This is a genomic window from Laedolimicola intestinihominis, from assembly GCF_040096155.1.
Taxonomy (GTDB): domain Bacteria; phylum Bacillota; class Clostridia; order Lachnospirales; family Lachnospiraceae; genus Laedolimicola; species Laedolimicola intestinihominis.
The window spans coordinates 1-57,671 of record NZ_JBBMFE010000012.1; the positions used below are offsets into that span (position 1 = coordinate 1).

Here is a 57,671-nt window from a genome sequence, read left to right on the forward strand (position 1 = left end):
GCCCCGCGTCATCGCCGCGGGCCCCTTTCCGTTTATCGTTATGAAGTATTAGTTATTGTTCTTGTTCTTCTCCACCTCAGCCAGCTTCATAGCCCGAACCTTCAGCGGAAGGCCAAACAGGGTGATGAATCCGTCTGCGTCGTGGTGGTCGTACATGTCGCCGGTGGTGAAGGACGCCAGGGACTCATTGTACAGAGAGTAGGGAGAAGTGGTGCCGGCCTTGATGATGTTGCCCTTGTAGAGCTTGAACTTCACTTCGCCGGTTACATACTCCTGGGTTACCTCCATGAAAGCCTGGATAGCTTCACGCAGCGGGGTAAACCATTTTCCTTCATATACAATCTGGGAGAACTTGTTGGCCATATCCTTCTTGGTCTCCATGGTAGCGCGGTCCAGAACCAGCTCCTCAAGCTGACGGTGAGCCTCCATCAGGATGGTTCCGCCCGGGGTCTCATATACGCCACGGGACTTCATACCTACCACACGGTTTTCTACGATATCCACGATACCGATGCCGTGCTTTCCGCCCAGAGCGTTCAGAGTACGGATGACGTCAGCCACCTTCATCTGCTTGCCGTTTACGGAAGTAGGAACGCCCTTTTCAAAGGTCATGGTTACATATTCCGGTTCGTCCGGAGCCTTCTCCGGGGTGGTGCCCAGAACCAGCAGGTGTTCGTAGTTCGGCTCGTTGGCCGGATCCTCGAGCTCCAGTCCCTCATGGCTGATGTGCCACAGGTTCCGGTCACGGCTGTAGCTGGAATCGGTAGAGAAGGGAAGATGGATGCCGTGCTTCTCGCAGTACGCGATCTCATCCTCACGGGACTGCATGGTCCAGATATCGGTCATTCTCCAGGGAGCGATGATCTTCAGATCCGGAGCCAGAGCCTTGATGCCCAGCTCGAAACGAATCTGGTCATTGCCCTTACCGGTAGCGCCGTGGCAGATAGCGACAGCGTTCTCCTTCCGGGCGATCTCTACCAGCTTCTTTGCGATGGCCGGACGCGCCATGGAAGTACCCAGCAGATACTTGTTCTCGTATACAGCGTCTGCCTTTACGCAGGGCATGATATAATTTTCAGCGAAATCGTCTACCAGATCCTCGATGTACAGCTTGGAAGCGCCGGACAGCTTCGCGCGCTCGTCCAGTCCGTCCAGCTCATTTCCCTGGCCGCAGTCGATACAGCAGCAAACTACGTCGTAATCAAAATGCTCCTTCAGCCACGGAATAATGGCTGTGGTGTCCAGTCCGCCGGAATAGGCAAGTACTACTTTGTCTTTCATATTCAAATATCCTCCTGAGTGTTTTATGATTTCTATACGGTATGAATGATTATGCATACCGTTTCTGTTCACTGAAAACTAATATACATCATTTCCATATAATATGCAAGCGGAAGTTCAGAAAAAGTTCCACAGAAATATGAATAAAAATAAAATAGTACTTGAATAATATGCATAAAAGTGATAATATATGCAAAGCGAGTGTATAAAAATGCATACAAGCGGAAAGGTGCTTGAAATACTGGCCAAACAGATCTAAAATAGGAACAAATATCCACAAAAAGAGAGGAAAATAGAAATGATAAAGGCAGGAATTATCGGAGCAACCGGATATGCGGGCGGCGAGCTGGTCCGCATTCTTACAGGACATAAGGATGTGGAGATTAAATGGTACGGTTCCCGAAGCTACATAGATAAGAAATACGCGGAAGTCTACCAGAACATGTTTCAGATCGTAGACGACAAATGCATGGATGATAATATGGAAGCACTGGCAGATGAGGTGGACGTGATTTTCACAGCGACGCCCCAGGGCCTCTGCGCGTCTCTGGTAAATGAGGAGATTCTGTCCAAGGTAAAAATCGTGGACTTAAGCGCCGATTTCCGTATTAAGGACGTGGCCACCTACGAGGAGTGGTATAAGATCCAGCATCCGACGCCCCAGTTTATCTCGGAGGCGGTCTACGGACTCTGTGAGATCAACCGGGAAGCGGTGAAGAAGGCGAGACTGGTAGCCAACCCGGGCTGCTATCCCACCTGCAGCACTCTTTCTATTTATCCCTTATTAAAGGAAGGGCTGGTTGACCCGGGCACGATTATCATTGACGCCAAGTCCGGCACCTCCGGTGCAGGCCGCGGCGCGAAGGTGGACAATCTGTACTGCGAGGTTAATGAAAATATCAAGGCCTACGGCGTGGCGAATCACCGTCATACGCCGGAGATCGAGGAGCAGCTTTCCTACGCGGCAGGCCAGCCGGTGCTGATTAATTTCACGCCCCATCTGGTACCCATGAACCGGGGAATCCTGATCACCGCCTACGCTTCCCTGAAGAAAGAGGTTTCCTATGAGGAAGTGAAGGCCGCTTACGATAAGTATTACGCGAATGAGAAATTTGTCCGCGTTCTGGAAAAGGACGTTTGCCCCCAGACCAAATGGGTGGAGGGCAGTAACTACGTGGATGTGAACTTTAAGATCGACCCGAGAACGAAGCGTGTGATTATGATGGGAGCCATGGACAACCTGGTGAAGGGCGCAGCCGGCCAGGCCGTCCAGAATATGAACCTGATGTTCGGACTGAAGGAGAGCGAAGGATTAGAGCTCGTTCCCATGTTCCCGTGACTGTGAGCACTTGGTGAGGTATTTTCGAGCCTAGTGCGAACGTCCATGGTGTTTCCTTAATACTTGGTGAGGTAAAAAAATGACTATCCGAACAATGACCATCGACGATTACGACGGCGTCTACGCCCTCTGGATGACCATCAAGGGCTTCGCCATCCGGAGTATTGACGACTCCCGGGTGGGCGTGGAGCGGTTTTTAAAACGGAACCCCACCACCAGCGTGGTGGCCATCGAAGACGGCAAGGTGGTAGGCAGCATTCTCTGCGGCCATGACGGACGCCGGGGCTGTCTCTATCATGTGTGTGTCCACCGGGATTACCGGATGCGGGGCATCGGCAAGGCCATGGTAGTATTTGCCATGAACGCCCTGAAAGAGGAGCAGATCAGCAAGGTATCCCTGATCGCTTTTACTCAGAACGACATCGGCAACGCTTTCTGGAACCGCATCGGCTGGACACAAAGGCTCGATCTGAACTACTATGATTTTGTCTTAAATAAAGAAAATATCGAAGCGTTTAACGAATAAAGAGGAGGACGGCATTATGAATATCACAGAAATCAAGGGCGGCGTCACTGCGGCAAAGGGCTTTGAGGCAGCGGCAGCGGCGGCAGCTATCAAGTACCAGGGACGGACTGACATGGCCCTGGTATACAGCGAAAAGCCCTGCCATGCGGCGGGCACCTTCACCACCAACATCGTAAAGGCAGCCCCGGTGAAATGGGATCAGAAAATCGTAAAGGAATCCCCCTACGCCCAGGCAGTCATCGTAAACTCAGGCATCGCCAACGCCTGCACCGGCGAGGAGGGCATGGGCTACTGTAAAGAGACCGCAGAGGAGGCAGCCAAAGTTCTCGGCGTTCCGGAAAATGCCGTTCTGGTGGCGTCCACCGGCGTCATTGGCATGCAGCTTCCTATGGATCGCCTGAAAAAGGGCATCAGCCTTTTAAAGGAAGCCCAGGGCAGCACCCCGGAGCACGGAACCGCAGCCTCCAAGGCGATTATGACCACCGATACGGTCAATAAGGAAATCGCCGTCCAGGTGGAGCTGGGCGGAAAAACTGTCACCGTGGGCGGTATGTGCAAGGGCTCCGGCATGATTCATCCGAATATGTGTACCATGCTGGCCTTCGTGACCACCGACGCGAATATTTCCAAAGAGATGCTGCAGAAATGCGTAAGCAATGATGTAAAAGACACCTTCAATATGATTTCCGTGGACGGCGATACTTCCACCAACGACACCCTGCTGGTGCTGGCCAACGGCATGGCGGAGAACCCGGAGATCACAGAAGAAAATGAAGATTACAAAGCATTTGCCAAGGCGCTGAATACAGTCAACACCTGGCTTGCAAAGAAAATGGCAGGCGACGGCGAGGGTGCGACAGCACTCTTCGAGGTGAAAATCGTGGGAGCCGAGAGCAAGGAGCAGGCTGTGATTTTGAGCAAATCCGTGGTTACATCCAGTCTGGTGAAGGCAGCCATTTACGGTCACGACGCCAACTGGGGCCGTATCCTGTGCGCCATGGGCTATTCAGGAGCCCAGTTCGACCCGGAGAAGGTGGATCTGTTCTTCGAGAGCGCAGCCGGTAAGATCCAGATCATTGAAAATGGCGTGGCAGTGAATTACAGCGAGGAAGAAGCTACCAGGATCCTTTCCGAGCCGGAGGTAACGGCCATTGCGGACGTGAAGATGGGCGACGCCACCGCCACCGCATGGGGTTGTGACCTGACCTATGATTATGTGAAAATCAACGCGGATTATCGTTCATAAGATACAGAGGAGAAAATATTATGAGCAGAGAAGAAATGAACACCTACCTGGAGAAAGCCAAGGTCCTCATTGAGGCCCTTCCCTATATCCAGCGGTTTAACCGGAAGATTATCGTAGTGAAATACGGCGGAAGCGCCATGGTGGACGAGAACTTGAAGCGGAGCGTCATCCAGGACGTGACCCTTCTGAAGCTGGTCGGCTTCAAACCCATCATCGTACACGGCGGCGGCAAGGAGATCAGCCGCTGGGTAGGAAAGGTCGGCATGGAGCCCAAATTCATCAACGGCCTGCGTGTGACTGACAAAGAGACCATGGAAATCGCGGAAATGGTACTGGGAAAAGTTGGAAAAAGCCTGGTTCAGCTAGTGGAAGAGCTGGGTGTGAAAGCAGTTAGCCTAAGCGGCAAGGACGGCGGTCTCCTGAAGGTGGAGAAGAAGTATTCCAAGGGCGAGGACATCGGTTTCGTGGGCGAGGTGACGGATGTGGATCCCCAGATTCTCTACGACCTGCTGGAGAAGGATTTCCTGCCTATCGTATGCCCGGTGGGAATGGACAAGGACTTCAACACCTACAATATTAACGCCGATGACGCGGCCTGCGCCATTGCCCGGGCCGTCCATGCGGAGAAGCTGGCATTCCTGACTGATATCGAGGGCGTCCGCAGAGATCCGGAGGATCCGGCGACCCTGATTTCCGAGCTTCATGTAAAAGAGGCAAGAGAGCTTATCGAAAATGGCAACATCGGCGGCGGTATGCTTCCGAAGCTCAACAACTGCATCGACGCCATCGAAAACGGCGTATCCAGAGTGCATATCCTGGACGGACGTATTGCCCATTGCCTGCTTCTGGAGATCTTTACCAACAAGGGAATCGGTACTGCCATCCTGGGCGAAGGAGAGGAAGATTATTATGATGGAAAATAAAGAGGCGATTATCAAAGAGGCGGAAGAGAGCGTGCTTCACACCTACAACCGTTATCAGGTGGTACTGGATCACGGCGATGGCGTCTATCTTTACGACACCGACGGCAAAAAATATCTGGATTTCGCGGCAGGCATCGCGGTGCAGGCCTTGGGTTATCATTACCCGGGCTACGACGAGGCGCTGAAGGCCCAGATCGACAAGCTGATGCATACCTCCAACCTGTATTACAATGAGCCGGCCGCAGAGGCAGCCGACAAGCTGGTGCGCATGAGCGGCATGAGCCGGGTATTCTTCACCAACAGTGGCACCGAGGCTATCGAGGGCGCAATTAAGGCGGCCCGCAAATACGCGTGGCTGAAGGATGGCAAACAGGATCACGAGATCATTGCCATGAATCATTCCTTCCACGGACGGAGCATGGGAGCCCTCTCCGTCACCGGCAATGAGAAATACCAGGCGCCCTTCCGTCCGCTCATCGGCGGCATCCGTTTCGCTGATTACAACGATCAGGAGAGTGTAAAGGCTCAGTTCAATGAGCACACCTGTGCGGTGATTCTGGAGACCATTCAGGGCGAGGGCGGCATTTACCCAGCTACGGAGGAGTTCTTAAAGGGCGTGAAGGCACTCTGCGAGGAGCACGACGCGCTTCTGATTTTGGATGAGATCCAGTGCGGTATGGGCCGGAGCGGCCACCTGTTCGCATGGCAGGAGTACGGCGTGAAGCCCAACATCATGACCTGTGCCAAGGCCCTGGGCTGCGGCGTTCCGGTGGGCGCCTTTGTGCTGGATGAGAAGACGGCTTTGGGCTCTCTGGTACCGGGCGATCACGGCACCACCTACGGCGGCAATCCCTTTGTTTGCGCGGCGGTTTCCAAGGTGCTGGATATCTTTGAGCAGGACGCAATCGTGGATCATGTAAAAGAAGTGGGTGCATATCTTGAAGGAAAACTGGATGCTCTGGTGGATAAATACGACTGCATCGCGGCCCGCAGAGGAAAGGGCCTGATCCAGGGACTTGTAATCCAGGGTAGACCTGTAGGAGAAGTTGTGTTAAAATCTATGGATGAGGGTCTGATTGTGATCACAGCCGGAAGCGACGTGCTGCGTCTGGTTCCGCCCCTTGTCATCACAAAGGACCATGTAGATGAAATGGTTACGAAGCTTGAAAGGGCTTTGGTGAAAGGTTAGGATTTTACACACATGAGACATACGATTTATCGCAGAGCCATCGCCATCCTGGTGGTTCTGCTTGTATTTGCGCAGATGGGCCAGGTGGCTTTTTCTTATCATCAGAAGCAGAAGGAGGCGGCGGAGGCCGGGCAGGACATGGAGCAAAAAGCGCTGACTCTGTGGTATACTGACGAGAAGCTGAACAGCTATCTGGTGCAGACAGCGGCTGATTATAAAAAACAGACCGGCGTGGATGTCACATTGCAGCTTGTCACGGCGGTGGACTATATCGAGCATATCAACACGGCCAGTATCTCCGATCTGGGCGGCCCGGATCTTTTTGTGGTGTCCAGCGAGCTTCTGGAGAAAGCCCGTCTGGCAGGACTGACGGTGGAAAATGACAGCTTTACGGAGCAGGAGCTTTCGAAGGATTTCCCGGAGAAGGCCATTGACGCGGCCACCTGCGGCGGAAAGCTGATGGCGTATCCTTTCTATTTTGAGACCTGTTTCCTGCTGTACAATAAGAACTACGCAGACAGCGCCCCGTCCACCATCGACGAGATTCTGGATTACGCGGACAATTACGAGGCGACGGATGCCACGGAGAAGGTGGAAAATATCTTCAAATGGAATGTGGCGGATATTTTCTCGAACTTTTTCTTTATATCGAATTATGTAAACCTTGGCGGCGAAACCGGGGATGATCCCACGCAGGTTTCTCTGGATGCCCAGGAGGTCAAAGACTGCCTGGCCTACTACCAGAGCCTGAACGCTTTCTTCGCCATTGATGCGGATGAGATTACTACGGACAATGTGCTGCAGGAGTTCATCGACGGCAAGACCGTGTATACCATCGCGAAGACCGACGCCATTGCCCAGATTGACGCTGCGGCAGACAGCTATTTCTATGGCATCGCGGAGGTGCCGAACCTGACGGACGAGTTGTCCACCAAGGGTCTGTCTGTCACCAACTCTGTAGTAGTCAACGCTTATTCCAAGGAGCGTGATACCGCGAAAGAATTTGCGCGTTTTCTGACCTATGACAAGGCAGATGAGCTTTATGTCATGTCCAATAAAATGCCGGTGCGCCTGGGTGTCAGCTATGAAAATCCGGAGATGTCGGTATTGCTTGACCAGTACGAGAATTCCGTGGAGGTTCCGAAGCTGACCGATTTAAGCAACTACTGGATCGAGATGGAGATTGCCTTTGCGAATATCTGGAAGGGCAATGACGTCAATACAGAAGTGGATTCCGTAACCCGGAAAATCATGTCCCAGCTTCAGGCGACGGAATAATACAGGAATAAGAACATCCAGTCATGGAAAGACTAAACCTTACTTACAGAACAGGAAAGGAAGTCTTTGCCATGATTGGATTTTTTATTGCCCTTTTATCCGGGGCGCTGATGAGCGTTCAGGGCGTCTTCAATACGGAGGTCACAAAGGTGAGCAGCATATGGACCTCTGCGGCTTGGGTGCAGCTGTCAGCCCTTATTACCTGCCTCATTGCCTGGGGGCTGTCGGATCGGAAAAACCCGCTGACCATCCTTCAGGTGACGCCGAAGTACATGCTGCTGGGCGGCGTCATCGGAGCCTTTATCACATTTACAGTCATTAAAAGCATGGACGCCCTGGGACCTGCGAAGGCGGTGATGCTGATTGTCATTGCTCAGCTGCTGGCGGCCTATCTGATTGAGCTGGCAGGGATCTTTGGCGTGGAAAAGGCTGATTTTTCCTGGCGGAAGGTCATTGGCATGGCGGCAGCTATCGTGGGCGTCGCAGTGTTTCAGTGGGAGTAGGAATGCAAAATCCCATCGGCGAAGCCGATTTTCATGGATTTTGCAGTTATAACTGTGAAGGAACTGAACAGTTATGACTTAAAAAAGAACTTGTATTCTTGCCCAATCTCCGCTAAAATGAAGATAGTCTGTATCGGAGGGGACCCGCCTATTTTCAGAAAGGCGGAAAAATGAGATATCGACAGGAAAGAAAAAAGCTTCTTTGGATGATGGCTCTGCTTGCGTTGTGCCTGACCGGCTGCGGGAAAAAGGCGGCGGTCTATGACAGTGCGGCGGAGGAGACTGTGACGGAAGGGACGACAGCGGAGGCGGCGGATTCGGAAGAGGAAGAGGCAGCGTCCGTCTGGGTTTACGTCTGCGGAGAGGTGAGAACTCCCGGAGTTTACGAACTGCCGGAGGGCAGCCGGATTACCGACGCGGTGGAGGCAGCCGGCGGTATGACGGAAGGCGCGGCCGGGACGTATCTGAATCTGGCGGAGACGGTATCTGACGGGCAGAAGATCGAGGTACCCTCGGTGGAAATGGCACAGACGCTTGAGGAAGCCGCGGCAGAGGGCACATCCGGGTTAGTGAACCTGAACCGGGCCACCGAGGCCGAACTTATGACACTTTCCGGGATTGGCGAATCCAAGGCAAAGGAGATTATCCGTTATCGGGAATCAAAGGGCGGATTTCAGAAGCCGGAGGATTTGATGAATATTCCGGGTATTAAAGAGGGCGTTTTTAACAAAATCAGAGACCAGATAACGGTTTGAGACTGAATAAAAAAAGATAACGAGGCGGGAAGCATGGGAAAGAAAGTATTAGTTGTCGACGATGAAAAATTAATTGTGAAGGGACTGCGGTTTAGTCTGGAACAGGATGATATGGAAGTTGACTGTGCCTACGACGGCGAGGAAGCGCTGGAATATGCCAGAGCGAAGGAGTATGATATTGTACTCCTGGATGTGATGCTGCCGAAGCTGGACGGCTTTCAGGTCTGCCAGCAGATCCGGGAGTTCTCCAATATGCCGATTATCATGCTGACAGCCAAGGGCGATGATATGGATAAGATTCTGGGGCTGGAGTATGGAGCGGACGATTACATCACGAAGCCCTTTAACATTCTGGAGATTAAGGCCCGTATGAAGGCCATTATGCGGCGTACCGGCGGTACGGAAAAGGAGAAAAAGGGCAAGGTGGTCGAGGCTGCGGATCTGAAGCTCGATCTGGACAGCCGCCGCCTTTTTATCGGCGGTCGGGAAATTAATCTGACGGCCAAAGAATTCGACCTGCTGGAGCTGATGGTGCTGAATCCGGGCAAGGTCTACAGCCGGGAGAATCTTCTGAATACGGTCTGGGGCTATGAATACCCGGGCGACGTGCGGACTGTGGATGTCCATATCCGGAGACTCCGCGAGAAAATTGAGTCCAATCCGAGCGAGCCGAAATACGTGCATACGAAGTGGGGTGTGGGTTATTATTTCCAGGCATAAAGTCGTATTTACATATTTTAAGAGTCTGAAATTTCGGATCCTGCTGGTGCTGCTGGCAGTGGGCTGGCTTCCCATGATTCTGATGTCGGCCAGTATCTTAAGGAGTTATCGGGATCGGGCCATCTCCGTGCGCAGCACGGAGGTGCAGAATCAGTGTAAAATTTTATCCAATCAGTTATTAAGCTATAATTATATGGAGGATCCGTCCACGGAGCTGATCGACGGCGAGCTGGCTCAGCTGGCCAGTCTTTACGACGGACGGATCATTATCATTGATCAGGATTTCCGCGTTATTAAGGATACTTACGGTCTGATTGAAAATAAGTATGTGGTATCTGAGGAGGTTATCCGCTGCTTTAAGGGGGAAACCACGAACCAGCTGTCGGAAAAACGGTTTATTGAAATGACCGTGCCGGTGCGCGCCGGAGATTCCAACAAGGTGCAGGGCGTACTGCTGGTCAGTGTATCCACGGACAACATCTGGGATAATCTGGAAGCCCTGACCAGCAATACCTGGGTATTTACCCTGGTGTATGGCATCCTGGTGACCATGGCGGCTATTTTGCTGTCCATTTTGCTGGTGCGGCCCATTCAACGGATTATTCTGGAACTCCATGAGATTTCCAGCGGTCATTCCAACGAGGATTTGATGGTAAAGACCTATGCGGAGACTGAAGAGATTTCCGAGGAGTTCAATAAAATCGTGACGCAGATGCGGACCCTGGATGAATCACGGCAGGAGTTCGTGTCCAATGTGTCCCATGAACTGAAGACGCCGCTGACGTCCATGAAGGTGCTGGCGGATTCCCTGCTTACCCAGGACGAGGTACCAAACGAGCTTTACAAGGAGTTTATGGGCGATATCGCTGAGGAGATTGAGCGGGAAAATAAGATCATTACCGATCTGCTGGCCCTGGTGAAGATGGATAAGAAGGCAGCCAGTCTGAACATCGAGAAAGTGGATATCAACGATCTGCTGGAACTGATTTTAAAAAGACTTCGCCCCATCGCGGCCAGAAAGAATATCGAGGTGGTACTGGAGAGCTTCCGTCCTGTGACGGCGGAAGTGGATGAGAGCCGCCTGTCTCTGGCCTTTACGAATCTGGTGGAGAATGCCATTAAGTATAATAAGGAAAATGGCTGGGTACACGTGTCTCTGGACGCAGATCACAAGTTCTTCTATGTGAAGATTATGGATTCCGGCCAGGGCATCCCGGAGGAGTCCCTGGACTATATCTTTGAGCGGTTTTACCGGGTGGATAAGTCCCATTCCAGCGAGATAGACGGAACAGGACTGGGACTGGCCATCGCGAAAAGCGCGGTGCTGGTTCACAAAGGGGCTATCAAGGTATCCAGTGAGGTGGGTGTGGGAACTACCTTCTCGGTACGAATTCCGCTGAATTATATTGCCTGAGACAGGAGCATGGAATGAAAGAAAAGAGAAAACAGAGTATCCGTCTGTGTGGGCTTCTGAGCCTTTTACTGCTTCTGGCACTGCTGGGTGGCTGTAAGAAAAAGGAAAATACAGAGGCAAAAACAGACGAAGAAGGATATCAGATCTATTATCTGAATAAAGATGAAACAGCTACGGCGACAGTGAATTATCAGCCGGAGGCAAAGGATACAGACGGATTGATTCAGGAGCTGCTCAAGAAGCTTGCCACGACGCCGGAGGGCGGTTCCCTGGAAGCTGCGCTGACAGACAGCGTTTTTGTGACAGATTATACGCTGGACAATGGGCAGCTGACCCTGCATTTCGATCCGGCTTATCAGGATATGGATTGGATTCGGGAGATTCTCTGCCGCTCCGCAGTGGTGCGGACGCTCTGCCAGATTCCGGATGTGGAGTATGTGTCATTTCTGATTGGGGATAATCCTCTGATGGATTTGGACAAAAATCCGGTGGGACAGATGAACGCGGACAGCTTTGTGGAAAACACCGGCGACGCCATCAATGAGGAGACCGTCACTACACTGACCCTGTATTTTGCCAATAAGAGCGGGGACAAGCTGGTGAAGGAAAAGGTCAATGTGACCGGCAGCAGTAATATTTCTGTGGAGAAGCTGGTGGTGGAGAGTCTGATTCGAGGTCCGGTATCTGGGGATACGGATTATCCGACTCTGCCGCCCGGTACAAAGATCTTAAGCATTTCTACGAAGGATGGAATCTGTTATGTAAACCTGAACGATGGATTCCTGGAGCAGGGATACAATGTAACAGAGGCAGTTACCATCTACTCCATTGTGGATTCCCTGACGGAGCTGTCGGGAATCATCAAGGTACAGATTCTGGTCAATGGAGAGACGGATCTGGTCTACAAGGAAAGTATGCGGCTGGATACCATCTATGAACGGAATCTGGATATTATCGAACAGAGGGAATAGCCTCTGCATGAATCGGTCATTTTAGCGGTTCTGCGAATATGATTTGGAGTGAATGAAAATAAGAAAGCGGCCTTTATGTCTGACGGCGCTTGCCCTTGCAGTGGTGCTGCTGTGTCTTCCGGCGGAGCTTTTTAGAAAAGCTTCACCGGATGTCACAGCTCATCCGGAGATTCTCACCGGCACCATCTGCCGGATGGAACCGGGCGGCATGACTGTCTGGCTTACCAAAACCAATTATCCGGACGCCGGGATCATCCTAGTGTCCTTCGAAGCCGAACCTTCAGTTTCTATCGGCAATACCATACGAATTGAGAATTATTTTAAAATACGAAAGCCGGAAGCTCCCACCAATCCGGGGCAGTTTGACGCAAAACTCTATTATCAGACAAAGGGAATCGGGCTATTATGCTATGCGAAGGATGCGACGGTCATCCGGGACGATGTGTGGTGGATGGCGCAATTACTGTATGAATTGCAGGAGAGCTTAAGCGCCCGTGTCCGAGGCTTATTTCCTGTGGAGAAAAGCGGCGTCCTGGAGGCCATGCTGCTGGGAAATAAGACAGATCTGGAGGCGGAGACCAAAAGCCTGTACCAGAAAAGCGGCATTTCCCATCTGCTGGCTATCTCCGGCCTGCATGTATCCGTATTCGGCATGACGCTTTACCGTTTTTTAAGGAAAATGGGCGGTTCACTGCGAAGCTCGGGAGCGTTATCTCTTTTTGTCGTACTGTTTTACGGCTTTCTGACCGGTATGGGAACCTCTGCCTGCCGGGCTGTGGTGATGTTCGCGCTTCTGATAATCGGGGAAATGCTGGGGAAAAGCTATGATATGCTGACGGCCCTGGCCTTTGGGGCAATTCTGCTGCTTTTGCGGCAGCCACTGTATGTGCGCAGCGCCTCATTTTTGTTGTCCTTCGGGGCCGTGGCAGGCATCGGCCTGATTTTCCCGGCCCTGAAAGCATTGTTTCTGCCAAAGAACCGCAGATGGGCGAAACGGGTGGAACCGCTGCTTTTGAGCCTTTCCATTCAGATGATGACCCTGCCTGTATTGGAATATTTTTACAGTGAAATTCCGCTGTATGGGACGCTGTTAAATCTGGTGGTGATTCCTTTGATGACCGTGGTGATGTTCACAGGAATTCTGGCTGTGGGGATAAGCTTTGTGCTGCCGGGCGTGGCGCGTGCTCCGGCTTTTCTATGTGGGGCAATTCTGGAATTCTATGAGCGGCTGGGAACGGCATCGCTTCGGCTTCCCGGAGCGGTGTTTACCTGTGGACAGCCAAAGATCTGGCAGATGGCGGGATATTACACAGGACTGGTTGTTTTTCTGTTCTGGCGTTATCAACTGAAAGAGCGGAAAAAACGAAGAATGGGGCAGATAAACGATCCGGATATCCGGCTGGAAGAAGCGGAGCGGGCGGAGCCGCACCGGCGGATCCTGCAGGCAGGCAGCGCGGCAGTGCTTGGGATTTTATTGCTTTTCCTGACACTGCGGCTGCATTCCGGTTTTCAGCTGGTGATGCTGGATGTGGGGCAGGGCGACGGCATCTACCTGCGGACCGCAGCCGGAACGACGATTCTGATTGACGGCGGCAGTACCAGTGTGACGAAGGTGGGAACCTACCGGATTCTGCCCTTTTTGAAATCGGAAGGAGTCGGAAGATTGGACTATATTGTGGTAACCCATACGGATGAAGACCATATTTCCGGCATAAAGGAGCTATTGGAGACTGCGTCGGAGCCCGGCGGTCTGCGGATTGGTACGCTGCTTTTATCCGGGCGCTCCATGGAAGAGGAAAAGGGGCAGCGGCTGATGGAAAATGCCCGGGAAAGCGGCGTGACAGTGCAGAAAATTGAGAAAGGGGCGGTGCTGCGGGATGGTTTGACAGAACTAACCTGCCTGCATCCGGATGGGACGAAAGCCTACGCGGATGTGAACGAAGCCTCTGTGGTGCTGGCGCTTCGGTATCAGGAGTTTTCGGTGATGCTGACCGGGGATCTGGAAGAGACGGGAGAGCGGGAGATTCTGGAGCGGGAGCAGAAGCATGGCGGCAAGGAATGGCCGCCATACGGCTTTGCGGTTCTGAAAGCCGGGCATCACGGATCCAGAACCTCCGGCAGCGAAGCGTGGTTAGAGGCAGTGAAGCCGCGCCTGACCCTGATTTCCTGCGGAAGGGATAACTCCTACGGGCATCCGCACAGGGAGGCGCTGGAACGGCTGGATGCGGCGGGCAGCAAAATTTTGCAGACGACAGAGTGTGGAGCCATTACGGTGGAAAGTGATGGGAAAGACTTTCGGGTACATGCTTATTTACAATAAAAATTTATTTACTGTATTTCATAATCAGCAATTCCACACTGAGCGTATCCGTAATCTTACCGGTCTTCACATCCTCTTCCGCCTGCACGCAGTCCTGCACGGCGGTCTTCAGCTGATCTGTGGTAAAGCTTCTGGCTTGGGCCATGCATCTTCCGGCCACAAAGGGCGCGATTTTTGCCCGGGAAGCAATCGCTGCTTTATCATAACCCTTAGCAGCCAGGCTCTTGACCAGTAAAAGCTGATTGAACTGGCGGGCAATGAGAAACAGGATGCGCATGGGCGGCTCTTTTAAGGAAAGCAGATCGTAGTAGAGATCCAGCGCCTTTTTCTGATTCTTTTCAGCCAGGGCGCGGATCATCTCAAAAATCTGTCCGGTGGTCTGTACGGTACAGATGTCATTCACATCCTGGGAGGTAATCACGTCCCGGCCTTCTGTGTAAGAGAGCAGCTTTTCCAGCTCTGTGGAAATGTTTTCCATATCGATGCCGGTGCGCTCCAGAAAGAGCTGCAGAGTGGACTCGGTGATTTTTTTATTTTCCTTTTTCAGGGTGCCCAGGATCCATTTCATCAGGGTACGCTCGTCCTGGGTCTGGAATTCAATGACGCGGCCCTGCTTCTGAACGGCCTTGTAGAGCCGGTTCCGCTTGTCTGCTTCCGTTTCCACGAAGATGATGCAGGTGGTGTCGGGCATCTTCGGAAGGTAGTCGGCCAGCTCGTCGCATTTATTCTTGAAAAAGCCGCTGTCCTCAATGAGAATCAGACGCCGTTCGGCAAAAAAAGGCAGGGTGTCTGCCAGACTGATAACCTCCGCCGGGATGATATTCTTACCCTCAAAGCGGGAGAAATTCATAGTGTCGGAAGGGTCGCAGAGAGCCTGCGCCAGCCGGTTCTTATACTGGTTGCGTAAATAAGCCTCTTCCCCGCAGAACAGGTAGGCGGTTTTGAAATTGCCGTTCTTGATATCCTCCGCCAGCATTTTCATAGGAGACACCTCATTTCCAAAAAAAAGAGACCCAAATGACGGAATGGGTCTCTTTTTAAGATTCGTCTATCTCAATTAAGCGATGCTGTTTACAGCCTTGGTCAGACGGGAAATCTTGCGGGAAGTTGTGTTCTTGTGGTAAACTCCCTTGGAAGTAGCCTTGCTCATGGTAGCGATAGCAGCCTTTAAGCAAGCCTTTGCAGTCTCAACATCCTTTGCGGCAACTGCAGCGTCTACTTTCTTGATTGCGGTCTTAACCTCAGACTTGATAGCCTTATTTCTGGCTGTTCTAGTCTCGGCAACCTGAATTCTCTTCTTTGCAGATTTAATGTTAGCCAATCCGTACACCTCCAAACCATGTTTTAAAATAAGCTTATTTTTACATGTTCCGTAAAAGCCGGACACGGACGTCTTTACAAAACATACTCATATATTTTAGGACAGGAATAACGTTATGTCAATACATATTTCTGAAAAAAACGCAAAAAATAGAAAAAAATAGCGTAAGACGTGAAAACAGGAGGAAACGGGATGAGTGAATTTCAGGTGCGGACGGATCTGGCGCTGGAGGCCAGAGAGCGGTTTGAGGAGGATGTGGAAATCCGTGGCGTAGCCGTGGAAGAGTCCTACGACGAGCGGCGGGACATCCGGGTAACGGTAGTCCGGATTCAGACAGAAAATGGGGCGAAGGCCATGGGAAAGCCCATTGGTACCTACATTACACTGGAAGCGCCCCGGATGTCGGAGCCGGACGAGGATTATCACCGGGAGGTGTCGGAGAAGCTGGCAGAATATCTGAAAAAGCTTCTGGATGTGAAAAATGAGAAATCTGTGCTGGTGGTGGGTCTGGGCAACCGGGAAGTGACGCCGGACGCCCTGGGACCGGAGGTGGCCGGTCATCTGCGCGTTACCCGTCATGTGGTGCGGGAATATGGCAAGACTGCGTTTGCGAAGGAAAAGGTGCATCTGGTCAGCGCCATTGTTCCCGGCGTGATGGCACAGACCGGTATGGAGACACTGGAGGTGGTGCAGGGCATCGTGGCCGAGACAAAGCCGGATTATGTGGTAGTCATTGATGCCCTGGCGGCCCGCAGCAGCAAGCGCCTGAATCGGACCATCCAGCTGTCCGACGCAGGCATTCAGCCCGGTTCCGGAGTGGGCAATCACAGGAACAGTCTGTCAAAGGAGACGATTGGTGTCCCGGTGCTGGCCATCGGTGTGCCAACCGTGGTGGACGCGGCAACTATTGTCTACGATGCCACGGGCGATCGAAGGAGCGTGCCGCCGGGATTGAACGGCATGTTCGTAACTCCGAAGAACGTGGACGAGATGATCCGCCGCTTAAGCTTTACCATTTCCGAGGCCCTGAATCTGGCTCTGTCCTGACATAAGCGTGTCCGGTGGCTCATATACTGAAAACAGTATGGGGGAATGAACGCGTGAGAAAACAAAGCAGCAGGAAAATCGGAAAAGCCATAAACGGCCTGGTCTGGCTCCTGATCGTCGGCATGGGACTTTACATCCTGTGCAGCAGCGTCAGAGTCAGGCCCCTTCGAAAGCTTTCTTATATCTGGAAAGCAGGTCTTCTGGAAATGGAGGGAGATCTGCAGCGGGCGGCCACGAAAACCCTGTATCCGGCCCTGGTTTACACGGCGTCCGGTGGCGGGGCCAAAGCGGACAGTCTGGAGGAATGGGTGTTGGAGCGCGCGGTGAGCATCATTCCCCTCTACGGTTTTCTGACCGGACAGCAGGATTACACCCCTGCCATCGAGAGCACCGCAGCATATGAAATTCTGATTCAGGGCGGCGTCCATGATGAAAACGAGATCAACCAGGAGACCGGAGAGGCCTTCGACCTGGCGGAGCAGGTGGAAGAAGAAAATCAGCAGGCAACAGAACCGGAACCGGACGGGGAATCTAAAGCAGATCTGGGGGAAGTGCCGTCAGAACCCTCCGTGCAGGGACGGGAATACAGTGCCGCAGAGCTCTCCGATTTTGATTTTCTGAAAAACAATTTCTATATAATAGAAAGTAACACGGATATCAGCAGTGATCTTCTGAATGCCGGCGCCCTGCTTTCCATGGACATGACCCTGCAGCAGGACAGCAGCGCCCCCCAGATTCTGATTTATCATACACATTCCCAGGAGGGCTTTGCAGATTCCGTGGAGGGTGACGTACGCACCACCATCGTAGGCGTGGGCGACCGCCTGACGGAAATCCTGCAGGAACGCTTTGGGTATAACGTGATACATAATACGAATGTCTATGATTATATGGACGGCGAACTGGATCGGAATCGTGCCTATACACTGGCAGCGGAGGATGTGAAGCGGATTCTGGCGGAAAATCCGTCCATCGAAGTGCTGATAGATCTGCACCGGGATGGTGTAAATGAAGACACCCATCTGGTGACAGAGGTGGACGGAAAACCCACGGCCCAGTTCATGTTTTTCAACGGCTTAAGCTACAGCAGGCGGAACGGCCCCATATCTTATCTGTATAATCCTTATATCGGGGAAAATCTGGCGCTGTCTCTGCAGCTAAAGCTTGCCTGTGAAAAGTATTATCCGGGCGTCAGCCGCAAAATCTATCTGAAGAGTCTGCGTTACAATCTGCACCTGCGGCCCAAGTCCCTGCTTGTGGAAGCAGGAGCTCAGACCAACACCCTGGAGGAAATGATGAACGCTATGGATCCCCTGGCAGAGATGCTTTACCAGGTGTTAGGTAATCCTAAATAGCATAAACTAACCGGAATGTCAATGATTTTTTCGCGGCTAAATAGACAATAATTATCAATAAGAACGGTTAGTCTTGCCTTTGAAAAAGAGCATGCTATAATAAGCCTGTCCAAAAGATAAAAGATGAAGACATCATTGCGGACGTTGTAAAACCAATACGGTTCATAAACAATAAGCATACGGATAAGAGGAGGAAATTAAGATGCTGAAATTAAAGAATGTTGACTGGAAGAAAACTGGAATTTTCGCTGCAGGTGTGCTGTTTGGCACCGCAGGTATCAAGGCACTGTCAAGCGATGACGCTAAGAATGTGTATACGAACTGCACCGCAGCCGTACTTCGCGCGAAGAGCTGCGTCATGAAGACTGCGGCTGTGATCCAGGAGAACGCAGAGGACATCTACGCCGGCGCAAAGCAGATCAATGAGGAGCGCGAGGCAGCCGCAGAGGCAGCAGTTGTGGCAGACGCTGAGGCAGAGGAAGCTGCAGAGACAACTGAGGAGACAGAGGCGTAAATCCATGAAGTTCATCATCAGGCATGAAATCAGAGGCAGAATCCGTGTTCAGGCCTGCGTGCGCCGTATGAGCATCGAAGAGGCGGATACTCTTCAGTATTATCTGGACACACGGGATTTTGTAACTTCGGCAAAAATACAGCGCAATACTCTGAGCATCGTGATTTATTATACGGGGGATCGGCAGCAGGTGCTGACGGCTCTTCGGAACTTCCGTTATGAAAATGTGAACGTTCCCCAGGCGGTATTCCAAAGCTCCGGCAGAGCATTGAACGAGGAGTACTGGGAGAAGCTGGTGAACAGCGTCATCATGCGCGCGGGAAGCAAGCTGTTTCTGCCCTATCCGATCCGCGCCGGCATTGCATTTGTAAAATCATGGAAATATCTGTGGGAGGGCGCGAAGACCCTGGCCCAGGGTAAGATGGAGGTTCCGGTGCTGGATGCCACCGCCATCGGCGTGTCCGTATTCCGGGGCGATTTTGATACCGCAGGCTCCGTCATGTTCCTGCTTGGCATCGGTGAGATCCTGGAGGAGTGGACCCACAAGAAGTCCGTGGGCGATCTGGCCCGCAGCATGTCCCTGAACATTGAAAAGGTGTGGCTCTTAAGCGATGGCCAGGAGGTTCTGGTGGATTCTTCTTCCATTCAGGAAAAAGATCTGGTTGTCATCCATATGGGAAATGTGGTACCATTTGATGGAACGGTAGAAGCAGGCGAGGGTATGGTGAACCAGTCCTCCCTGACCGGTGAATCTGTTCCTGTGGCCAAGGCTCCGGGAGCGTCGGTCTACGCCGGAACCGTTCTGGAGGAAGGCGAGCTGACCATCCGTGTCAAAGTGGGAAGCGGCGCAAGCAAGTATGATCGTATCGCGGCCATGATCGAGGAGTCTGAAAAGCTGAAATCATCCGTGGAGGGCAAGGCGGAGCATCTGGCTGATAAGCTGGTTCCCTACACCCTGGCGGGCGCGGCGGCTACCTGGGTCTTCACCCGGAATATGACGAAGACCCTGGCCGTACTCATGGTGGATTTCTCCTGCGCGCTGAAGCTGGCGATTCCCATCTCTGTGCTGTCCGCCATTCGCGAGGCGGGCGCGGAGCATGTGACCGTCAAGGGCGGCAAGTACCTGGAGGCTGTGGCAGAGGCGGACACCATCGTCTTTGACAAGACCGGTACCCTGACAAAGGCCTGCCCCACCGTGGCAGAGGTGGTTCCCTTTAACGACGAGAGTCCGGACGAGCTTCTTCGCCTGGCTGCCTGCCTGGAGGAGCACTTCCCCCATTCCATGGCGAAAGCAGTTGTGGACGCCGCCAGGGCGCGCAACCTGAACCATGAAGAAAAGCATTCGAAAGTAGAATATATTGTGGCACACGGCATTTCTACGACAGTAGAAGGGAAGAAAGCGATTATCGGAAGCTATCATTTCGTATTCGACGATGAGAAATGTGTCCTTCCGGCCGGAACCGAGGAGAAGTTTAACGCGCTCCCGGCTGAGTATTCCCATCTCTATCTGGCGGTAGAGGGCGAGCTGGCAGCCGTCATCTGCGTCGAGGACCCCATTCGTCCCGAGGCGCCGGCTGTGATTCAGGCTCTGAAGGACGCAGGCATCTCCAAGGTAGTCATGATGACCGGAGACAGCGAGCGGACAGCCAGAGCCGTAGCGGCCAAGGTGGGCGTAGACGAGTTCTTCGCAGAGGTTCTGCCGGAGGACAAGGCGCGCTTCGTAGAGGAAGAGAAGGCAAAGGGCCGCAGGGTCATGATGATTGGCGACGGCATCAACGATTCCCCGGCACTGTCTGCGGCAGACGTGGGCATCGCTATCAGCGACGGTGCGGAGATCGCCCGGGAAATTGCGGACGTGACCGTGGGCGCAGAGGATCTGTGGCAGCTGGTAGCCTTAAAACACATCGGCAACGGCCTGATGAAGCGGATTCATAAGAATTACCGGACCATCGTGGGCTTCAATACCGGCCTCATCGTTCTGGGTGTAGCCGGAATCCTGCAGCCGACCACCTCCGCATTGCTTCACAATACATCCACACTTGTGATAAGCTTAAACAGCATGAAGCCCTTACGTAAATAGGGTATGCTGATAATAGACCGGAAAGCGGGCGTTTTTACGCACCCGCTTTTTGGCGTTTTATGAATTAGATAAAACTAACCCAGATAACGGAGGAATTTTTGAATGACAACATTTGACCAGAGTAAAATCCGCAATTTCTGTATCATTGCTCACATCGACCACGGAAAATCCACCCTGGCGGACCGCATCATCGAGCAGACCGGTCTTCTGACCAGCCGGGAGATGCAGGCCCAGGTGCTGGACAATATGGATCTGGAGCGGGAGCGCGGAATCACCATCAAGGCCCAGACCGTCCGCACTGTATACAAGGCCAAGGACGGCGAGGAGTATATCTTCAACCTCATCGATACACCGGGCCATGTGGACTTTAACTACGAGGTATCCCGAAGCCTGGCGGCCTGCGACGGCGCCATCCTGGTGGTGGACGCGGCCCAGGGTATCGAAGCCCAGACACTGGCAAATGTGTATCTGGCGCTCGACCACGATCTGGACGTGATCCCGGTTATCAACAAGATCGACCTGCCCAGCGCCGAGCCCCAGCGGGTCATCGACGAGATTGAGGACGTCATCGGCCTGGAGGCCCAGGACGCGCCCCAGATTTCCGCGAAAACCGGTCTGAATGTGGATCAGGTGCTGGAAGCCATCGTGCATAAAATACCGGCTCCCACGGGCGACCCGAACGCGCCCCTGAAGGCCCTGATTTTCGATTCCGTATACGATTCCTATAAGGGCGTTATTATTTTCTGTCGAATTAAAGAGGGTACGGTGAAGAAGGGAACCACCATCCGCATGATGGCCACCGGAGCCGAGGAAGAGGTCGTGGAGGTAGGCTACTTCGGCGCAGGCCAGTTCATTCCCTGCGACGAGCTGTCTGCTGGTATGGTAGGCTACGTGACAGCCAGCATCAAAAATGTCCGGGACACCCGTGTAGGTGATACGATTACCGACCGGGATAATCCCTGCGCCGCGCCGCTGCCGGGCTACAAGAAGGTTCTGCCCATGGTGTACTGCGGTCTCTATCCGGCGGATGGAGCCAAGTATCCGGATCTCCGTGACGCCCTGGAGAAGCTGCAGTTAAACGATGCGTCCCTCCAGTTTGAGCCGGAGACATCTATTGCATTGGGATTTGGTTTCCGCTGCGGATTCCTGGGACTACTCCATCTGGAAATCATCCAGGAGCGTCTGGAGAGGGAATACAACCTGGACCTGGTAACCACGGCTCCGGGCGTTATCTACAAGGTTTATAAGACCAACGGCGAGGTCATCGATCTGACGAACCCGTCCAATCTGCCCGACCCGTCGGAGATCGAGCATATGGAGGAGCCCTTCGTCAGCGCTGAGATCATGGTGACCACCGAGTTCATCGGTTCCATCATGGAGCTCTGCCAGGAGCGAAGGGGCATCTACCTTGGCATGGAATATATGGAGGAGACCCGTGCCCTGTTAAAATATGAGCTTCCGCTGAATGAGATCATCTATGACTTCTTCGACGCCCTGAAATCTCGTTCCAGAGGCTACGCGTCCTTCGACTATGAGATGAAGGGCTATGTGCAGGCCGATCTGGTGAAGTTGGATATCCTGATCAATAAGGAAGAGGTGGACGCCCTGTCCTTCATTGTCCACAGCAGTACTGCCTACGAGCGTGGCCGCAAAATGTGTGAGAAGCTGAAGGATGAGATTCCGCGTCATCTCTTTGAGATCCCGATTCAGGCAGCTGTGGGCGGCAAGGTCATCGCCCGTGAGACCGTCCGGGCCATGCGGAAAGACGTGCTGGCCAAGTGTTACGGCGGTGATATCAGCCGTAAGAAGAAGCTTCTGGAGAAGCAGAAGGAAGGAAAGAAGCGGATGCGCCAGGTGGGCAATGTGGAGATTCCACAGAAGGCCTTCATGAGCGTACTGAAGCTGGATGACAAATAGGATTGGCTGACATGAAAAAAAAGCTTGGTATCTATATTCACATTCCCTTCTGCGTGCGCAAATGCGCCTACTGCGATTTCCTCTCTGCCCCGGCGGACGAGACGACCCGGGCCGCGTATGTACGTGCGTTGAAGGAAGAAATCCGGTCAGCCGGAGACTTGAATGAAACATATGAGGGAGCGACCGTCTTTTTTGGAGGCGGCACGCCCTCTCTTCTGGCAGGAGAAGAGCTGGCAGGAATCCTCGACGAGGTTTCCCGGCGGCTTCTTTTGCGTCCCGATGCGGAGATTACGGTGGAGTGTAATCCGGGCACACTGAACAGGAAAAAACTGGAAAATTATAAAGCGGCAGGCGTCAACCGCCTGAGTATCGGTTTACAGTCGGCGGACAACCGGGAACTGAAGATCCTGGGGCGTATTCACACCTGGGAGCAGTTCCGGGAGAATTACGCGCTGGTGCGGGAGCTTGGTTTTTCCAATGTAAATATCGACCTGATGTCCGCCTTGCCCGGACAGACCAGGGAGGACTGGCTGTCCACGCTTCAGAAGGTCACGGCGCTCGATCCGGAGCATATTTCCGCTTACAGCCTGATTATCGAGGAGGGTACGCCCTTTTACGAAAAATACAGGGAGAACGGGCCCCGGGAGTCGGAGCTTCCGGGCGAGGATCTGGATCGGATCATGTATGAGGACACGAAAGCATTTCTCCATGAAAAGGGCTATGAGCGCTACGAGATCTCCAACTATGCGAAACCGGGCTGTGAATGCCGTCATAATCTGTCTTACTGGGAACGAACCGATTACAGGGGCTTCGGCATTGGCGCAGCGTCGCTTTTGAACGAAGTGCGCTACAAAAACAGCACCGATTTACAGGAATATCTGAAAGGCCATTTCACTTATGAAAGCGTGGAGCCCTTAAGCGCCGGGGACGCCCTGGAGGAAACCATGTTCCTGGGGCTTCGGGAAATGCGGGGTGTGGCCGTGACGGAACAGATTCGGAAAACATACGGTCCGGTACTGGAACGTTTGGTGCAGGAAGGGCTGCTGGAACGGGCTGACGGACGGGTTCGTCTGACGGATCGGGGCATCGATGTGAGCAACATGGTACTGGCGGAATTTCTGCTAGATTAGACTGGATTCAAAGGGAAAAATAGTATATAGTAAGAACGGGAGAAGAGAAGGAGACGGCGTATGATAAAAGAAGTAGTGTTCGATATTGACGATACCCTGTATGACTATGAAAAAGGCCACGCGCTGGGCGTGGAGCGTATGGCGGAATATGCCGAAAAAGAGCTTGGAATTGCCAAAGCGTATTTTCGGAGCGAATACAAGCGGATGAACGAAGAGCTGAAGGTCCGTCTGGGAAAGGACGACGCAGCCACCCACAGCCGCAGCATCCGCCTGCAGAACCTGCTGGAGCAGTGGGGCAAGCCCCTGTTTCCCCATGTGGAGAAGCTGTATCATCTGTACTGGGACGCTCTGCTTGCAGAGAGCAAGGCGGAGCCGGGAAGTATCGAGGCCATACGGGCGCTTCGGAAAATGGGCATCGGCGTGGGAATCGGCACGGATATGACCTTCTGGATGCAGTATCAGAAGCTGGAGCGATTTGGATTTGCACCCTATATCACCCATATGGTGACCAGCCAGGAGGCGGGCCATGAGAAGCCCCATCCGGAATTTATGGCCCTGTGTGTGAAAAAGGCAGGCTGTAAGCCCGAGGAAATGGTGTTTGTGGGAGATACCTTCAAAAAGGATGTGGCAGGTTCCGCAAAAGCGGGCATGCATCCGGTCTGGTACCGGGCCAAGGAGAAGGTTCTGCCGGAGCAGACCGATCTGAAACCGGAGGATTATAAGATTATCCGCCATTTTGACGAGCTGGTTCCCTATGTAAAATCACTGGCTTAAGACCATAGAGAAGGAATAAAACGAATATGAACGAATTGCATTTTTTAGAGGAGCAGCAGGTGAATCCGCTGCTGATTCAGGAGGTAGAGAAATTCCGGGAGCAATATCCGGTGGCGGAGGCCGTGAAGAACCGCGTAGCGAAGCCCCCGATCCCCTTTTATGGGAAAGAGATTCTGGAGATGGCCATCGCGGCCCTCTTACAGGGAGAAAATGTCCTGCTTTCCGGCTCCAAGGCCACGGGAAAGAACATTCTGGCGGAGAATCTGGCCTGGATTTTCGGGCGTCCCTCCTACAATATTTCCTTTAATGTGAATACGGACAGCAGTTCTCTTATCGGAACTGACACCTTTGTGGACAACGAGGTACGGCTTCGGAAGGGACCGGTCTATCAGTGCGCTGAAAACGGCGGCTTTGGCGTCTTTGATGAGATCAACATGGCGAAAAACGACGCGGTTTCCGTGCTTCACGCCACCTTGGACTACCGCCGTCTCATTGATGTGCCGGGCTATGATAAGATTGAGCTCCATTCGGCTACCCGCTTTATCGGAACCATGAATTACGGCTATGCGGGAACCAGAGAGCTGAATGAGGCGCTGGTGTCCCGGTTCCTGGTGATTGATATGCCGCCGCTGACCGAGGAGACCCTGATGCTGATTCTCCGGGCAAATTTCCCGGACGCGAAGGAAGAGGGGCTTCGGGCCTTTGCGGGTCTGTTTCTGGATCTGCAGACCAAGGCTCAGAACAGCGAGATTTCCACGAAGCCGCTGGATCTCCGAGGCATGATTGGAGCCCTGAAGACCGTGCGCTGCGGCCTCACGCCCCGGAAGGCGATTACCATGGGAATTACCAATAAGAGCTTTGATATCTTTGAAAAAGAGATCATCGGCGATATCGTGATGACCCGGATCCCGGAGGAGTGGACCGGCAGCGAATTATTTTAAACTTCTTTTCAGCGAGGCAGTATGAGAGAACAGGAACATCTCGATCAGGAAGAGTATTTTGACGAAAATCAGTATGAGATAGAAAATCGAATCCGGAACCTGTACTGGACAGTCAGCGGCAATTATGGCGACAACATCAAGCTGGATACGGTGTCCTTCGCCAAATCGCCCTGGGTGTCCCTGTACGACGCGGTGAAGCAGGGGGCCTTTTCCCGGTATTTTGACCGGAACGCCTTCGGGCTTTATCTGGTGAAGAAGCTCTATTACGGGGCGGACGAGCAGGCGCTGACCAATGTGGCGCAGCTTTGCGTGGACAGCGCGGTTTATCAGAAAATCAGCGCGGAGCGCAAAGGCGTCATGGAAATCCGGAAAAAAGCGTTTTCCGATCTGCTGGACTATGATTTTACCCGTCTGGCCTCCTATTATCTGGGACAGATCAAGATCTGCATGATGCAGCAGGCGGTTCGGGGACAGGTAAGCGTGGAGCAGGCCCGGATGCAGCAGGCGCTGGATCTGCTGGCGACTTTAACGGATACCTATGACACCATGGAGATTGTTCGGGTAACGGACCGGCTTTACAACTGGTTAGTCGATCCTTATTTTGAGCGCAACCACGGCAATCTGGACAAGGTGCTGGCCGTGACCATGGAGGAACTGAAGGAGTTCAGCTGGAAGGATTATCTGGAGGAAGAGGCCAGGGAGGAAGAGCTGACCCAGGTGCTGAATCAGGTCAGCCAGGCCGTAACCCAGACCAGCGAGGTCCCGAATGAGGAAGAAAAGCGGGAGACCCGCATGAAACGGGTTCTGGTGGACGCGGAGGCCGCGGCGAAGATGTATTCCTATATCGAGCTGAATTACGGCCGATCATATTTAAGCGCCGGGGAGCAGGCGCGCCTGAACCGGAGCCTCTGTCGGGGAGCCCACGCGGACTGCAGCCTTTATTTCACCGACGGTATCCTCTCGAATATGGTCCGGAGAAATTACCAGTCGGAGTACGCGAGACGGGCGAAGAGCGAGAACCTGCGGGTCTTCGGCCATCACACCCGGGTGGCCCGGAGAAATATCGAGCAGCTGACGGATACCTTAAGGCGGGCGCTGGTGGCCCGCAGCGAGCGGGAGAGCGTGCGGAGCGAGTACGGGAATATTGTGCCCGCGAGACTCTGGAAGCTGGGCCGCAGCCATGATAAGAAGCTTTTTGAGCGGGTGCTGAAAAAGGACAGCTCAGAATTTGTGGTTCACGTGCTCATTGATGCCAGCGGTTCTCAAAGAAGCCGTCAGAGCCTGGTGGCCCTGCAGGGTTATATCATCAGCGAGGCCTTAAGCAACGTACAGATTCCTCATCGGGTCATGGGCTTTTGTACCTTCTGGGACTACACGGTCATGCAGCGCTACCGGGACTATGACGACCCGAAGGAGGCCAATAAGAGGATCTTTGAGTTTCACGCCTCGTCCAATAACCGGGACGGCCTGGCCATCCGGGCGGCTGCGGCCAGTCTTCGGGAACGCCCCGAGGAAAATAAGGTTCTCATCGTCTTAAGCGACGGGCGTCCCAACGACATCATCGTGAACCGGCCCAACAGCAAGAACCCTGCGCCCTACGCAGGTGACTATGCGGTGCGGGATACGGCTTCCGAGGTGCGAAAGGTTCGTGCGGAGGGCATCTCCGTGCTGGGCGTTTTCGCCGGGGAGGAGCAGGATCTGCAGGCGGAGCGGCGGATATTCGGCAGGGATTTCGCTTACATCCGCAATATTATGAATTTTTCCGGTGTGGTAGGACTCTATCTGAAGCGTCAGTTGGACGATACGGCACAGTAAAAGGACTATAAACTTATATACGAGGAGTTTTAGTATATGAAAACGTGGCTGAAAAAATGGTGGAAGCCCCTGGTACTGGTTCTGGTGCTGGCCGGATTTCTGCTTTATCCGTCGGTCATACTTACAGAAATGCGTGTGGATTTTGAAAAAGAAGATTATACGGCGGGCAATCACTGCAAGGTCTTTGCTTCCCCGACGGAAAATCTGGGACTGGACAGCGTAAAGAATGCTGATAAAAAGCCCGGCGAAGCCCGCTTTTTCTTCTGGGATATCCGCTGGCGCGACGGACAGACCTTCAAACGCCTGGACCCAATTGATTACAATTTGGATGACGAGATTCAAATCAGGGACATTGCGTTTTTTATTAATGGCTTTTACGCAGGAGAGCTTTCCGGAGAAGAACTTCTGGCTTCATTTTCGCCCAACGATCAGGTTCAGATGTATGAGACGGACAGCGGCTCTTTGGGGCTTTATATCACAGGCGATGATTCTCAGCTTCTGACTACGGATGTGTTCCGGGAGTTTTATAAGGAAATGGCGGGGCGCTATGCGCGGACCGGCGTCTTTTATCTGCTGCCTCTGCTTTTACTCGTCTGGGCCGCGGCTGAATTCTATGTGCGGAAAATCTGGCGGCAGCGGGAGGGACGGTTTTTCCTGGCAGTTGATACGTTATTTTATATAGCGGGGCTGCTGGCGCTGGTTCTGATAGTAACCGGAGCTTTCACAGGCTCTGATTTGGTGAACCCCGATGAGTCTGAGGCGGTCTATTCGGTGCAGTATTACATTACCCACTGGAAGATTCCGGACGCAAGAGATCTGGAGATGGCGGCCTATTCCGTGTTCGGAACGGCGCGCCTTACGGAGCTTGACCTGTTCTATATTTTTGCGGCTCAGATCGCGAGGCTTTTTACCTTTGAGCATGCGGTGCGGCTGTTCAGTGTGCTGATGGCGGCGGGGCTTTTTTATCTGATTTTCTGCAGCCTGAAAAAGAACCGCTGGCTTCTGGCCGTCATGTTCCTGACGCCCCAGATCTGGTATCTCTATACCTATTGTACCTCGGATGCCATGGACTACGCGGTGGGCGTGCTGGTGCTCTATCAGGTGGCGAGACCGGACAGTATGCTGCAGAAGCTTTGCAGACGGGGCGTGAAGAAAGCAGACTGGTGGCGGGTATTGCTTCTGGGATTTTTGTTTTCCAATATTTTCATGTCCAAACAGAACTTCTATGTGTTCGCCATTTATGCCTTCTGTATGTTGCTGGTGGATCTCTTCACAGCGCCTGCGGAGGAGAAAAAGAACCGGTTGATCAGCTATCTCTGGGTAGCGGGCTTCGCGTTTGGGTTCCTGGGAATCCGTTATATTCCGGAATTTCTGCATTATGGCGTTCACCGGCACCGGGTGCTCCTTACGCTTCAGGAGCAGATCGCGATTCCGAAGCTGAATCCGGCTTCACCGCCTGCGGAGCAGAGCTCGGCCTTCAATCTCTACGGCAAGGGCGTGGGGCTTTCGGAGCTGCTATTTAAAATGGGACTTCACAAGACTACGTTCCGTTCCTTTGTGGGAACCTACGGAAGTCTCCAGTTCCCCAGTCCGGACTGGTACTGTCTGCTGATGGGGGCGCTGTATCTGGTGTATCTCATCGGCTGCTGCGGTTCTGTGCTTCGGGAAAAGGGACACGGGGAGCGGAAGGTGAAGCTGGGACTTCTGTTTTTCTGCGCGCTGGTGTCTTACGCGCTATTGCTCTACAATGCCTGGTTCATTGATTTCCAGGCCCAGGGGCGTTACATGGTTCCGGTGCTGATTTTCGCGGCCAACGCGGCGGCATTAAAGCCGGAGACTTCGAGGACGAAGTGGTTTCAGCTTGTGCTGGGAACCTCGGCGGTATTGTCGCTGTATTCCTTTGCGGTCTACTGTATTCCGAATATCAGGCCGCCGTACTAAGCAGAGGTCTTATACGGGAACAGGACGGGCAGCGAAAAAGAGAGAGGGCTATGCCCGGGAAAGGGGATTTGCAAATGAAAGAATATGAAGTTGTTCATGAGATTTTCAACGAGTGTGCCAACAATCAGATGCGGGACGTCTTTATCGAGGAGGTTCCTATTGATGATTTGGAAGAATATGTAAGGAAACACCACGAAAAAGAGCGGGACTTCACCTTTGAACGGGAAGATCTGGCCGATGGAACTGTCGTCTATCATGTAAATACCTCCGGGCTTTTGCAGCGATACACCTTTACGGAGATCTGAGATGGAAAAATTTTTTGAATGGGAATACCGTTTCATGATGTTTTTGCAGAATAGCATCCGGGGGCCGTTGCAAAATAAGGTGATGTGGTGCATCACCTCACTGGAAAACGCAGGGTTTCTCTCCATCGCGGCCTGCCTGGCACTGCTTCTGCAGCCAAAATGGCGCAGGGTGGGCGAGGCGGCCACCGTGTCCATGATTCTGGAATTTCTGGTGGTCAATCTGCTTTTGAAAAACTGGGTAGCCAGAGTGCGGCCTTATCATCTTCTGGAGGATCTGATTCTTCTGGTGCAGGAACCGGCAGACTATTCCTTCCCGTCGGGACACACGGGCGCGGCCTTTGCGGTGGCGTCGGTCATGTTTCTTGGCATGCCTCACAGCATCGGAGTACCGGCGCTCATCGTGGCGTCGCTGATTGGATTTTCCCGGATTTATCTGGGGGTACATTTCCCCACAGATGTACTGGGCGGAGTGGTGATCGGATGCGCGGCCGGATTTGTGGCCTGGAAGCTGACGGGAGGGAAGCTCCGATGAGAAAATGTGAGAAAGCGCGAGATTTTAATTCCGGCAGCGTGCTGAGCAATATTTTATACTTTTCCCTGCCCTATCTGCTGTCCTATTTTCTGCAGACCCTGTATGGCATGGCGGATCTTTTTATCATCGGTCAGTTTGACGGAACGGCAGCCACCACGGCGGTGTCTCTGGGAAGCCAGGTGATGCATATGCTGACTGTGATTCTGGTAGGTCTGGCCATGGGAACCACGGTCAGTATCGGACAGGCCGTAGGAGCCCGGGATAAAAAGCGGGCCGGCGAGGCCATTGGCAATACCGTCGTACTGTTCCTGGGCGTATCGGTGGCGCTGATGGTGCTGCTGACAGTGCTGGTGCGGCCCATTGTGGCGCTGATTTCCACGCCGGAGGAGGCTGTGGCAGGTACGATTCAGTATCTGACGATTTGTTTTATCGGTATTCCCTTTATCACTGCCTACAATGTGATCAGTTCCATTTTCCGGGGCCTGGGTGACTCGAAAAGTCCTATGTACTTTATCGCCATCGCCTGTGGCGTCAATATCGTATTAGATTATCTGTTCATGGGAGCCTTCCATATGGGACCTGCGGGCGCAGCCCTTGGTACGACCCTGTCTCAGACAGTCAGTGTTTTGATTGCCTTCTGGGCCATTAGGCGGCGGGATACCGGGCTTACCATGAAAAAATCAGATCTGAAGCCCAGGGGCACAGCCATGGGACAGCTTCTTCGCATTGGTCTTCCGGTGGCAATGCAGGACGGTCTGATTCAGGTGTCCTTTATCCTGATTACCGTTATCGCGAACCGCCGCGGACTCACGGATGCGGCAGCGGTGGGAATCGTGGAGAAAATCATCAGCTTTGTGTTCCTGGTGCCCTCTTCGATGCTGTCTACAGTATCGGCTCTCTGCGCCCAGAATATCGGCGCCGGAGAGGAAGAGCGGGCAAGGAAGACACTGCGTTACGCCATCTTCATAGCTACAGGGTTTGGCCTTTTTATGGCGGTTCTGGTTCAGTTTATCGCAAATCCGGTGGTCGGCCTGTTCTCGAAGGACGCAGCCGTGGTGATGCAGGGCGGCTGGTACTTCCGTGGTTATATTTTTGACTGTATGTTCGCGGGAATTCATTTCAGCTTCAGTGGTTATTTCTGTGCCTGTGGACGTTCAGAGCTGTCTTTCCTGCACAATATTGCGGCCATTGTGCTGGTGCGTATTCCGGGCGCGTATTTGATGTCAAAGCTGTTCCCCATGAGCCTCCTGCCCATGGGACTTGCCACGGCGGCGGGTTCGATGTTGTCCGTGATGATCTGTACCATTGCCTATGGATGGCTGAAAAGCTGTTCCCCATCAGACGGGCGGCGAAAAAAGTCTTTTTCTCATACCCGAAATGTGGTACAATAATTCTATTAATGTCTTTGGAGCGTGAAAAATGGTTGCCAATTATCTGACCAGTACCGTATTTATGATCATTATACTGCTGATTTTATTCGTGAAGATCTGCAACGATATGAAGCAGGAGAAAATGAAGCGCATGTATCAGGTGCTGGATATCACAGTAGTGCTCTATGTGTTGCTGGACGCGGGCTTTGCGGTCGACTTTCTGGAGGGAAGAAATCAGGAGCCGGGGTTTCAGATTGTTATCTTCCTGTTTTTCCTGGTCTATGTGATCACGCCGTTCATATGGCAGCTGTTTGTCCGCAGTTATACCAATGTGCCTCATGGACGGTGGTTTCAGATAGTGGAGAAGCTTCCGCTTATCATTCTGCTTGTCATGGTTGTAATGTCCCCTGATAATGGCTATGTCTGGTATATCACAGACACGGGAGACTATGTCCGGGGCAGTGGATTTGAACTTTTTACGGTCATCAATCTGTTCTATTATCTGGAAGCTTTTATAAATGGCATTTATATTCTCTATCACAAAATGTACGAAAAGGAGCCGTATCTTTTGCAGTCCCTGCTGCTGTCTACGATTCCGTTCGCGGCGGTTCTGGCTAATACATACCTGATTCCCCTGCGGATGACTTATCCGTTTCAGCCCTTCTGTCTGGTGCTGGGAACGCTGTTTGCGTATCTTTTCATGGCGGATCGACAGAAAAGCATGAAGGAAGAGCGCTATAACGAAAGTCTGAAGGAAGCGTTGGAGCTGGAAAAGAAAGCGTCCCGGCAGGCGGTTGAGGCCGGAAGAGTAAAAACGATCTTTCTGGCAAATATGTCCCATGATATCCGTACTCCCATCAATGCCATTTTGGGATTCACGGATATGATTGACCGGAATCCCGGGGATGAGGCGCAGGTAGTCAATGCGGTGGGAAAAATCAAGAATTCCGGTCAGGTGCTTCTGAATCTGATTAACGACGTACTGGATCTGACCCGGATTGAAAATGGCAAGCTGGAGCTGGAAGAAAGTGATATTGATTTGACGGCGCTGGTGAAAGATATGGAAACGCTATTTCTCCCGTCTGTCGAACAGAAAGGAATTGCCCTTACGATCTGGCAGGAAGTGGCGGATCCGTATGTACACTGTGACGAAGGAAAGCTGCAGCGGATTCTGGTTAATATCATCAATAATGCGGTAAAGTTTACACCGGCCGGCGGAAAAATTATATTTTTTGTAACGGAGGTTCCGGAAAACGATGGAACTTCGGAATATGGGTTCCGGATTCAGGATACGGGGATCGGTATCAGCAAAGAATTTCAGGAGCATATCTTTGAAGCCTTTGAACAGGAACGCAGCTCGTCAGTCGGCGGCGCTGCGGGCGCAGGACTTGGCCTGGCGATTGTGAAGAAGCTGACGGATTTGCTGGACGGAACTGTGACCATCGAAAGTGAGCCCGGAGAGGGAACGGCGGTGCAGCTGCGGTTTCATTTCCGGCAGACAGGGAAAGAGGAGATACAGAAGAAAAGAGAAGCAGAGAATACAGAGGATGATTTGTCCGGCCTGCATGTACTTCTGGTAGAGGACAATGAGCTGAATATGGAAATCGCTGCAGCCATGCTGAAGGAAAAGGGCGCGTCCGTGACCTGGGCCGGCGACGGACAGCAGGCGGTCGACCGGTTCCGGGAAAACCCGGCGGGGACTTACGATATCATTCTGATGGATGTGATGATGCCTGTGATGAACGGCCTTATGGCTACGAAGCAGATACGTGCCATGGAGCGGCCGGACGCAGCGTCCATTCCCATTTTTGCCATGACCGCCAATGCCTTCACGGAAGACATTGAGAAAAGCCGGGAAGCGGGCGTCAACGAACACTTAAGTAAGCCGCTGGATTACGGGAAGCTGGCGCGGATGATTCATGGATATGTGAAGAAAAAATAGAAGATTCTTATTTTTACAAAAGAACTCGCGGAAGACCAAAAGGTCATCCGCGAGTTCTTTCATTCAGAAATTATTTGACTCTTGCAGTCAGGCCGTCGCCCTCCACATCGATCACAATGGTTGCTCCGGTGGAAATCTCACCGCCCAGGATTAACTTGGCAGCCAGTGTCTCCACATGCTTCTGCATGTACCGTTTCAGCGGACGGGCGCCATAGACCGGATTGAAGCCGTGGTCTGCGATGAAGGTCCTGGCAGCGTCGGTCAGCTCCAGGGAAAGCTCCCGGTCAGCCAGACGCTCATTCAGTTCCTTCAGTAACAAATCAATGATCCGCGTGATGTTGCTCTTGGTCAGCGGCTTGAAGAGAATGGTCTCATCCAGTCGGTTCAGAAATTCCGGACGGAAATGAGCGCGCAGGTCATTCATAACCAGAGTCTGAGCCTCCGGCTTGATGCTGCCGTTCTCGTCGATGCCGTCCAGCAGATAGGAGGAACCGATATTCGAGGTCATAATCAGAATTGTGTTCTTAAAGTCCACGGTCCGTCCCTGCGAATCGGTGATACGTCCGTCGTCCAGTACCTGTAAGAGTACATTGAATACGTCCGGATGGGCCTTTTCAATTTCATCAAACAGGACAACGGAATAGGGCTTCCTACGAACAGCCTCCGTCAGCTGACCGCCTTCCTCGTAGCCTACATATCCGGGAGGAGCTCCGATAAGACGGGACACAGAATACTTCTCCATGTACTCACTCATATCGATACGCACCATATTGGACTCGTCGTCAAAGAGACTGGCAGCCAGAGCCTTCGCAAGCTCGGTCTTGCCGACGCCGGTGGGGCCAAGGAACAGGAACGAACCGATGGGCTTCGTGGGATCCTTAATACCGGCCTTGGAACGGATGATGGCTTCGGATACCAGAGTGACTGCCTCATCCTGACCTACGACACGCTTATGCAGCTCATCGTCCAGATGCAGGGTCTTGTTCCGTTCACTCTCAGTCAGCTTTGCCACCGGAATACCGGTCCAACGGGACACGATACGGGAAATTTCATCCTCAGTGACAGCTTCGTGAACCAGCGACAAATCCTTTTTGCTGATTTTCTCCTCTTCCTCAGAAAGTTCCTTCTGCAGAGCAGGCAGCTTGCCATACTGCAGCTCAGCGGCCTTATTCAGGTCGTAATTCTGCTGGGCAGTCTGAATCTGCTTATTGATATCCTCAATCTCCTCACGGAGCTTCTGCAGTCGCTCCACGGAAGTTTTTTCATTATCCCACTGTGCTTTCTGGGTATTGAACTGATCACGCAGCTCCGCAAGCTCCTTCTGCAGATGCTCCAGACGCTCCTGACTTAAGCGGTCGGTCTCCTTCTTCAGGGCTGCCTCTTCGATCTCCAGCTGCATAATCTTACGCCGCAGCTCGTCAAGCTCTGTCGGCATGGAATCCAGCTCCGTCTTAATCAGCGCACAGGCCTCGTCAACCAGGTCGATGGCCTTATCCGGCAGAAAACGGTCGGAGATATAACGGTTGGAGAGGGTAGCGGCAGCTACGAGGGCGGCGTCCGTAATCTTCACCCCATGGAACACTTCATACCGATCCTTCAGACCACGCAGAATGGAAATGGTATCCTCCACCGTCGGCTCGTCAACCATAACCGGTTGGAAACGACGCTCCAGCGCAGGATCCTTTTCAATGTACTGACGGTACTCATCCAGAGTGGTGGCGCCGATACAGTGCAGCTCGCCACGGGCCAGCATAGGCTTCAGCATATTGCCGGCGTCCATAGCTCCGTCGGTCTTGCCTGCGCCCACAATCAGGTGCAGCTCATCGATGAAGAGGATGATCTTGCCCTCGCTCTTCCGGACCTCCTCCAGAACGGCTTTCAGACGCTCCTCAAATTCGCCGCGGTACTTGGCGCCGGCCACCAGCGCGCCCATATCCAGGGAAAATACCTTCTTGTCCTTTAGACCCTCCGGTACATCGCCCCGCACGATACGCTGTGCCAAACCCTCCACAACGGCGGTCTTGCCGACGCCGGGTTCACCGATTAAAACCGGGTTATTCTTGGTCTTACGGGACAGAATCCGAATCACATTCCGGATCTCCGCGTCACGACCGATGACCGGGTCAAGCTTCTGCTCCCGTGCCTTTTCCACCAGGTCAGAACCATATTTACTTAAAGTATCATAGGTAGCCTCCGGATTGTCACTGGTTACACGCTGGTTGCCTCTCACAGAGGACAGCGCCTGCAGAAAACGATCCCTGGTAATGCCGTATTCCCGGAACAGCTCCTTTACAGAAGGACTGGGGTCATTTAACATGGCCAGAAACAGATGCTCTACAGAGACGTACTCATCGCCCATCTGCTTTGCCACATCCTCAGCGCTGATCAGTACCTTATTTAAATACTGACCGATATAGGGCTGTCCGCCGGAAACCTTTACTCTCTTATTTAATGCCTGTTCCACGCCATTCAGAAACAGATTCTGGTCGATGCCCATCTTCGCGACAAGCTTCAAGATCAGACTGTCCTCCTGACGGAGCAGACTCATCAGAAGATGTTCCTGTTCAATCTCCTGATTGCCATACTCATAGGCCAGCTTTTCCAGTTCGTTTACAGCTTGAATGGATTTCTGTGTAAATTTGCTGATGTTCATAAATCTGACTCCTTTCTTCTTCTAAGTTATATTGGTAAAATATGTTGTTAAAATAATAAAATATAAAAAAGAAAGTCCCGGCATCAAATACATTTCCATATCTGATACAGGGCCTTTTTCTTTTTCTGTACCCATTTATAACACTGCTGAAAGAAAAGATCAAGTACTTTTTTGAAAATAATTTATAAAAAATCTATAAAGTGTCAGACTACTTAATTATATAGTGCAAAACGGGGGAGTGAGGGTAAGCCCGCCCCGGTTCCTTTTCTCTCCGTCCGTTTTTCTTACCTTATATAAAGGAAAGCAAAAAAGATTTCTAAAAAAACTATAAACCCGCTTGACAAACCAAAATCATAGTGCTATCTTAATGTTAGCACTCGAGAGGGCAGAGTGCTAATAGATAAAAGCAACAAAGAAATGAAAAGAAACCAGTAAAGAAGAGGTGAACGAAATGGAACTGGATGAGAGAAAACAGAAAATCCTTCAGGCAATCATCCGTAACTATATGGAGACGGGCGAGCCGGTAGGTTCCAGAACCATTTCCAAATACTCAGATTTGAATCTGAGCTCCGCGACGATTCGAAATGAAATGTCAGACCTGGAGGAGATGGGTTACATCGTGCAGCCCCATACCTCAGCCGGACGAATTCCTTCTGATAAAGGATACCGCTTATACGTGGATCGTATTCTGGAAGAGAAGAATCACGAGGTACAGGAGCTGAAAGACCTGATGATTGAGCGAACCGATAAGATGGAGCAGGTATTGAAGCAGGTTGTGAAGGTCCTGGCTGCCAATACCAATTATGCTACCATGGTATCGGCCCCCACTTATCACAGGAACAAGCTGAAGTTCATCCAGCTCTCCAAAGTCAACGCGACGCAGATCCTTACAGTTATTATGATAGAAGGAAACATTGTCCGCAACAAAGTCATCGACGTGACCGAGGAGCTCGACCAGGAGACAGTCCTGAAGCTGAATATCCTGTTGAACAGTGTACTGAACGGCCTGTCCATTGAGGAAATTAATCTGGCGATGATTCAGAATCTGAAAGAGCAGGCAGGTATCCACAGCGAGCTGGTGGGCAGCGTCATTGATGCGGTGGCAGAAGTCATCCACTCCGAGGACGAGGTAGAGATATATACCTCAGGAGCGACCAACATCTTCCGCTATCCGGAGCTTTCCGATAACGGCAAAGCAAGCGAGCTGATCAGCACCTTCGAGGAAAAGCAGCAGCTGTCTGACCTGGTAAATCAGACACTGGAGAACAGTGACAGCAAAGGCATCCAGGTTTACATCGGACAGGAGACACCCATACAGTCCATGAAGGACTGCAGTGTAGTCACTGCTACTTACGAATTGGGCGAGGGCTTGCAGGGAACCATCGGAATCATCGGTCCCAAGCGAATGGATTACGAGAATGTATTGAAGACGCTGAAGACCCTGACTGAGCAGCTGGACGAGATTTACAATAGAAATAAGAAATAGAAAGGGGCAAGAACCCGTGGAACAGGAAATCAAAAACGAAGAGCTTCAGAATGAAGAAGCAAAGGAAGAAGAAACTGTGAAAGCAGAAGAAGCTTCCGAAGAAAAAGAAAGCACCGGCGGCGAGAAACCGGAGGAGACAGAAGCCGGAGAGGAGCCGGAGATGCTGAAGAAGAAAAAGAAAAAAGACAAGATGGAAGAGAAAATCGAGGAGCTTGAGGATCGCGTAAAGCGCCAGATGGCCGAATTCGATAACTTCCGAAAGAGAACCGAGAAGGAGAAGTCCCACATGTATGAAGTGGGAGCCCGGGATGTCATCGAGAAAATCCTTCCGGTGGTAGACAATTTTGAACGCGGTCTTGCATCTGTACCTGAGGATCAGAAAGAAAATCCGGTCATCGTAGGTATGGATAAGATATACAGCCAGCTGATGACCACTCTGACCGATCTGGGTGTAGAACCCATCGAGGCAGTGGGCGGGGAGTTTGACCCGAATTACCACAACGCAGTGATGCACGTGGAGGATGAAGAGCTTGGCGAAAATGTAGTAGCCGAGGAATTCCAGAAGGGTTACATGTACAAGGATACGGTAATCCGTCACAGCATGGTAAAAGTCGCAAACTAAGAAATTACATTTTACAATCAGAATACATTGAGGAGGTCTCTATTATGAGCAAGATTATTGGTATCGACTTAGGAACAACAAACAGCTGCGTAGCAGTTATGGAGGGTGGTAAGCCCGTAGTAGTAGCAAATACAGAGGGAGCAAGAACCACACCGTCTGTAGTGGCATTTACAAAGACAGGCGAGAGACTGGTAGGCGAGCCGGCAAAGCGTCAGGCAGTTACCAACTCCGAGAAAACCATTTCTTCTATTAAGAGAGAGATGGGTACCGATCACAAAGTAAACATCGACGGAAAGCAGTACACTCCGCAGGAGATTTCCGCTATGATTCTGCAGAAGCTGAAAGCAGACGCAGAGAACTATCTGGGCGAGAAGGTTACCGAGGCAGTTATTACGGTACCGGCATACTTCAACGACGCACAGAGACAGGCAACCAAGGATGCAGGTAAGATTGCAGGCCTGGATGTAAAGCGTATCATCAACGAGCCGACCGCTGCGGCACTGGCATACGGCTTGGACAATGAGAAAGAGCAGAAGATCATGGTATACGACCTGGGCGGCGGTACCTTCGATGTATCTATCATCGAGATTGGCGACGGCGTTATCGAGGTTCTGGCTACCGCAGGCGACAACCGTCTGGGCGGCGACGACTTCGATAAGAAGATTGTAGATTACATGCTTGCAGAGTTCAAGCGCACCGAGGGTGTAGACCTGTCCGGTGACAAGATGGCTATGCAGAGACTGAAAGAGGCCGCAGAGAAGGCGAAGAAGGAGCTTTCCAGCGCAACCACAACTAACATCAACCTTCCGTTCATCACAGCAACCGCTGAGGGACCGAAGCATTTCGATATGAACCTGACAAGAGCAAAATTCGACGAGCTGACCCACGATCTGGTAGAGCGTACCGCAGGACCGGTTCAGGCAGCGCTGAAGGATGCAGGCATTACAGCTTCCGAGCTTGGCAAGGTACTGCTGGTAGGCGGTTCCACACGTATTCCGGCCGTACAGGACAAGGTAAAACAGCTGACCGGCCATGAGCCCAGCAAATCTCTGAACCCGGATGAGTGCGTGGCTATCGGTGCTTCCATTCAGGGTGGTAAGCTGGCAGGCGACGCAGGCGCAGGCGATATCCTTCTTCTGGATGTTACTCCGTTGTCTCTGTCCATCGAGACCATGGGCGGTATCGCAACCCGTCTGATTGAGCGTAACACAACCATCCCGACCAAGAAGAGCCAGATCTTCTCTACCGCAGCTGACAACCAGACAGCCGTAGATATCAACGTCGTACAGGGTGAGCGTCAGTTCGCGAAGGACAACAAGTCTCTCGGTCAGTTCCGTCTGGATGGAATCCCGCCCGCAAGACGTGGTGTTCCGCAGATTGAGGTTACCTTCGATATTGACGCAAACGGTATTGTAAATGTATCCGCAAAGGATCTGGGTACCGGCAAGGAGCAGCATATCACCATCACCGCAGGCTCCAATATGTCTGACAGTGACATCGATAAGGCAGTGAAGGAAGCTGCTGAGTTCGAGGCTCAGGATAAGAAGCGTAAGGAAGCCATCGACGCGAGAAACGACGCGGACTCCATGGTATTCCAGACCGAGAAGGCACTGGAGGAGGTTGGCGCACAGGTTGATCCGGCCGACAAGTCCGCAGTAGAGGCAGAGCTTACTTCCTTGAAGGCAGTTCTGGAGAGAACCAAGGATCAGACTGATATTTCTGACGCAGACTTAGATGAGCTGAAGAATGGCAAGGAAAAGCTGATGAACGCGGCACAAAAGGTATTTGCAAAGGTATATGAGCAGGCCCAGGCAGCACAGGGTGCGGCAGGCCAGGCAGGACCGGATATGGGAGCAGGCACCGGAACAGGCGCAGGCGCTTCTGATGATGTCGTAGACGGCGACTACAGAGAGGTTTAATAAAAAAGAATCAGGCTTGACAGAAAATGGGCGTTGCGCTATATTGAAAGGCAGGCTTGAAAGAAAAGAATCCAAGAAAGGCTCGAAGGAGCCTTTCTTGCATATCAGAAATCTGATATGCAAGAAGCCTTCCAGGCGTAGAATCCTGCAAAGCAGGATTCTTTTAGAGGCTTTACCGCAAAGCAATTGAGAAAAGGTATAAAGGAAGATAGAAAAAATGGCAGAGCAGAAGAGAGATTACTACGAGGTTCTGGGCGTAGACAAGAACGCGGACGACGCCACTATTAAGAAGGCGTACCGTCAGCTGGCAAAGAAATACCACCCGGATATGAACCCCGGCGATAAAGAAGCGGAAGTGAAATTCAAAGAGGCTTCCGAGGCGTACGCAGTCTTAAGCGATCCGGACAAGAGACGTCAGTACGACCAGTTTGGTCATGCGGCATTTGAAGGAGGCGCAGGCGGTGCAGGCGGCTTCGGCGGCTTTGATTTCAACGGCGCGGATATGGGAGATATCTTTGGAGACATCTTCGGTGATCTCTTCGGCGGCGGCCGCGGCAGACGTGCCAACAATGGCCCCATGCAGGGGGCAAACTTACGTACACAGGTACGCGTGACCTTCGAGGAAGCAGTTTTTGGCTGTGATAAGGAGATCGAGCTGACTTTGAAGGATGAGTGCAGCAGCTGCCATGGAACCGGCGCGAAGCCGGGTACCTCCCCGGTGACCTGTCCGAAATGCGGCGGCAAGGGACAGGTGGTATACACCCAGCAGTCCATGTTCGGCATGGTGCAGAACGTGCGTCCCTGTCCGGATTGTAACGGAACCGGTAAAATCATCAAAGAAAAGTGTCCGGACTGCTACGGCACCGGTTATATTGCCAGCAAGAAAAAGATTTCTGTTACGGTACCGGCAGGTATCGACAACGGCCAGAGCATCCGTATCCGTGGAAAGGGAGAGCCGGGGGTTAACGGCGGTCCCAGAGGCGATCTGCTGGTTGAGGTTATCGTGGCCCGTCACCCGATTTTCCAGCGGCAGGATATGAATATCTACTCCACGGCTCCCATCAGCTTCGCCACGGCGGCGCTCGGCGGCACCGTCCGCATCAAGACCGTGGATGGTGAGGTGGAGTATGATGTGAAGGCCGGAACCCAGACCGACACCCGCGTGCGTCTGAAAGGCAAGGGCGTACCGTCCCTGCGCAATAAGAACACCCGCGGCGATCATTATGTGACGTTGGTGGTACAGGTGCCGACAGATTTAAGTAAGGATGCGAAAGAAGCCCTGCGCGCTTACGATGATATTGTGAACGGTAAGAATCCGGAGAAGCCGGGTAAAGGAAAGAAAGGCTTTTTTGATAAAATGAAAGAGGCGCTGGACGAGTAATCCGGCGTAAGATAAAAAGAGACAGCGTGTTATCTCATTTCTGATAACACGCTGTTTTGCGATCCTGAGAAATAAAGGGAGTGCTGCGACATTTCGCTTACATCCGGTTCGTAAAGGCGTCTATGGTATGTACCTGCCGGGCCAGCGAAAACCACCGGTTCAGCTGCGCGCTGTTTCGCTGGGTCAGAATCTGCTCGCGGATCCGTAAGGGTACTTCTCCGTAATCGGACAGGGTCTCCAGAATACATTCTGCCTTCCCTTCCGCAATTCCGTAGGAGCGCGCCTTATCATAAATCAGCTCATAATATTCATCGGTCATTCGGGAATCCCTCTTTCATTACATTTTATACAGGAATCGTCAGAAATCCGGTATCCCGTACAATAAATTCACAATATCATACAAATCCAAACAAATCAAGGAAAAATATGGTAAAGACAGAACCGGACAATAAGAGACAGAAAAAGCTGTCTGCTATGTGGAAAAATTATCGTGACAATGTACAACAAAAATTCTCAGAATCCGCAAATGTACATCAAAAAATACAACAATCAAATGGACAACCGCCAACCAATATGTTACAATCAGCTATGTATGAAGATATCAAAAATGCCTTGCCAGGGCTGATAAAATAAGGAGGAAATATCATGGCTAGAAAAATGAAGACCATGGATGGAAACCATGCAGCAGCGCATGTATCATATGCGTACTCTGATGTTGCAGCTATCTATCCGATTACACCGTCATCTGTTATGGCAGAAGCTACTGACGAATGGGCTACACAGGGAAGAACCAATATCTTCGGACAGACCGTACAGGTTACCGAGATGCAGTCTGAGGCTGGAGCAGCAGGTGCTGTTCACGGATCTCTGGCAGCAGGTGCTCTGACTACTACCTTCACAGCATCTCAGGGACTTCTTCTGATGATCCCGAACCTTTACAAAGTAGCTGGTGAGCAGCTTCCGGGCGTATTCAACGTATCCGCTCGTGCGCTTGCAAGCCACGCACTGTCCATCTTCGGTGACCATTCCGACGTATATGCCTGTCGTCAGACCGGTGTTGCAATGCTTTGCGAGTCCAGCGTACAGGAAGTTATGGACCTGACTCCGGTTGCACACTGCGCAGCGATCAAGGGTAAGATTCCGTTCATCAACTTCTTCGACGGATTCCGTACATCCCACGAGATCCAGAAGATCGAGACATGGGATTACGAGGATCTGAAGGATATGGTTGACATGGATGCAATCGACGCGTTCAGAAAGAATGCCCTGAACCCGAACCATCCCTGCCAGAGAGGTTCTGCACAGAACCCGGATATCTTCTTCCAGGCAAGAGAGGCATGTAACCCCTACTACGATGCTATGCCGGCTATCGTACAGGAGTACATGGATAAAGTAAATGAGAAGATTGGAACAGACTACAAGCTGTTCAACTACTACGGAGCAGCAGACGCAGAGCACGTTATCGTAGCTATGGGTTCTGTATGCGATACCATTGAAGAGACCATCGACTATCTGGTAGCAGCAGGTGAGAAGGTCGGCGTTGTAAAGGTACGTCTGTACCGTCCGTTCAGCGCAGAGGCACTGGTAGCAGCTATTCCGGAGAGCGTAAAGAAGATTACCGTTCTTGACAGAACCAAGGAGCCGGGAGCTCTTGGCGAGCCGCTGTACCTGGATGTAGTAGCAGCCCTGAAGGGAACCAAGTTCAACGATACACCGGTATTCACAGGCCGTTACGGACTGGGATCCAAGGATACCACACCGGCACAGATTGTTGCTGTATACAAGAATGATACCAAGCAGAAGTTCACCATCGGTATTGTCGATGATGTTACCGGACTTTCTCTTGAGACAGGTGCTCCGCTGGTAACAACTCCGGCAGGAACCATCAACTGCAAGTTCTGGGGACTGGGCGCAGACGGTACTGTAGGCGCTAATAAGAACTCCATCAAGATCATCGGCGACAATACAGATATGTACGCACAGGCTTACTTCGATTATGACTCCAAGAAGTCCGGCGGTGTGACCATGTCTCACCTCCGTTTCGGTAAGAGCCCGATTAAGTCTACATACCTGATTCACAAGGCAAACTTCGTAGCATGCCACAACCCGTCCTATGTACGTAAGTACAACATGGTACAGGAGCTGGTAGACGGCGGTACCTTCCTGCTGAACTGTCCGTGGGATATGGAAGGCATCGAGAAGCATCTGCCGGGACAGGTTAAGAGCTTCATCGCGAACCACAACATCAAGTTCTATGTGATCGACGGTATTAAGATTGGTAAGGAGATCGGACTGGGTGGACGTATCAACACCGTTTTGCAGTCTGCATTCTTCAAGCTGGCGAACATCATTCCGGAGGAGCAGGCTATCGAGCTGATGAAGGCTGCTGCAAAGGCTACCTACGGTAGAAAGGGTGACGCCATCGTTCAGATGAACTACGACGCTATCGACGCAGGCGCTAAGCAGGTTGTTGAGATTACCGTTCCGGAGAGCTGGAAGAACGCAGCTGACGAGGGACTGGACTTCACACATGCAGAGAACGGCCGCGGCGACGTTGTAAACTTTGTAAATGATATTCAGGCAAAGGTAAACGCACAGGAGGGTAACTCTCTTCCGGTATCCGCATTCAAGGATTACGTAGACGGTACAACTCCCAGCGGTTCCTCTGCTTACGAGAAGCGTGGTATCGCAGTAGATATCCCGGTATGGAATGCGGAGAACTGTATCCAGTGTAACCGTTGTTCCTATGTCTGCCCGCATGCAGTTATCCGTCCGGTAGCCCTGACAGAGGCTGAGGCAGCAGCTGCTCCGGAAGGAATGAAGATGGTTCCGATGACCGGTATGGCAGATTACAAGTTCTCTATGGTAGTATCCGCACTTGACTGTACAGGCTGCGGTTCCTGTGTAAATGTCTGCCCGGGCAAGAAGGGTGCTAAGGCACTTGCAATGGAGAACATGGAAGCAAATGTTGCAGAGCAGAAGAACTTTGATTATGCAGTTACTCTGCCGGAGAAGACAGACGTTATCGCGAAGTTTAAAGAGGCTACTGTAAAGGGAAGCCAGTTCAAGACTCCGCTGCTCGAGTTCTCAGGCGCATGCGCAGGCTGTGGTGAGACTCCGTACGCAAAGCTGATCACACAGCTGTTCGGCGACAGAATGTATATCGCAAACGCAACAGGATGCTCCTCTATCTGGGGTAACTCCTCACCGTCCACACCGTACACGGTAAATCAGAAGGGTCAGGGTCCTGCATGGTCCAACTCCCTGTTCGAGGATGCAGCTGAGTTCGGTTATGGTATGAGCCTGGCTCAGAACGCTGTCAGAGGCGGACTGAAGGCTAAGGTTGAGGCTCTTATGGAGACAGCGAACGATGATGTGAAGGCTGCTGCTCAGGAGTGGCTGAATACCTACGGCGTAGGCGCAACCAACGGAACTGCTACAGACAAGCTGGTAGCTGCTCTGGAGGCATGCGGATGTGACGCTGCTCAGGAGATCCTGAAGGATAAGGACTTCCTGGCTAAGAAGTCTCAGTGGATCTTCGGTGGTGACGGCTGGGCATACGATATCGGCTTCGGCGGCGTTGACCATGTACTTGCAAGCGGCAAGGACATCAACATTATGGTATTCGATACCGAGGTTTACTCCAATACAGGCGGACAGGCATCCAAGTCTACCCAGACCGGTGCTATCGCACAGTTTGCAGCAGGCGGTAAGGACGTTAAGAAGAAGGATATGGCTTCCATCGCTATGAGCTACGGCTATGTATATGTTGCTTCCATCGCTATGGGTGCTGATTACAACCAGTGTGTAAAGGCAATCGCAGAGGCTGAGGCATATCCGGGACCGTCCCTGATCATCGCTTACGCTCCGTGTATCAACCATGGTATCAAGAAGGGCATGAGCAAGGCTCAGACAGAGGAAGAGCTGGCTGTTAAGGCTGGTTACTGGCACTGCTTCCGCTTCAACCCGGCAGCTCCGGCTGAGGGCAAGAGCGCGTTCACTCTGGACAGCAAGGAGCCGACAGGCGACTACAAGGAGTTCCTGAACGGAGAGGTTCGTTACAACTCTCTGGTACGTGCTAATCCGGAAAGAGCTGAGAAGCTGTTCGCAGAGGCTGAGGAGAACGCGAAGGCAAGATACGAGTATCTGAAGAGCCTGGGCGATCTGTACGCTCCGAAGAAGACAGAGGAGTAATCCTTTCGTCAGCGTGCCAAAAAGCATAACGAGATAAATAAGAATCCGGCAGAGATACGGGAAACCGTACTTCTGCCGGATTTTTTTTGATATACAGGAAATTTCGTCGAAATTGAAGAATAGCATTTTTTCTACAAAAAAATTTACTTCATATACATAAAATGTAAAAATATGTAGAGAAAAAACAAAAATGTATTAGGTACAGCAGAATCCACGGAAGTTTTCAACGACTATGAATTTAGTCCGGTTCCCGATGACAAGAAAAACACGTGGAAATCACAGGTGTTTGTATGGCTGGGCGTTGGTTTTTGCCTGACGGCGTTTACACTGGGCGGACAGATTGCTCTGGGTCTGGGCTTCTGGCCTACGGTAGCAGCTGTATTAATCGGCGGTGTGATTCTGACTATTATCGGAGCGCTTTGCGGAGCTATCGGAATAAAGAGCGGTCTTTCTTCCACAGTTTCTTCCCGTTTCACCTTTGGAAAATATGGCGCAATGGTATTTGGAATTATTGTTGCACTGTGTAATATGGGATGGTTTGGTTATCAGTGTACCTTTTTCGGAAGCAGCATTTCCAGTGTGTTCAAATTAGCGGCAGGAATGGAAGTAAATACCACGTTCTGCATTATCGTAGGTGGACTTCTGATGATGATTACCGCGATTGTCGGATACAAAGGAATTAAAATGCTTTCCTAGATAGGTGTTCCTCTTCTGTTCGCACTGATTCTGTTCGGTGTGGTCAAAACCTTTGTAATGGTTCCGGCAGGAGAGATTTTGGGTGCCGCTCCGACAATGAAGATGTCCTTCGCTACGGCAGTCTCTCTGATGGTCGGCAGCTTCATTGTAGGTGTGTCTATTGTGCAGGACTTTACCAGATATTCCAAAACAGTGAAGGACTCAACCATTGGCGTGACACTGGGATTTACTTTAGGATATCCGGTGGTTGTTATCTGCGGCGCAATCTTTGCCTGTGCGTTCCAGACCAATGATATTACAGATATTATGATTAACATTCTTGGCTTTGGTTATGTTGCGGCGCTTATCATTATCATTGCCACATGGACAACCAACGATAATAACCTGTATCAGTCAACTCTTGGTCTGACCAATACGTTTCATGGCCTTCTGAAGCTGCCCCGTTGGATTGTTACAGCTCTCTGTGGTATCTTCGCAACCATTCTGGGAGCTCTGGGAATGATTGACTGGCTGGTTCCCTTCTTGAGTCTGCTCTGCGTATTGATTCCGCCGATTTCAGGCGCTATGCTGGCTGACTTTTATATCCTGAAGAATGCGGATAAGTACAGTTATGAGAAAATGAACGAGATTCCGGATTTCAAGGTTGATACAGGAATTGGCGCAATTGCCGGCTGCCTGGTTGGTCTCTGTATGAATGAAGCTCCGGTTGGCTTTGGCGTACCCTTTATGGTGGAACTGTCCAATGTGGTTCCGACGGCGCTTGTGGCAATGTTTGTTTCTGTAGTGGTAGTGGTATTGATTGGCAAGATCGGAAAGGGAAGAGCATGAGTAGAAATGTAACAGTGGGATTTGTCCAGATGGACTGTGAGCTGATGAATAAAAAGGCAAACCTGGAGAAGATGCTGAGCTATGTGAAAGAGGCAGCGGAGAAAAAAGTAAATTTGCTCTGCTTCCCGGAGCTGTGTTCCACAGGTTATAGCCCGGAACTGATTGGAGAAAAGTATCTGGACTTGGCGGAAGAACCGGATGGGGAAACCTTTCAGCTTCTGAGTGCCAAGGCAAAAGAATATGGAATGTATATCGCGGCTCCCATCGTGTTGAAAAGTGAAATGCCGGGAGTTCTGTACAATGGAATGATTGTAATCAGTAAAGATGGCTCTCTGATGGGAACCTACAATAAAACACATCTCTGGGCGGGAGAGCGCTTCTGGTTCCGTGCAGGAAGCGAGTATCCGGTGTTTGACATGGAGTTTGGAAAAGTCGGATTTATGATTTGCTACGACGGAGGATTCCCGGAGGTTTCCAGAATCCTTACATTAAAGGGCGCAGAGCTGATTCTCTGCCCCAGTGCCTTCCCCATCAGGGATAAGGATATGTGGGACATCTATTTTGCTACCAGATCTCTGGAAAATGGTTGCTTTGTAGGCGGACTTAACCGGGTTGGACTGGAAGGCGAGGATAAGACCGGAGAAATGTTTGGAAACAACAAAATTTATAATCCGAGAGGAAAGCTTGTGGCGGAGGCTCCGGTAAATGAGGAGGCATTGCTGGTAGCTACCTTTGATTTGGAGGATGTGGCGAGATATCGTGAAAATGAAGTAGTGTATTTACGGGATCGCCGTCCGGAGACCTATGAGCTCCTGTCAAAATTGTACTAAGAAGAATAATAATAATGCGATCGGGTTGTCAAAAGCCCGATCGCATTTTGCGTAACAGGAAATAGTGAAAAAATATTATGAAAATCGAGGAAAATATGATACAATAACAGCATAAATCAAACATAAAAGGGGGAATTTTATGGAAACAAGAATGTTTAAGGTGTATGCAAAGGCTGATCCGGCCGTGGCGCTGAAGGTGATTCCGGGTCATTTCGCCACAAATCATTCCCATATCAATTATTACATTGATTTGACCACCCTGAAGGCGCGCCAGAATGAAGCCCAGGCGGCAGCAAGGCTGCTGGCCTATTACTCCAACTACAGTATTGTGGACACCATCGTATGTCTGGATGGCTGTGAAGTGATCGGGGCATATCTGGCAGAGGAGCTGACCAAAGCCGGAGTCCGTTCTATCAATGAGCATAAGACCATCTATATCGCTACCCCGGAATTCCATACCGGCGGCCAGCTGATTTTCCGTGACAATATGCAGCTGATGGTAAAGGACAAGAATATCCTGTTGCTGCTGGCTACAGCCACCACCGGAAAAACCCTGAATCAGAGCATTGAGTGTATCGAATATTACGGCGGAAAAATCAGCGCCATCAACGCGATTTTCAGCGCGGTAGATAAGGCGCATTCCATTCCGGTCAACGCCATTTTCACCCGGAAGGATATGCCGGATTATCAGACCTACAGCTTCCGTGACTGCCCCCTGTGCCAGAAGCAAGAGAGAGTGGACGCCATCGTGAATACCTACGGTTACAGCAAATTGTAAAGATGAGATGGAATCCTGCAAAACAGGATTCTGCGCCTGCGGCGGGTCTCCTAAGCGACATACTACATTTCCGCCGCAGTGCGATAAATTTTTATGCAAAAAAACCTCTATTTTCTCCGAGATCTTCCAAATTTTCCTTGTACATCATAAAGAACAAAGAACCTGCATGGAATTCCTTGTATTTTACTCGGAATTCTGTTAAACTTTTACCTGGTTAGAGGAAACTAATTGGCGAGGAATAACAAAAACTGTTTGTTATGCAAGGAGGAAAAACATGACAGAAAAGGCAGCATGGAATGGCTTCCGTGGAAGACACTGGAAAGAAGACGTGAATGTAAGAGACTTCATTCAGAACAACTATACATCCTATGAGGGCGATGAGGCGTTTCTGGAGGGGCCGACAAATGCCACCGAAGAGCTCTGGAGCGAGCTGCAGAAGCTTCAGAAGGAGGAGCGCGCCAAGGGCGGCGTCCTCGATATGGAGACGGAGATAGTATCCGGTATCACAGCCTACCCGGCGGCATATATTGTAGAAGAAAAGAAGGAGCTGGAAAAGGTCGTAGGACTTCAGACGGACAAGCCGCTGAAACGCGCGTTCATGCCCTATGGCGGTATCAAGATGGCGGAGCAGGCCTGCACAACTTACGGGTATGAGCCTTCTGAAAAGCTTCATGAGATTTTTACCAAATATCATAAGACGCACAACCAGGCGGTATTCGATGTATACACACCGGAGATGAAGAAAGCCCGTCATAATAAGATTATCACAGGACTTCCGGATACCTATGGCCGCGGCCGTATCGTAGGTGATTATCGTAGAGTGGCGCTCTATGGCATTGACTTCCTGGTTGCAAAGAAGGAAGAAGACTTCGCCAACTGCGGTGACGGAACCATGTTCGATGAGGTTATCCGTCAGCGGGAAGAGCTGGCAGAGCAGATTCGTGCCCTGAAAGAGATGAAAGTGATGGCGGCGTCCTACGGCTTCGATATTTCTGAGCCGGCTGCCAACGCAAGAGAGGCTGTACAGTGGCTGTACTTCGGCTATCTGGCAGCCATCCGCACCCAGAACGGAGCAGCTATGAGTGTAGGCCGTGTATCCACTTTTCTGGACATCTATCTGGAGCGTGATCTGGCAAATGGCACCCTGACTGAGGCAGAGGCACAGGAGCTGGTAGACCATTTTGTCATGAAGTGCAGAATGGTGAAGTTCGCCAGAATTCCGTCCTACAATCAGCTGTTCTCCGGCGACCCGGTATGGGCGACCTTGGAGGTGGCAGGCATGGGCATGGATGGTCGCTCCATGGTGACCAAGAGCGACTACCGTTTCCTGCATACCCTGGAAAATATGGGACCGAGCCCGGAGCCGAACCTGACTGTCCTTTATTCCTCCCGCCTGCCGAAGGCCTTCAAGGAATATGCGGCGGCCATCTCGGTGCGGACCAGCTCCATTCAGTATGAGAATGACGATGTGATGCGGCCGGTATGGGGCGACGACTACTCCATTTGCTGCTGCGTATCCGCGACACAGACCGGTAAGGAAATGCAGTTCTTCGGAGCCCGCGCGAACCTGGCCAAGTGCCTGCTTTACGCCCTGAACGGCGGCCGCGATGCCAAGAGCCGCGAGCAGGTAGGACCGGAGTACGCGCCGTACCAGGGCGAGTACCTGGAGTACGACGAGGTTATCCGCAAGTACGACAGGATGATGGACTGGCTGGCTGGCCTGTATGTGAATACCCTGAACGCCATTCAGTATATGCATGATAAATATTACTACGAGGCGGCGGAAATGGCTCTTATCGACACCGATGTGCGCCGTACTTTTGCCACCGGTATCGCAGGCTTCTCCCATGTGGTAGATTCCTTAAGCGCTATCCGTTACGCAAAGGTAAGGGCCATCCGGGATGAGGAAGGCCTGATTGTAGACTATGAGGTAGAGGGCGATTTTCCGCGCTACGGCAACGACGATGACCGTGCGGACGATATCGCGGTATGGCTCCTGAAGACCTTCCTGGAGAAGCTTAAAAAACGTCACACCTACCGGAATTCCGAGGCGACTACCTCGATCCTGACCATTACCTCCAACGTGGTATACGGCAAGGCCACCGGCAATATGCCGGACGGACGCCGTGCAGGCGAGCCGCTGGCACCGGGTGCGAACCCCAGCTATGGCGCAGAGCAGAACGGCCTGCTGGCTTCTCTGAATTCTGTGGCGAAGCTGCCCTATGAGTATGCGCTGGACGGTATCTCCAATACCCAGACCATCAACCCGGGTGCTCTCGGACACAGCGAGGAGGAACAGAAGAAGAACCTGGTATCCGTGATGGACGGCTATTTCGATCAGGGCGCGCACCATCTGAATGTCAATGTATTCGGCAAAGAGAAGCTCATTGACGCCATGGAGCACCCGGAGAAGGAAGAGTACGCGAACTTTACCATCCGTGTATCCGGCTATGCGGTGAAATTCATTGACCTGACCCATGAGCAGCAGCTGGATGTGATTGCGAGAACCTGCCATGACCACATGTAAGGTACATTCCCTGGAAAGCTTCGGGGCTGCTGATGGCCCGGGAGTGAGGTATGTGATCTTTCTTCAGGGATGTCGGATGCGCTGCCAGTTCTGTCACAATCCCGACACCTGGGAGGAACAGGGCGGAACGATATACACGGCAGAGGAGCTGCTTTCAAAAGCTTTGCGCTACCGGAATTACTGGGGTACAGAAGGGGGCGTCACCGTCAGTGGCGGCGAACCTTTGCTGCAAATGGATTTCCTGCTGGAATTTTTCGCCCTGGCGAAGGAAAAGGGCATTCATACCGTCCTTGATACGGCAGGACAGCCATTTACCAGAGAAGAACCGTTTTTCGGAAAACTGGAAGAGCTGATGAAGGTAACAGATTTACTGCTGTTGGATCTGAAGGAAATGAATCCGGAACGGCACCGGAGACTGACAGGCAGGGAAAACGACAATATCCTGGAGTTTGCCCGCTATCTTTCCGAGATCGGAAAGCCAGTCTGGATCCGGCATGTGCTGGTGCCGGAGAGGAGCGATTTTGTCGAGGATCTGCAGGCGCTCAGAGCTTTTACTGAAACGCTTGCGAACGTGGAACGAATAGAGGTTTTGCCCTATCATACCCTGGGGGTTTTTAAATGGGAAAATATGGGCATAAAATATCCCCTGGAAGGAATCCGACCGCCGGAACCGGAGCGGGTTCGGCAGGCAGAAGAGATTCTGGGCTGCGGGGAACAGAGATAAGGTAAAAAACCGATGTGCAGATTTTTCTGCCATCGGTTTTTTATGCAATAGGAAATTCCTAAAACTATCGTGTTGAATTTGTAATATTTTCAACCAAAAACCAAGAAAAACTACTACAAAAACAAAATAAAGCATGATATAATAACACTATATATTTCAAAAGAAAAACTACAAGGAGGAGAGAAGATGCTTGCCATTGAGCGGAAAAATGAAATCCTTGCCATATTACAAAAAGAACAGCGGGTTCTCGTTTCCGAGCTGAGTAAACGGTACGACGTAACAGATGAAACCATCCGGCGCGATCTGGAGAAGCTGGAGATCGAAGGCTATGTAAAGAGAACCTACGGAGGAGCGGTTCTGAATAAGAACAAGAATGTGGATATGCCCCTCCGTATCCGGGAGAAGACCAACCGGGACGAGAAGCAGATTATCGCGGGCCTGGTGGCGGGCCTGGTGGAGGAGGGCGACCGGATCATGCTGGACGCGTCCTCGACCTCACTGATGATCGCCAAGGAACTAAGGGAAATGAATAAGCTCACCGTCATCACGAATTCGGTGGAGGTACTGATCGAGCTGGCCGGACACGAGGGCATCCAGGTGATTTCCACGGGAGGCAATCTGAACGAGAGCTCCCTGTCCCTGGTGGGCAACGCGGCCCAGAAGGTACTGAACGGCTACCACGTGGATAAGGCCATCTTTTCCTGCAAGGGCATCGACATGAAGGAGGGCATGACCGATTCCAACGAGCTGGACAGCGATATCAAGATTGCCATGTATAACTGCGCGGATACGGCGATTCTGGCCGTGGACAGCAGTAAGTTTGACCGGGTTTCCTTTGTGAAATCCATGATGCTGAAAAAGGGAGATGTCATTGTGACCGACCGGAAGCCGTCAGCGGAATGGCTGAGTTTTCTGGATGAACAGGGGGTTCATCTGGTCACACAGGAATAAAAGAGAAAGGAAAGGTATTTCATTATGGGAGAGAGGATTTACAATCTGGCCTTTGATTTCGGAGCGTCCAGCGGACGTATGGTGCTCTGTAAGCTGGAGGACGGGAAGCTTACGCTTGAGGAGCTGCACCGTTTCCCAAACCATGAGGTCCGCGTGGGGGGACATATTTACTGGGATCTGTTTGGTCTGTACCATGAGCTGAAACAGGGACTGAAGAAGGCGGCGGCGAAAAAGGTGCCGATTCAGTCTCTGGCTATTGACACCTGGGGCGTGGACTACGGTCTCTTTGATAAGGACGGCAACCTCATCGGCAATCCGGTGAACTACCGTGATTCCCGTACAGATGGAATGCTGGAAGAGATTGGAAAAATCATTCCGCTGGAAGAACTCTATAACCGCACCGGTATCGAGTTCATGTATTTCAACTCCATTTTCCAACTCTACGCGGAGAAGAAGATGCGCCCGGTGATTCTGGACAACGCGAAGCGTATCTTGTTCATGCCGGAGCTGTTCGGCTATTTCCTGACGGGTATCATGTATTCCGAGTATACCTTTGCCAGCACCTCTCAGCTTCTGGACGCCAGAAAGCGGCAGTGGGATTATGATCTCATCGAGAAGCTTGGCCTGAATAAAGAAATGTTCGGCGATATTGTCATGCCGGGTACCGTTATCGGCGATCTGCTTCCCGAGGTGGAGGAGGAGACCGGACTTAAGGGCGTAAAGGTCATTGCGGTGGGCAGCCATGATACGGCTTCCGCCGTAGCGGGCGCTCCGCTGGAGTCCGACGACGCGGCCTTCTTAAGCTGCGGCACCTGGTCCCTGCTTGGCATGGTACTGGATGAGCCGATTTTAAATGAAGCTTCCTATAAATATAACTACACCAATGAGGGCAGTATCGACGGCAAGATCCAGTTCCTGAAGAATATCAACGGACTGTGGATTATGCAGAATCTGCGCCGCAACTGGTGTGAGTTCGAGGGCGAGGTAAGCTTCCCGGATATCATCCGCGAGGCACGGGCTGCCAAGTGTCAGGACTTCACGATTAATCCGAAGGATCCCCGCTTCACAGCGCCCTTAAATATGATGAAGGAGATCATCGGCTACTGCCGGGAGACCGGCCAGGGCACCCCGGAGGGACTGGGCGAGATGGCCATGGCCATCTACAACGGTCTGACTGAGGAGTACCGTAAGTCCATCCAGTATATGGAAGAGATCACCGGCAAAACCGTCACCTGCATCAATATGGTGGGCGGCGGCATCCAGGATCAGCTGCTCTGTGAGCTGACTGCGAAGAAGACCGGCAAGCGCGTGATGGCGGGACCGGTGGAGGGATCCGTTCTGGGCAACAGTATTGTACAGCTGGTAGCTATGGGTGAAGTAAAGGATGTACAGGCCGGACGTGACATTATACGGAATTCCTTCGACGTGAAGATTTACGAGCCGTAAAATCCGAAATCCGATGAAAAAAGTGTTGACAGAAACCGACGAAGCCACTATAATCTTATGTGTGCAAGGATACCTTTGTTAATTCGAAGGTAAAATACCCAGACAGTTGTCTAATGCACAATACACAACTGGAGGGAGGTTAGGTGTGATACTATGTCAAATGTAATCGTAAAAGAGAACGAGACTTTAGATAGCGCTCTGCGTCGTTTTAAGAGAAACTGTGCAAAGGCAGGCATTCAGCAGGAGATCCGTAAGAGAGAGCATTACGAGAAACCGAGCGTAAGACGTAAGAAGAAATCTGAAGCAGCTAGAAAGCGTAAATACAACTAATATTGTGCATGAAATTCCTCGACTTTACTGTCGGGGAATTTTTTCTCTAACAGGGGAAATTACACACAAGTGTGTAAAATGTATCATTATCCGGAATAACCGAAAAGAGGGAATGTTATAAGTGGGGCAATATGCCGAAGATATGGCAATTTATACATGAATTTGTAGAAAATGCCAATGGAAAATGATATATTTTAGGTGGATTTTGCTATAGCTTTTTTGAAAAAAAGAGTATAGTATAATCTGGATTCAAAGACTATGACGAGACAGGAGGGATTTGCATGGAGCAGATGGAAGCAGTGCTTGGCAGGCTTTCTGAGATCGAGAGCGCGGCAGTGGCTCTGGAGGAGAAGGCGGCAGAGCAGAAGAAGCAGATCGCGGCTGAGTACGAGGCGAAAACACAGGCCTTTGATAAGGAGATTGACGCGCAGACGCAGGAGAAGCTGAAAACTCTGAATGAGAAGCTTCGATTGGAAGCAGAAAATGAGCTTCTGAAGATGAAGCAGGAGACCGACCGGGAACTGGCGGCCATGGATGCGGAGTACAGCCAGAATCATGAGAAGCTGGCGGCTGCGATTTTTGATAAGATGATAGGAGAATAGGCATGGGCGAACTGATGAAATACAGTGCCGTTGCCACAAAGATACGAGCCATGGAGAGCCGGCTTCTGTCGAATGAGGATTTCGCGAAGCTGGCGGCTATGGAGAATGTTCCGCAGGCAGTGGCCTATTTGAAAAAGATTCCGGCCTATGAAGCCCTGTTTAAGGGATATGATGAGACGGAGCTTCACCGGGGTCAGATTGAGAGACTGCTGGTCGGTACGCTGTATTACGATTTCTCCAAGATCTATCGTTTCTGCGATAAGGAACAGAAAAAGATCCTGCGGCTTTACTTCAGCAAGTTTGATATCGCCATTATCAAGCGAGCCTTCCGTAGAGCCTTCAACCACGGCGATCGTACCGCGGAAGAGAAGGAGCTTCGGAGCATGGTACAGCGTTACACCGACATACCGCTGGAAAAGCTGGATGAGACAGGGACGGTACCCGAGATTCTGGAAGCACTGAAGGGCACCGAATACTATAAGGTAATGCAGAAGCTGGATCATGTGGAGAGCGCAAGTCTCTTTGATTATGAAATGACACTGGATCTGTATTATTTCTCTATGATATGGAAACAGAACAGCAAGCAGACAAAGGGCAAGACCAAGTCGCTTCTGGCCAGAAGCCTGGGAAGCCAGATTGATCTGCTGAATATGATGTGGATTTACCGGGCAAAGAAATACTATCAGATGTCGGAAGCTTCGACCTATACGCTTCTGATTCCGGTGACCTATAAGCTCCATGACAGCGATATCCGTGCCATGGTGGCGGCAGCAGATGAGAGAGCTCTGGAGGAGGCCATCCAGAAGACCTATTACGGAAAACGTTTTATGAAGCTGGACAGCCGGGAACTGGAGACTGTCTACGATAGATTTCTGCGGAAGGTATACACAGAGGAAAAGCGGCAGAACCCCTATTCCCTAGCAGTGATTACCGGTTACCTGTACGACAAGGAGCAGGAGCTGGATAAGCTGACGACCGTGCTGGAGGGCGTCCGTTACGGACTTCCGGCCAGTGAGACGCTGAAATATATCGAACAGTCGAAAGACGCCGGCAACCAGTAGAGGAGGTAGTAGCAAGTGATTGTAAAGATGAAGTTCTTAAGCATCACGGGCCCCAGGAATGATATTGAGCGCATGGCCGGTCAGTATCTTTCCAAGTATGAGATACAGCTGGAACACGCCCTGACTGAGCTTAAGACGGTACAGAATCTGAGAGCCTACACCGATAAGAATCCCTATGAAGAGATTCTGCGTCAGGCTTCAGAGTATCTCCCCGCGGATCTGCACACAGATCGGGAATTCCCCGATATGACGGTGGATAAAGCGGAGCAGATTTTAAGAGAAGCGGAAAAGAACCTGACGGATCTGAAGGAGCGGAAGACAGAGCTCATAGCGAAGTGTGAGAAATGCAAGGCTTCCATGGACAGTATCGAGCCCTTTCAGGGACTGGAATTCGATGTCCACAGCCTGCTGAATTTCCATTATGAGAAATACCGCTTCGGACGGATTTCCAAGGAGTACTTCGACAAGTTCGACCGCTATGTATATGACACGCTGGATACGATTTTCTATAAGTGTAAAAGCGATGAGGAATACGTTTACGGAGTATACTTCGTACCGGCTTCCCTGGCGGATAAGATTGACGCGGTGTACGCGTCCATGCATTTTGAACATATCTTTATTCCGGATGAGTACGAAGGAACGCCGACCCATGCATACGAAGAGCTGAAAGAAGAGCTGGCAAAGCTGGATGAGGAACTTGTGTCGATGGATCAGAAGATTACTTCCGTTGTGGCAGACCGCATCGATGAGCTGGCAGCCGCTTCTGCTTACCTGAAAAAGCGCAGCGCAAGCTTCGATATCCGGAAGTACGCAGCCCTGACCAAGGAGAAGGACAATGTGTTTTATATCCTCTGCGGCTGGATGCCGGAGGATCAGGCAGACGCCTTCCAGAAGGAGATTGAGGATGATGAGCAGACCTTCGTGGTGGTGGAGGATGACCATGACAATATCTTCAGCACCCCGCCCACGAAGCTTCATAACCTGAAGATTTTCCGTCCCTTCGAGATGTATGTGAAGATGTATGGACTTCCGGCCTACAATGAGATGGATCCGACCATGTTCGTAGCCATCACCTATGCCTTTATCTTCGGCGCCATGTTCGGCGATGTGGGACAGGGCCTGGTACTGCTGCTGGGCGGTTTCTTCCTGTATAAGAAGAAGGGCATGGATCTGGCGGCGATTATCGGCAGCGCC

The 57,671-nt window shown here is 51.7% G+C and carries 47 protein-coding genes and 1 pseudogene (1 of these 48 running past the window's edge); 43 read left to right on the top strand and 5 right to left on the bottom strand.

Going from position 1 to position 57,671, the window contains the following annotated elements; translation table 11 throughout:
- Nucleotides 1-48: 48 nt before the first annotated feature.
- Entirely contained in the window at nucleotides 49-1,281 is a 1,233-nt protein-coding gene (locus WMO29_RS12085; RefSeq protein WP_158363797.1) for an argininosuccinate synthase, read from the bottom strand.
- 298 nt (nucleotides 1,282-1,579) lie between these two features.
- Between WMO29_RS12085 and argC the strand changes: the two genes are divergently transcribed.
- The 12 genes from argC (at nucleotide 1,580) to WMO29_RS12145 (ending at nucleotide 14,465) form a co-directional block, all read left to right on the top strand.
- Complete coding sequence (gene argC, locus WMO29_RS12090) at nucleotides 1,580-2,620, top strand: N-acetyl-gamma-glutamyl-phosphate reductase (RefSeq protein WP_349164961.1); 1,041 nt, start codon at nucleotides 1,580-1,582, stop codon at nucleotides 2,618-2,620.
- Nucleotides 2,621-2,699: 79 nt separating this feature from the next.
- Complete coding sequence (locus tag WMO29_RS12095; protein WP_178039556.1) at nucleotides 2,700-3,146, top strand: GNAT family N-acetyltransferase; 447 nt, start codon at nucleotides 2,700-2,702, stop codon at nucleotides 3,144-3,146.
- Nucleotides 3,147-3,162: 16 nt separating this feature from the next.
- Nucleotides 3,163-4,392: a bifunctional glutamate N-acetyltransferase/amino-acid acetyltransferase ArgJ gene (gene argJ / locus WMO29_RS12100; protein ID WP_349164962.1), complete on the top strand. Its 1,230-nt coding sequence runs from the start codon at nucleotides 3,163-3,165 to the stop codon at nucleotides 4,390-4,392.
- A 20-nt stretch (nucleotides 4,393-4,412) separates the two neighbouring features.
- Complete coding sequence (gene argB / locus WMO29_RS12105; RefSeq protein WP_349164963.1) at nucleotides 4,413-5,315, top strand: acetylglutamate kinase; 903 nt, start codon at nucleotides 4,413-4,415, stop codon at nucleotides 5,313-5,315.
- Nucleotides 5,305-6,504 (top strand): aspartate aminotransferase family protein, encoded by a 1,200-nt coding sequence (locus WMO29_RS12110; protein ID WP_435391166.1) that lies wholly within the window; start codon nucleotides 5,305-5,307, stop codon nucleotides 6,502-6,504. The genes argB and WMO29_RS12110 overlap by 11 nt, the downstream gene beginning before the upstream one ends.
- Before the next feature lie 12 nt (nucleotides 6,505-6,516).
- Nucleotides 6,517-7,782 carry a sugar ABC transporter substrate-binding protein gene (locus WMO29_RS12115; RefSeq protein WP_349164965.1) on the top strand — a complete coding sequence of 422 codons (1,266 nt, stop codon included), beginning with the start codon at nucleotides 6,517-6,519 and terminating at the stop codon, nucleotides 7,780-7,782.
- Nucleotides 7,783-7,853: 71 nt separating this feature from the next.
- On the top strand, nucleotides 7,854-8,285 hold the full coding sequence (locus WMO29_RS12120) for a DMT family transporter (protein ID WP_349164966.1): 432 nt from the start codon (nucleotides 7,854-7,856) through the stop codon (nucleotides 8,283-8,285).
- A gap of 170 nt (nucleotides 8,286-8,455) precedes the next feature.
- Nucleotides 8,456-9,040 (top strand): helix-hairpin-helix domain-containing protein, encoded by a 585-nt coding sequence (locus WMO29_RS12125; RefSeq protein ID WP_349164967.1) that lies wholly within the window; start codon nucleotides 8,456-8,458, stop codon nucleotides 9,038-9,040.
- Between the two features lie 33 nt (nucleotides 9,041-9,073).
- Nucleotides 9,074-9,760 (top strand): response regulator, encoded by a 687-nt coding sequence (locus tag WMO29_RS12130; RefSeq protein ID WP_178039560.1) that lies wholly within the window; start codon nucleotides 9,074-9,076, stop codon nucleotides 9,758-9,760.
- Nucleotides 9,735-11,174, top strand: coding sequence for a sensor histidine kinase (locus tag WMO29_RS12135; protein WP_349164968.1), 1,440 nt, complete (start codon nucleotides 9,735-9,737; stop codon nucleotides 11,172-11,174). The genes WMO29_RS12130 and WMO29_RS12135 overlap by 26 nt, the downstream gene beginning before the upstream one ends.
- Nucleotides 11,175-11,188: 14 nt before the next feature.
- Nucleotides 11,189-12,145, top strand: coding sequence for a GerMN domain-containing protein (locus tag WMO29_RS12140; protein WP_349164969.1), 957 nt, complete (start codon nucleotides 11,189-11,191; stop codon nucleotides 12,143-12,145).
- Nucleotides 12,146-12,197: 52 nt separating this feature from the next.
- Nucleotides 12,198-14,465 (top strand): DNA internalization-related competence protein ComEC/Rec2, encoded by a 2,268-nt coding sequence (locus WMO29_RS12145; protein WP_349164970.1) that lies wholly within the window; start codon nucleotides 12,198-12,200, stop codon nucleotides 14,463-14,465.
- Between the two features lie 4 nt (nucleotides 14,466-14,469).
- On the opposite strand, the gene holA is transcribed toward WMO29_RS12145, so the two are convergent.
- Both holA and rpsT read right to left on the bottom strand, forming a co-directional pair.
- Complete coding sequence (gene holA / locus WMO29_RS12150) at nucleotides 14,470-15,447, bottom strand: DNA polymerase III subunit delta (RefSeq protein WP_349164971.1); 978 nt, start codon at nucleotides 15,445-15,447, stop codon at nucleotides 14,470-14,472.
- A 75-nt stretch (nucleotides 15,448-15,522) separates the two neighbouring features.
- Nucleotides 15,523-15,786 (bottom strand): 30S ribosomal protein S20, encoded by a 264-nt coding sequence (gene rpsT, locus WMO29_RS12155; RefSeq protein WP_158363809.1) that lies wholly within the window; start codon nucleotides 15,784-15,786, stop codon nucleotides 15,523-15,525.
- Between the two features lie 192 nt (nucleotides 15,787-15,978).
- Between rpsT and gpr the strand changes: the two genes are divergently transcribed.
- From gpr to WMO29_RS12225, 14 genes are all read left to right on the top strand, one after another.
- On the top strand, nucleotides 15,979-16,833 hold the full coding sequence (gene gpr / locus WMO29_RS12160) for a GPR endopeptidase (RefSeq protein WP_178039462.1): 855 nt from the start codon (nucleotides 15,979-15,981) through the stop codon (nucleotides 16,831-16,833).
- Between the two features lie 53 nt (nucleotides 16,834-16,886).
- Nucleotides 16,887-18,188, top strand: coding sequence for a stage II sporulation protein P (spoIIP, locus tag WMO29_RS12165; RefSeq protein ID WP_349164972.1), 1,302 nt, complete (start codon nucleotides 16,887-16,889; stop codon nucleotides 18,186-18,188).
- A 202-nt stretch (nucleotides 18,189-18,390) separates the two neighbouring features.
- On the top strand, nucleotides 18,391-18,702 hold the full coding sequence (locus tag WMO29_RS12170) for a DUF6110 family protein (protein WP_178040118.1): 312 nt from the start codon (nucleotides 18,391-18,393) through the stop codon (nucleotides 18,700-18,702).
- A gap of 4 nt (nucleotides 18,703-18,706) precedes the next feature.
- Nucleotides 18,707-20,782 carry a heavy metal translocating P-type ATPase gene (locus WMO29_RS12175; protein WP_349164973.1) on the top strand — a complete coding sequence of 692 codons (2,076 nt, stop codon included), beginning with the start codon at nucleotides 18,707-18,709 and terminating at the stop codon, nucleotides 20,780-20,782.
- A 102-nt stretch (nucleotides 20,783-20,884) separates the two neighbouring features.
- Complete coding sequence (lepA, locus tag WMO29_RS12180; protein WP_349164974.1) at nucleotides 20,885-22,699, top strand: translation elongation factor 4; 1,815 nt, start codon at nucleotides 20,885-20,887, stop codon at nucleotides 22,697-22,699.
- Between the two features lie 11 nt (nucleotides 22,700-22,710).
- Complete coding sequence (gene hemW / locus WMO29_RS12185; protein ID WP_349164975.1) at nucleotides 22,711-23,829, top strand: radical SAM family heme chaperone HemW; 1,119 nt, start codon at nucleotides 22,711-22,713, stop codon at nucleotides 23,827-23,829.
- Between the two features lie 60 nt (nucleotides 23,830-23,889).
- Nucleotides 23,890-24,603 (top strand): HAD family hydrolase, encoded by a 714-nt coding sequence (locus WMO29_RS12190; protein ID WP_349164976.1) that lies wholly within the window; start codon nucleotides 23,890-23,892, stop codon nucleotides 24,601-24,603.
- Between the two features lie 26 nt (nucleotides 24,604-24,629).
- Nucleotides 24,630-25,544 (top strand): AAA family ATPase, encoded by a 915-nt coding sequence (locus tag WMO29_RS12195; protein WP_349164977.1) that lies wholly within the window; start codon nucleotides 24,630-24,632, stop codon nucleotides 25,542-25,544.
- Between the two features lie 21 nt (nucleotides 25,545-25,565).
- Complete coding sequence (locus WMO29_RS12200) at nucleotides 25,566-27,359, top strand: cobaltochelatase CobT-related protein (protein ID WP_349164978.1); 1,794 nt, start codon at nucleotides 25,566-25,568, stop codon at nucleotides 27,357-27,359.
- A gap of 36 nt (nucleotides 27,360-27,395) precedes the next feature.
- Nucleotides 27,396-29,300: a glycosyltransferase family protein gene (locus WMO29_RS12205; protein ID WP_349164979.1), complete on the top strand. Its 1,905-nt coding sequence runs from the start codon at nucleotides 27,396-27,398 to the stop codon at nucleotides 29,298-29,300.
- Between the two features lie 74 nt (nucleotides 29,301-29,374).
- A complete protein-coding gene (locus WMO29_RS12210) occupies nucleotides 29,375-29,605 on the top strand; it encodes a hypothetical protein (protein WP_178039878.1) in 231 nt (76 codons plus the stop codon).
- A 1-nt stretch (nucleotide 29,606) separates the two neighbouring features.
- Nucleotides 29,607-30,137, top strand: a complete 531-nt coding sequence (locus tag WMO29_RS12215) for a phosphatase PAP2 family protein (protein ID WP_178039877.1) — start codon at nucleotides 29,607-29,609, stop codon at nucleotides 30,135-30,137.
- On the top strand, nucleotides 30,134-31,528 hold the full coding sequence (locus WMO29_RS12220; RefSeq protein ID WP_349164980.1) for an MATE family efflux transporter: 1,395 nt from the start codon (nucleotides 30,134-30,136) through the stop codon (nucleotides 31,526-31,528). Before WMO29_RS12215 ends, WMO29_RS12220 begins: the two co-directional genes overlap by 4 nt.
- Before the next feature lie 28 nt (nucleotides 31,529-31,556).
- Nucleotides 31,557-33,449, top strand: coding sequence for an ATP-binding protein (locus WMO29_RS12225; RefSeq protein WP_349164981.1), 1,893 nt, complete (start codon nucleotides 31,557-31,559; stop codon nucleotides 33,447-33,449).
- Between the two features lie 70 nt (nucleotides 33,450-33,519).
- Here the strand turns inward: WMO29_RS12225 and clpB are convergent, their stop codons facing one another.
- Complete coding sequence (gene clpB / locus WMO29_RS12230) at nucleotides 33,520-36,102, bottom strand: ATP-dependent chaperone ClpB (RefSeq protein ID WP_349164982.1); 2,583 nt, start codon at nucleotides 36,100-36,102, stop codon at nucleotides 33,520-33,522.
- A 451-nt stretch (nucleotides 36,103-36,553) separates the two neighbouring features.
- Here clpB and hrcA point away from each other — a divergent pair, with 451 nt between their 5' ends.
- From hrcA to dnaJ, 4 genes are all read left to right on the top strand, one after another.
- Nucleotides 36,554-37,588, top strand: coding sequence for a heat-inducible transcriptional repressor HrcA (hrcA, locus tag WMO29_RS12235; RefSeq protein ID WP_349164983.1), 1,035 nt, complete (start codon nucleotides 36,554-36,556; stop codon nucleotides 37,586-37,588).
- 16 nt (nucleotides 37,589-37,604) lie between these two features.
- On the top strand, nucleotides 37,605-38,210 hold the full coding sequence (gene grpE, locus WMO29_RS12240; protein ID WP_349164984.1) for a nucleotide exchange factor GrpE: 606 nt from the start codon (nucleotides 37,605-37,607) through the stop codon (nucleotides 38,208-38,210).
- Between the two features lie 44 nt (nucleotides 38,211-38,254).
- Complete coding sequence (gene dnaK, locus WMO29_RS12245) at nucleotides 38,255-40,129, top strand: molecular chaperone DnaK (protein WP_349164985.1); 1,875 nt, start codon at nucleotides 38,255-38,257, stop codon at nucleotides 40,127-40,129.
- Nucleotides 40,130-40,346: 217 nt separating this feature from the next.
- Nucleotides 40,347-41,510, top strand: coding sequence for a molecular chaperone DnaJ (gene dnaJ, locus WMO29_RS12250; RefSeq protein ID WP_349164986.1), 1,164 nt, complete (start codon nucleotides 40,347-40,349; stop codon nucleotides 41,508-41,510).
- 97 nt (nucleotides 41,511-41,607) lie between these two features.
- Here dnaJ and WMO29_RS12255 read toward each other — a convergent pair whose 3' ends face one another.
- On the bottom strand, nucleotides 41,608-41,829 hold the full coding sequence (locus tag WMO29_RS12255) for a hypothetical protein (RefSeq protein WP_178039871.1): 222 nt from the start codon (nucleotides 41,827-41,829) through the stop codon (nucleotides 41,608-41,610).
- 107 nt (nucleotides 41,830-41,936) lie between these two features.
- Between WMO29_RS12255 and WMO29_RS12260 the strand changes: the two genes are divergently transcribed.
- The 13 genes and pseudogenes from WMO29_RS12260 to WMO29_RS12320 all read left to right on the top strand — a co-directional run.
- Nucleotides 41,937-42,143, top strand: coding sequence for a hypothetical protein (locus WMO29_RS12260; protein ID WP_349164987.1), 207 nt, complete (start codon nucleotides 41,937-41,939; stop codon nucleotides 42,141-42,143).
- Nucleotides 42,144-42,155: 12 nt separating this feature from the next.
- Entirely contained in the window at nucleotides 42,156-45,704 is a 3,549-nt protein-coding gene (gene nifJ / locus WMO29_RS12265) for a pyruvate:ferredoxin (flavodoxin) oxidoreductase (protein ID WP_349164988.1), read from the top strand.
- Between the two features lie 255 nt (nucleotides 45,705-45,959).
- Nucleotides 45,960-47,228, top strand: a pseudogene (locus WMO29_RS12270) (cytosine permease); the annotation flags it as partial.
- Nucleotides 47,225-48,058 (top strand): nitrilase-related carbon-nitrogen hydrolase, encoded by an 834-nt coding sequence (locus WMO29_RS12275; protein WP_349164989.1) that lies wholly within the window; start codon nucleotides 47,225-47,227, stop codon nucleotides 48,056-48,058. The pseudogene WMO29_RS12270 and the gene WMO29_RS12275, both read left to right, overlap by 4 nt.
- A 139-nt stretch (nucleotides 48,059-48,197) precedes the next feature.
- Nucleotides 48,198-48,836, top strand: a complete 639-nt coding sequence (locus tag WMO29_RS12280) for a type I phosphoribosyltransferase (RefSeq protein WP_178039868.1) — start codon at nucleotides 48,198-48,200, stop codon at nucleotides 48,834-48,836.
- A 274-nt stretch (nucleotides 48,837-49,110) separates the two neighbouring features.
- On the top strand, nucleotides 49,111-51,363 hold the full coding sequence (pflB, locus tag WMO29_RS12285; protein WP_349164990.1) for a formate C-acetyltransferase: 2,253 nt from the start codon (nucleotides 49,111-49,113) through the stop codon (nucleotides 51,361-51,363).
- Nucleotides 51,350-52,087, top strand: coding sequence for a pyruvate formate-lyase-activating protein (gene pflA / locus WMO29_RS12290; protein ID WP_349164991.1), 738 nt, complete (start codon nucleotides 51,350-51,352; stop codon nucleotides 52,085-52,087). The genes pflB and pflA overlap by 14 nt, the downstream gene beginning before the upstream one ends.
- A 186-nt stretch (nucleotides 52,088-52,273) precedes the next feature.
- Nucleotides 52,274-53,038 (top strand): DeoR/GlpR family DNA-binding transcription regulator, encoded by a 765-nt coding sequence (locus tag WMO29_RS12295; RefSeq protein WP_349164992.1) that lies wholly within the window; start codon nucleotides 52,274-52,276, stop codon nucleotides 53,036-53,038.
- Nucleotides 53,039-53,062: 24 nt separating this feature from the next.
- A complete protein-coding gene (locus WMO29_RS12300; protein ID WP_349164993.1) occupies nucleotides 53,063-54,484 on the top strand; it encodes a rhamnulokinase in 1,422 nt (473 codons plus the stop codon).
- Nucleotides 54,485-54,637: 153 nt separating this feature from the next.
- A complete protein-coding gene (gene rpsU / locus WMO29_RS12305) occupies nucleotides 54,638-54,814 on the top strand; it encodes a 30S ribosomal protein S21 (RefSeq protein ID WP_004054229.1) in 177 nt (58 codons plus the stop codon).
- A 281-nt stretch (nucleotides 54,815-55,095) separates the two neighbouring features.
- Complete coding sequence (locus WMO29_RS12310; RefSeq protein WP_178039863.1) at nucleotides 55,096-55,416, top strand: ATPase; 321 nt, start codon at nucleotides 55,096-55,098, stop codon at nucleotides 55,414-55,416.
- A 2-nt stretch (nucleotides 55,417-55,418) separates the two neighbouring features.
- Nucleotides 55,419-56,477, top strand: a complete 1,059-nt coding sequence (locus WMO29_RS12315) for a V-type ATPase subunit (RefSeq protein ID WP_349164994.1) — start codon at nucleotides 55,419-55,421, stop codon at nucleotides 56,475-56,477.
- A gap of 15 nt (nucleotides 56,478-56,492) precedes the next feature.
- On the top strand, nucleotides 56,493-57,671 hold the 5' portion of the coding sequence (locus tag WMO29_RS12320) for a V-type ATP synthase subunit I (RefSeq protein ID WP_349164995.1). 750 nt of this gene lie beyond the right edge of the window; the window shows 1,179 of its 1,929 coding nt (coding positions 1-1,179); it begins with the start codon at nucleotides 56,493-56,495; its stop codon lies off the right edge, out of view.

What these genes read in the sequence shown, in the direction of transcription:
- WMO29_RS12085 (WP_158363797.1), bottom strand. Translation starts at nt 1,281, where the DNA reads ATGAAAGACAAAGTAGTACTTGCCTATTCCGGCGGACTGGACACCACA.
- argC (WP_349164961.1), top strand. Translation starts at nt 1,580, where the DNA reads ATGATAAAGGCAGGAATTATCGGAGCAACCGGATATGCGGGCGGCGAG.
- WMO29_RS12095 (WP_178039556.1), top strand. Translation starts at nt 2,700, where the DNA reads ATGACTATCCGAACAATGACCATCGACGATTACGACGGCGTCTACGCC.
- argJ (WP_349164962.1), top strand. Translation starts at nt 3,163, where the DNA reads ATGAATATCACAGAAATCAAGGGCGGCGTCACTGCGGCAAAGGGCTTT.
- argB (WP_349164963.1), top strand. Translation starts at nt 4,413, where the DNA reads ATGAGCAGAGAAGAAATGAACACCTACCTGGAGAAAGCCAAGGTCCTC.
- WMO29_RS12110 (WP_435391166.1), top strand. Translation starts at nt 5,305, where the DNA reads ATGGAAAATAAAGAGGCGATTATCAAAGAGGCGGAAGAGAGCGTGCTT.
- WMO29_RS12115 (WP_349164965.1), top strand. Translation starts at nt 6,517, where the DNA reads ATGAGACATACGATTTATCGCAGAGCCATCGCCATCCTGGTGGTTCTG.
- WMO29_RS12120 (WP_349164966.1), top strand. Translation starts at nt 7,854, where the DNA reads ATGATTGGATTTTTTATTGCCCTTTTATCCGGGGCGCTGATGAGCGTT.
- WMO29_RS12125 (WP_349164967.1), top strand. Translation starts at nt 8,456, where the DNA reads ATGAGATATCGACAGGAAAGAAAAAAGCTTCTTTGGATGATGGCTCTG.
- WMO29_RS12130 (WP_178039560.1), top strand. Translation starts at nt 9,074, where the DNA reads ATGGGAAAGAAAGTATTAGTTGTCGACGATGAAAAATTAATTGTGAAG.
- WMO29_RS12140 (WP_349164969.1), top strand. Translation starts at nt 11,189, where the DNA reads ATGAAAGAAAAGAGAAAACAGAGTATCCGTCTGTGTGGGCTTCTGAGC.
- WMO29_RS12145 (WP_349164970.1), top strand. Translation starts at nt 12,198, where the DNA reads ATGAAAATAAGAAAGCGGCCTTTATGTCTGACGGCGCTTGCCCTTGCA.
- holA (WP_349164971.1), bottom strand. Translation starts at nt 15,447, where the DNA reads ATGAAAATGCTGGCGGAGGATATCAAGAACGGCAATTTCAAAACCGCC.
- gpr (WP_178039462.1), top strand. Translation starts at nt 15,979, where the DNA reads ATGAGTGAATTTCAGGTGCGGACGGATCTGGCGCTGGAGGCCAGAGAG.
- WMO29_RS12170 (WP_178040118.1), top strand. Translation starts at nt 18,391, where the DNA reads ATGCTGAAATTAAAGAATGTTGACTGGAAGAAAACTGGAATTTTCGCT.
- WMO29_RS12175 (WP_349164973.1), top strand. Translation starts at nt 18,707, where the DNA reads ATGAAGTTCATCATCAGGCATGAAATCAGAGGCAGAATCCGTGTTCAG.
- lepA (WP_349164974.1), top strand. Translation starts at nt 20,885, where the DNA reads ATGACAACATTTGACCAGAGTAAAATCCGCAATTTCTGTATCATTGCT.
- hemW (WP_349164975.1), top strand. Translation starts at nt 22,711, where the DNA reads ATGAAAAAAAAGCTTGGTATCTATATTCACATTCCCTTCTGCGTGCGC.
- WMO29_RS12190 (WP_349164976.1), top strand. Translation starts at nt 23,890, where the DNA reads ATGATAAAAGAAGTAGTGTTCGATATTGACGATACCCTGTATGACTAT.
- WMO29_RS12195 (WP_349164977.1), top strand. Translation starts at nt 24,630, where the DNA reads ATGAACGAATTGCATTTTTTAGAGGAGCAGCAGGTGAATCCGCTGCTG.
- WMO29_RS12200 (WP_349164978.1), top strand. Translation starts at nt 25,566, where the DNA reads ATGAGAGAACAGGAACATCTCGATCAGGAAGAGTATTTTGACGAAAAT.
- WMO29_RS12205 (WP_349164979.1), top strand. Translation starts at nt 27,396, where the DNA reads ATGAAAACGTGGCTGAAAAAATGGTGGAAGCCCCTGGTACTGGTTCTG.
- WMO29_RS12210 (WP_178039878.1), top strand. Translation starts at nt 29,375, where the DNA reads ATGAAAGAATATGAAGTTGTTCATGAGATTTTCAACGAGTGTGCCAAC.
- WMO29_RS12215 (WP_178039877.1), top strand. Translation starts at nt 29,607, where the DNA reads ATGGAAAAATTTTTTGAATGGGAATACCGTTTCATGATGTTTTTGCAG.
- WMO29_RS12220 (WP_349164980.1), top strand. Translation starts at nt 30,134, where the DNA reads ATGAGAAAATGTGAGAAAGCGCGAGATTTTAATTCCGGCAGCGTGCTG.
- WMO29_RS12225 (WP_349164981.1), top strand. Translation starts at nt 31,557, where the DNA reads ATGGTTGCCAATTATCTGACCAGTACCGTATTTATGATCATTATACTG.
- clpB (WP_349164982.1), bottom strand. Translation starts at nt 36,102, where the DNA reads ATGAACATCAGCAAATTTACACAGAAATCCATTCAAGCTGTAAACGAA.
- hrcA (WP_349164983.1), top strand. Translation starts at nt 36,554, where the DNA reads ATGGAACTGGATGAGAGAAAACAGAAAATCCTTCAGGCAATCATCCGT.
- dnaK (WP_349164985.1), top strand. Translation starts at nt 38,255, where the DNA reads ATGAGCAAGATTATTGGTATCGACTTAGGAACAACAAACAGCTGCGTA.
- dnaJ (WP_349164986.1), top strand. Translation starts at nt 40,347, where the DNA reads ATGGCAGAGCAGAAGAGAGATTACTACGAGGTTCTGGGCGTAGACAAG.
- WMO29_RS12255 (WP_178039871.1), bottom strand. Translation starts at nt 41,829, where the DNA reads ATGACCGATGAATATTATGAGCTGATTTATGATAAGGCGCGCTCCTAC.
- WMO29_RS12260 (WP_349164987.1), top strand. Translation starts at nt 41,937, where the DNA reads ATGGTAAAGACAGAACCGGACAATAAGAGACAGAAAAAGCTGTCTGCT.
- nifJ (WP_349164988.1), top strand. Translation starts at nt 42,156, where the DNA reads ATGGCTAGAAAAATGAAGACCATGGATGGAAACCATGCAGCAGCGCAT.
- WMO29_RS12275 (WP_349164989.1), top strand. Translation starts at nt 47,225, where the DNA reads ATGAGTAGAAATGTAACAGTGGGATTTGTCCAGATGGACTGTGAGCTG.
- WMO29_RS12280 (WP_178039868.1), top strand. Translation starts at nt 48,198, where the DNA reads ATGGAAACAAGAATGTTTAAGGTGTATGCAAAGGCTGATCCGGCCGTG.
- pflB (WP_349164990.1), top strand. Translation starts at nt 49,111, where the DNA reads ATGACAGAAAAGGCAGCATGGAATGGCTTCCGTGGAAGACACTGGAAA.
- pflA (WP_349164991.1), top strand. Translation starts at nt 51,350, where the DNA reads ATGACCACATGTAAGGTACATTCCCTGGAAAGCTTCGGGGCTGCTGAT.
- WMO29_RS12295 (WP_349164992.1), top strand. Translation starts at nt 52,274, where the DNA reads ATGCTTGCCATTGAGCGGAAAAATGAAATCCTTGCCATATTACAAAAA.
- WMO29_RS12300 (WP_349164993.1), top strand. Translation starts at nt 53,063, where the DNA reads ATGGGAGAGAGGATTTACAATCTGGCCTTTGATTTCGGAGCGTCCAGC.
- rpsU (WP_004054229.1), top strand. Translation starts at nt 54,638, where the DNA reads ATGTCAAATGTAATCGTAAAAGAGAACGAGACTTTAGATAGCGCTCTG.
- WMO29_RS12310 (WP_178039863.1), top strand. Translation starts at nt 55,096, where the DNA reads ATGGAGCAGATGGAAGCAGTGCTTGGCAGGCTTTCTGAGATCGAGAGC.
- WMO29_RS12315 (WP_349164994.1), top strand. Translation starts at nt 55,419, where the DNA reads ATGGGCGAACTGATGAAATACAGTGCCGTTGCCACAAAGATACGAGCC.